Genomic DNA, 56380 nt, shown 5'->3' on the forward strand with positions numbered 1-56380 from the left:
CGCTGGGAATACCGGTACGCGCAGGGACGCTTCCCCGCCTCCGTGGAAGCGCGCCTGATCGCGGAGGACGAACCGTTGGCACCGCCCAGCTCAGAGTTAGGTAGTCCTCTAGGTATTTCGACGGTGTCGGCCAGATGGGGGACATGGGAGCGTAGTCAGAAGTAGACAACTACGTCTACTGTCTTTCCGCCACCGACAACGGCGTCGGCATGGCCGCCAAAGACGTCGGTCAGCAGGCGGGCACATAGGTACTCCACGTATCTATCGCAGCCCTTGAAGCCCATGGAAAGGGAGATCGGAGTGCCAGAGTTGGGAGGTCATAGACGAACCTCGGTAGGCGATAATGGGCATCGCCTACTCAGACCGTGTATTGCGTGATTGTGATTCGTTTTCGGCGTGTCGGAACCGGTTGTGCCGCACGATGTTCCACTCGCGACCGACGAGATCCCAGGAGTTACCCAGTACCGCCGCGTGTGACGACCTCGGCGGTGTGCTCGACGAACGCCCGCGCGGCGGGGGCAGCAACCCCGCCGTCGCGCCAGAGAATGCCGAGTTGCTCCCGGGGCAACCCGTCGACCTCGACGCCCACGACCTGGTCGTGGCCGCGCAGCGCGGATTCCGGGACCATGGCCATGCCCAACCCCTTTCCGGCAAGCGCGGCCAGGACGTCCGGCTCGCTCGCCGCGAAGGCGACATGGGCCCGCACACCAGCACGGGCCAGCACATGGTCGAGCTGCCTTCGAACCCCGGACCCCTCTGGCGGCGCGATCAGCGAGCGTTCACTCAGTGCGGTTAGTGGCAGCCGTCGGTGGCGCGCGAGCGGATTCCCAGGCGGCAGTGCCGCGACAATGCGTTCGCTGTGCAGCTCCCGCGTGCGCATGCTGGCCACCGGTTCGTCGGTCAGGCTGGTGAACGCAATGTCTAGGCCGCCGTCGTACACGCGGCGAGCGAGGGTGGCCGCGGTGTCCTCAACCAGCGAGATGACTACGTCGGGTTGCCTTCGGTGAAAGGAGGCGAGGAGCTCCGGCAAAGTCGATGCTGTGCGGCGAGATCGAGGTGATGGTGCCGACAGCGAGGTGGCCGGTCAGTCGTCCCGATAGCGCATCGATGGACGCACGCCCCGCCGCGACGGCGTCCATCACCTGCACCGCGTGCGGCAGGAGCGCCGCGCCCGCACCCGTCAACGTCACCCCGCGCGGTTTGCGAGCAAAGAGTCGCTGCCCGAGCTCGCGTTCCAACGACTTGATTTGAGTGCTGATACCCGACTGGGCGACGTGGACGAGCTGTGCCGCGCGCGTGAAGTTCCCCTCCTCGGCGACCGCGAGGAAATAGTGCAGTTGGCGTAGATACATCTCAGTGAGTATCGAAGATCCGCTGGTAGGCGGCCACGGCGCACTCGGTGGCGGCCTGCTCGGCCGACGTCGGGTGCTCTGGGTCGGCCGCCACCGGCAGTGCGCCCAGCTTCAGCAGCGCCGCCATGAGCAGGATGCGCGCCTTGGTTGCGGTGAGGTTGCTGCCCGCGATGACGACCGGGTCGGTGCGGTAGGCAAGGCCGCCGGTGTTGCCGCGCCCCACCCGCACTACCGGCATGCCCGAGAAGATCGCCACCGAGAGCGCCGAGTTCGTCGCGGGATCCGCGGAACCGAACGGCGACATGCCCTCGCAGACGAAGCCGGACAGCGGCGCGCCCGCGAGATTCGCGGTTCTGCGACCGAGCACCTCAACTGCCGTGGTGTGATCTGGCTGCGCGTCTGGACCGACCGCGGCCTGCACATAGCGGGTGTACTTGACGATGGTGACCACCGGCATCGCAGTCGAAATCAACTCGCCGGCGGCATCCTTCACCGGTACATCGATGGTGCAGATGCCGCCGCCCGTCGCCGCGGCAACGCCGGTCACCTGCTCTGGCAGACACGCGAGACGCACGTCCGACCGGTGCGTGTGACGGTAGGCGGGAACGTAGGTCACCCGCGGCGGCCCGTACCCGCCCATGTCGGCCACGATCCCGCCGTGTCCGCCGGTCGTCTCGTAGCCGCCCGGCCTGGCGTCCACCTTGGTGACCTCGCGTGCGGAGTAGACCAGCTCGTCGACGATGAGCACGGCACCGAGCCGGTTTCGGCCCTGCTCGTCCAGCGCGGCTGCCGAGAGCAGGAACTTGACGCCGTCGACGATGTTGCGCGCCCCATCGCCGCTGAGCGCCTGGTGCCTTCGCTGCGCGGTGTGGCCGACGATCGGCACCGGTGTATCGATGAGCAGGCCGAGCCAGTACAGCGTCTCCTCGGCGGTCGGGCTGCCTTCCAGCCACTGCGCACCGACGTAGTCGCCGGATGCCAGCACCCGCTGGACGAGGTTGGTCGCCCGCGCCAGCGCTCGTAGGTCCGGCTCGCGATGCAGGTGGTAGGGGTAGTAGGCGAAGTAGTCCTCGCCCAGCGACTCCGCGGCCCGATCTGCCTGCCCGGCGGTGTATCCGCCGCTGGGCGCGGGCCGGAAGAAGTCGAAGGCCGCCCGCGTGCTCAGCCCGATCGGGTGGCCGTGGTCCTCGAGCCCGAACCGGTCGATCTCCTCGTAGAGCCGCTTGGCATCGGGATAGAAGGTCTGCCTGCTGTACGAGACGGGGGCCAGGGGCGACGCGGTGGCCGCCTCCCAGGCCGATCCGTCGGCTTGGCGAGCCATGTAGGGGAGCGGGTAGAGCCCGTCCTCTGGCCGCAGCTCCACCTCGTACACCGGTGTCGCGCCGTCGGTTTCGGTGGCGTGCAGCGTGCCTTCGTCGTCGAGCCAGCCGTCTGGCGGGGCGTAGAGCGCGCGGGCGTCGGACTCGAGTGGATGCGCGGTGTAGGCCTCGACGAGTACGGTCACCGGCGCGGCGAGACGTTGCGGCCGGAGCAGATCGAAGTGCGGCTTCGCGCCGTCGAGCGTGGTCAGCGGCGCCAGTCCGTGGCGCAGCCGCGCCTTGTCGGAAGTCACCAGATCGGGACTGTTGCCGATTGTCGCGGTGGGTCCGGAGAAGACCGCGATCCGGGCGGGTTCGGTAGCGCCTGCGCTCATGAGATCAGCTCACCGCCCAGCGGAACGAGGCCGCGGCTGTGCAGTCCGCCGTCGGAGTGAATCACGCAGCCGGTCACCGACTTCGTGCGTTCCTTGGACGCCAGGAAGAGGTAGGCCCAGGCGTGATCGGCCGGTTCGGAAGCCACACGCAGTGGATTGGTCTGCCGGATCAGCTCGGGCAGATCCGGCATGTCGATCAGGCGTTGCTGCCCGGAGTTCATCGCCTCGACGCCGCGCAACTGCGTCACGGTGCCGCCCGGCGCGACGGCGTTGACGCGGATATGCGGCGCGAGCTCGAACGATAGCTGGGACAGCAGGCCGCGGACCGCGAACTTGGAGCCGGTGTACAGCGGCCCGCCGCCACCGGGAAGATAGCCCGCGTTCGAAATCGTCAGCACCACATTGCCCTCCGTCTTGGCCAGCTCTGGTAGCGCGGCCTTGACCGCCAGCAGCGAGCCTTTGACGTTGATGTCGAACACCTCGGTGAAGGCCGCATCGATCCGGTCCTCCGGGAGGCTGTCCAGCGAGGCGAAGTAGTCGAAGATCCCCGCGACCGTAACCAGCGTGTCCAGCCCGCCGAACCGGTCGACTGCCTCGGCCACCGCCCGCTTGTGGTCACCGAGTTCGCGGACGTCGCCCTGGATTGCCGAGACAGCGTCACCGCAGGCGTCCTTCAATTCCGCGATCGCCTCCGCGGAGCGGTCGAGCACGGCGACTCGCGCGCCCTCCGCCACGAAACGCTCGACCACGGCGCGGCCGATTCCAGTGCCCCCTCCGGTGACTAGTACGACCTTTCCGGTCAACCAGCCTTCTGCCATTGTCTTTCCTTTCACGATTCTCATCACGCCGCCGGGCCGATCGAGCCCTCGAGCATTCGGGTGAATACCTCCGTCGGCTGCCATGTCAGGGCCTCGAGCTCCACCGGATCCAGTCGGACGAACGTGCCGCGCCGCGGCGACCTGATCTCGAGCCGCTCGCCGTTGCCCGCTGTCACCACGCGCACGACGACGTCGGCGAACTCGTTGCTCAGCCGTTGTGCTGTCACAGGAACACCCCGAGATTGGGGGTGATCAGGGTGGTGTGGGCCAAGCGCACCGTCCGCGAGGCCAGCCGCCAGCCGTCGGCGGTGTCGTGCAGGACATCGAACCGCTCGCCGACGATCAGATCGGAGTCGACGCCGTCGCCTTGGGCGCGGTAGCACAGGAAGTTGCTGCGTACGTCGTACTTGTCCGAGGCGTCGAGCGCGTCGACGCGGACGTTCGTGATCAGGCGTTGCGTGCGCGACGGCGGGTCCTCGGCATAGGCGTGCTCGGTGTAGAGCCGCGAGACCCGCATCTTCATCGATGCGTAGTTGTCCTTCATATGGAATCCCGTCGGCGAGAACTCCAGGTCGCGTGCCTCGGGCCCGCGCGTGACGCGGATCGGCATGAGGTAGACGAGTTCCTCCGACAGGCAGCCGAGCCAGCGGTCGAACTCCCGATGGTCGAGGTATTCGGCTTCGCGGTAGAGGAAGTCGGCGCACGCGGCGGTGATCTCTTGGGAAACGGCGGCAGTGGTCGAAGTGGTGGTCACCGCTGAACCTCCGGCCCGTCGACTTCGTCCGCGGTCGATACTTCGTGCAGCCAACGCCGATAGAAGGCGCGCTGTGGGGCTTCGCCGAGTGCAGTCGTCGTTGCGCGCCCAGGGAAGCGCCACTCGGGGTCCTCGGCGTAGTCGCTCATGCCGTCCAAGCCGAGCTGGAAGTTGAATCGCATGCCGCTCTTGCGGGCGAAGACCGACTTTCCCGCCACTGGCGCGCCACCCCAGACCACGGTGTCGTCCTGCTCCAGAATCCCGGCCGGGCCGTGCATGCTCAGTGCCGCGACGTAGGCCTCCTCGTTGAAACCGTCCGGCGCGCTGTTCCAGCCCAGTGTCCAGTTCCAGTTCACGATCGTGTCCGGCCCGGTCGGCTGCCACTGGCGCAGATAGGTGAACACCGCGGGCGGGGCGTCCGGGTGCGGCGACGCGGGTACCCGCACCAGCCCGAGGTTCGGGAAGATGAGAAACGTAGTGGCCGAATGGTTCTCGACGAACTGCCGTTGGTCGGGCGCGAGCCGATCCAGCTGGAAGGTCTCGGCGACCTCGGGCGGGAACCCCGAGCGGTGCCAGGGCGGGGGCAGAAATCCGTCGTTGACGATCATCCCGTGTCCCTCGTCGAAGAATACGTGCCGTGAGACGCCCTGGGGGCCGGCGCCACCCGCCTCGATGCCGGGGAACATCCCGACCTCTTCGGCGGAACGATGCAGGGACGGGACGTGATACGCGTCCGCCATGAAATTCTCGGCGCCGGATTTCCAGTTCGCCGGCACCCGCCAGCGATGTGGTTCGCCGATGGTGGACATGCCCTGCTCGTTGAGCCCGAGCAGCGCGTCCAGGTACCAGCGCATCCCGCCGAGGTACTGCTCGAGGGTGGGTGCGGCCGGATCGAGCGAGGCGAAGATCAGGCCGTGCACCGAATCGACGTGCGGCGCAGCGGCAAGGCCCCACTGCTCGGCATCGAGCTTGCGGTATGCCTTCTTTCGGTACGGCGCTCCGCTCCAGTCGCCGTTGTTTTTGAAAACCCACGAATGGTACGGGCAACGGAAGTGAGAGCTGTTTCCCTTTTCCGCCCGGCACACCGGACTACCCCGGTGAGTGCATTTGTTGAAAAGGACGTTGATGCGTCCGTCCTCGTCTCGGACGATGATGAACTGATCCTGTCCGATGTAGCGCAGCACATAGTCGCCCGGCGTCGGAATTTCCGACTCATGAGCGACGAAGCACCAGCAACGCGCGAATATCCGATCCAGTTCGTGGGCGTATACCTCCGGGTCGCTGAATATTCGAGGTGAAACGATTCCCTGTTCCAGCTCGCGATCGACCCGCCGGAATAATTCTGTCGTAGAGTTCGGGAAGTCGATAGTCCTGCCAGGACTGGACAGGGTTGTCTGATCGAACACGTGGTATCTCCTCGCGCTGCGCTCACGATATTTCCCGGTAAAATACGAGCGGCTCGAAGACGCAGCAACGGAATCGGTCCGAATGTCGGAACGCGCTCGAATACTGCGGTTTCCTGTGACGCACCCGGCCAGCGGACTATGGTCGATAGCTGCGGATTCTCTGAACGATCGAGGTGCTGTGATGGCCGATACCGCGCCACTGCCGAAACTGCCTGGCCTGCCGGCGGAACTGACCAGCCTGGTGGGGCGCACAGCGGAGTCGGCGGAGGTCCGGCGGATACTGGCGAACTCGCGGCTGGTCACCCTCACCGGCATGGGCGGCGTTGGCAAGACGCGGTTGGCCCTGCAGGTGGCGCGGAAGGCCCGGCGCGGGTTCGCCGACGGTGCGGTCGTCGTCGAACTGGCCGAGGTCGCCGACCCTGCCCTGGTCCCGCTGACGGTCGCGCAGGTGCTCAGCGTGCCCACACACCTGCCGGACGTGGTGGCGACGCTGATCGACCACCTGCGTGGGCGCGAACTGTTGCTGGTGCTGGACAACTGCGAGCATCTGCTCGAAGAGAGCGCGGTGCTCGTGCGAAACCTCCTGTCCGCCTGCGCCGATCTGCGGATCCTGGTCACCAGCCGCGAGCCGTTGCGGGTCGCGGGTGAGCACGTCTTCGAGGTCGAGCCGCTCGGCGTCGGGTCGGCCGCGAGTGGTCCGCTCGGCGCCGAGGGCACCAGGCCAGACGCAGTGACGCTGTTCGTCGAGCGCGCCGCCGCCGCGGCGCCGGGGTTCTGCATCACGCCCGAGAACACAGACACGATCGAGGAGTTGTGCCGCAGACTCGACGGTCTGCCCCTGGCGATCGAATTGGCCGCCGGACGCATGCGGGCGCTGTCGCCGCGCGAATTACTTGACCGGCTCGCCGACCACTATCGGCTGCTCAGCGCGGGCGACCGCTCGGCGTCAGCACGCCACCAATCCCTCCGGGCGACGCTGGATTGGAGCTATGGGCTGTGCTCGGTACAGGAACGCCGGCTCTGGGAACGCCTGTCGGTCTTCACCGGGCCCGTGTATCTCGAGGCCGCCGAATGCGTGTGCAGCGAACCGGGTCTGCCGCGGGAGGGCATTGTGGACGGCGTCGCGGCGCTGGTCGACAAGTCGATTGTCGTGCAGCGTGTCGCGGGCAGCCGCCCGACCTACCGGATGCTGGAGACCGTGCGGGAGTACGGGATGCGCAAGCTGCATGCCCGCGCCGACGACGTCGCGGTGGTCGGGAGATATCGCACGTACTACCAGCGGCTGGCGCGGGAGTTCGACGCGAACTGGTTCGGGCCCGGGCAGGAACGACAGGTGGAGCGGATGCGTGGCGAGCACGCGAACCTGCGTGCCGTGTTGGATTCGCTGCTCTCGGATCCGGACGGCGGACCTGCCGGACTCGGAATGGCCGCCGCACTGTTCTGGTATTGGATCGGATGCGGGCAGCAGCGGGAGGGAAGGCATTGGCTCGATCGTGCCCTCGCCTCGGACAATGTGTCCAGCTCCGAACGCGCGGCCGCGCTCTGGTCCAATGGCTACCTCGCAGTGGCCGAGGGGAAGGCCGTCGTCGCGCTGGACCTGCTGCGTGCCAGTCAGGAGTTGGCGGCCCAGCTCGGCGATACCGTCAACATGGCGCATGCGACGCATTTCCGCGGCGTCGCCGAACACAACCTCGGGAACACCGCGTTGGGCATGAAGCTGATCGAGGAGGGCTCGGCCATGGAGGAGGCAGGTGGGCCGAGCCTGCTGCACATCCTCGCATTGGAACATTTGGGCTGGGCGTACTGCCTGCGCCAGGAGCCCGAGCGCGCGCTCGAGGTGCTCGAGCAGTGCCGACGGGCATTGACCGTGCGGGGTGAGCGTTGGTTGCTGTCGTGGATCAACGCCTTCCTCGGCCTGGCGCACTGGATGCGCTGTGAATACCAGCTCGCCGACACCCACTTGCGGGAGGCGTTGACCGACAAGCGTGCCTTTCACGACGCCTTGGGGATCGCGGTGGTGATGGAGCTGCAGGCATGGGTGGCGGCGGCCGAAGGGCAGGCCGAACGTGCGGCAGGCCTCATGGGCGCCGTTCGGCAGGTATGGGAGCCGCTCGGTGAGTATCCCGGCGGATTCGAATTGCGCAGGTGGAGTGATCGAACCGCGCGGGAGGTGCGGGCACTGCTCGGCGACAAGGCGTTCGAGGCAGCCTTCGCCAACGGTGGGCAGCTCGGGACTGAACGGGCGATCGATTTCGCCCTGGGGGAGACACCGCGGGCCGAGCAGTCAGGGTCCGAGGACGCGGTGGTGGCACTGTTGACTCCACGAGAGCTGGAAGTGGGCAGGCTACTCGCGGAGGGGATGACCAACAAGCAGATCGCACAGGCGTTGGTGGTCGCACTCCGGACCGTGGACAGCCATGTCGAGCACATTTTCACGAAGCTGGGCGTGAACTCGCGGACCCAGGCGGCGCTGCTGCTGTCGGCGCGCGGACGCTGACCGCCGAAGCGTCGGGCATCGTTGCGAGTTCCGATGCCCGACGGCTCGTTTCGTGCTTTGTACCTCCGGCGCACTGGGTTTTCAGCCCATCGCCACTGCCCGATTCGCCAGCACGCCGGTCGCGGCGCGAGCGCGGTCGGCGGTCGCCGAATCGATCTCGACGACGAGCATCCCCGATCCGGCCCCGAGCCGGTCGCAAACCCGCCCGAACGGGTCCGCGACCAGTGAACGGCCTATCCCGGTGGGTGCGCTCGGATCGACTGGCACCGCGGTGAACCTGGGGTTTGCCTGGTCGCATCCCAGTACCCAGCATCCCGAGTCCAGTGCTCGTGCACGCACCAAGGTCTCCCACTGCTGTGCCTTCCCCTTGCCTGCGCCCCACGACGTCGGGAGCAGAATCGCACTCGCCCCGAGCTCGGCGAGACGTTGAAACAGCGCCGGGAAGCGCACGTCGTAGCAGGTGGCAACACCGAACACGAGACCGTCGACGGTGACGGTGACGCAGTCGGCGCCTGCGGCGACGGTGTCGGATTCACGGTAGCCGAATGCGTCATAGAGATGGATCTTGTGATAGCCGAGGTGATGTCCGAGACCGGTGAGCAGCACGGTGTTTCGCACGCGGTCGCCCGCCGGGGTGAACATACCCACGGCGATCAGCACGGCGTGGTCGTCGGCGATGCCAGCGAGGGCCCGGGCCCAGGGCCCGTCGAGCGGTTCGGCGACAGCGGCGAGCACCGTGCCGAACCTGGCCATGGTGGCCTCGGGAAAGACCACGATCCGGGCACCCCGTGCGGCGGCGTCCCTGACGGCCGCGCGCACCTGCGACAGATTGTGCGCCGGATCGGCGGTCGCGGTGATCTGGCACAGCGCCACGCGCACGGCCGCGTACCTCATGGCCGCACATCCTGACCGACGCGCGGGATCCAGCCGGGGCGGCTGAGGAGGTACCGGACCATGCGGGGAGGAATCGTCAACGCGGTCGCGATCTCAGCGTGATCGGCCGGCAGCTTGGCCCGGATACTGTGGTGCGCTCCAGCCTTCACCTTGTCGACCCACTCCGGGTCGATGAGCGCGGCTCGCCCGACGGCGACCAGGTCCGCGCCTGCGGACATGGCGTCCTCGGCGTCGTCGAGGGTCCGGATTCCGCCGCTGGCGACCACTGCGCTGCGTCCGGCGACGGCCGCCGCGATGGCGGGGATCGGGTTGCGTGATTCCACTGCGGTTCGCGCCTTCGTCCAGTCCCGGTCCTCGGGCTGCGGGGAATTCCTGCGGAACTCGTCCATGGAGATGTGGACGTAGTCCACGTCATCGGCCAGGCGGTGGGCCAGGCGCGCGGCGTCGTCGAGGATGTATCCGCCGGGTTCCGATTCGAAGGGGGTGATGCGGAATCCGAGAGTGATCTCGTGACCGATCGCGGCGCGCACCGTTTGCGCCACCGCGAGGGGAAAACGCATACGCTCGTCGATCCCGCCGCCCCACCGGTCCGTGCGCCGATTGGCCCTGGGGGAGAAGAACTGGTGGATCAGATAGTGATTCGCGCCGTGTATCTCGACACCGTCGAAACCTGCTGCCACGCCGAGTGCCGCGGCACGGCCGAACGCCTCGAGCAGTTCATCGATCTCGTCGCCGGCCAGTTCCCTCGGCACCGGGGCATTGGGACGCATCGACGGTATCGCGGACGGTCCGCGAATCCCGCTGGGGCCCACGAGATCCGGGATGGCGATGCGGCCGCCGTCGTAGATCTGCAGAATGCCGAGCCCACCGGTGCCGCGCATCGCGCGCGCGACAGCGGTGAGGCTGTCCAGATGTGCCGCGCCGGTGGCGCCGATGCCCTGCCAAGACCGGCCGTCCTCGTGCACGTACGCGCATGAGGTGATGGCCGCGCCGAATTCGGCGGCGCCGCGGCGGGTCAGGTAGCGCAGCTCGTCGTCGGTAACCGAGCCGTCTGGATTGGAAGCGTTGGTGGTCATCGGTGCGAGCACGAACCGATTCCGCAGTATCGCACCGGATTCGAGGCGCAGCGGCGCCCATGGGCCTGGGTGATCGCGCACAGTGGCAGCTCCTGTGAGTAAGGGAAGAAATGGCGGTCAGGCAACCGGCGGTGGTATCTGACGAACCGCGTAGGACAGTGAGATCGACTGTCCCGTCCGTGGATCGGCGAGCTCCACGCTCCAGCCGGCGCTGAACTGGTCGACCTCGGGTCGCATCGGGATGGTCCCGGACATCAGGACGGTCCCGAGTTCGAACAGTCCGCGTGAGCGCAGGTCCTCGATCCAGTACTGAGGTGTCAGCAGCTCGGCGAGAGTCCCCTGCTGAATGAGCGTGGACTCGCCGTCGATCAGCACGGAACCGGTGAGGGTGAGCTCGTCGATATGGTCGGCGACATCGACGAGGCGCCATGCGGTGCGGGCGAGCACATCCGGCGCAGCCTGCTTGCTCCAGCCAACGCCGTGCTGTTCCAGGAGTCGGTCGGTGTGATCGCAGGCGGCGGTGAGCAGCAGATCGCCGGGTTCGGTGCCGGCCACCACCAGGGCCCATTCGGCCTCGCCGGAAGTGCGCTCGTGCTGGACGGGCACCTCGTCGACCTGCATGGCCAGGTATGGGGCGAGGGGATAGACGCAGGGGATACGGGTAGGGCCCGGTACGCCGAGTTCGGCGAGTTCGGCGATGTGTGCGGAGACGTCGGCCTGGCTGCGTCCGGCGTAACCCGCGTTGAGCAGGGTCCGAACCGGGACCGTGCGCTGCTGGCCATCGGGCAGGTCGAAGGTCAAGGGAAGCATGGGGTTCTGGAGTTCCTTACTGTTTTTGTGATTGAGCTGGCGGTCATCGCGGCAGATGCCGTTGCCACCGGGCTTCCTGTGTCAGCTTGGCCACGCCCGCGGCCACCGCGCGGATGGCGGGAGCCGCATCGGCGGGCCGGAAACGATGCACTGGACCGGAGATCGAGATGGCAGCGACCGCCCCTCCTGACCAGTTCCGGATCGGGGCCGCGATACAGGTGAGCCCGGGCCTGGTCTCCTGTCGGTCGTAGGCGATGCCGGTGTGGCGGATCGCGGCGAGTTCCCGGGCCAACTGGGTTGGGGAGGCGATGCTCGAGGAGGTGGCGGGCCGCAGCCGGTTGGAGACCCGGGCCAGCACATCGTCACCGCTGAACGCCAGCAGTGCCTTACCGATCGCGGTGTTGGCTGCGGGCAGCCGGGCGCCGACGCAGGCGGGCGAGCTGACGGCCTGATGGCCGTGGATCTGGTCGACGTACCGGACGTCGTTGCCGACGAGAACACACAGGTTCACGGTCTCGTGGGTCATCTCGTACAGATCGAGCAGATGGGGCAGCGCGATGCGGCGCAGGTCCTGTGTGTCGGGCTGTGCCGTAAGCGCGGCGAGCTCGGTCAGCCGTGTGCCCGGCGAGTACTCGGTGCCGCGCTTGGTGACCATTTCCCAGTCGACCAGCACGGCAAGCAGCCGGTGGGCGGTCGACTTGGGCAGCTGGGCCCGCCGGGCGATCTCGGAGACCCCCATTGCCGGGTGGCGTGGCGAGAAACTGCTCAGGAGCGCCAATGCTTTGGCGGCCGAGCTGGACGAGTCCGGTTCGGCCTGGTCGCGGACTGCGATCAACGGGATGCCCGTACCGGCGTGGGCGGCGCCGACGGTACGGGCCGACGCGCCCGTGCTGCTCATCGTCATGGTTGCCTCTCGAAAGCCGCCGCCGGCCACTGCATCGGCCAGCGTGGGCGGAACAAGGTACGGAGGTCGTAACCGCACTGGGCTGGAAGACCGCCGTGTCCGCCGGGGGCGCCGCCCGGCGGAACACGCCCTATCCGGAATCCCGCGGGGCTGAACTGGGCTGACAGTTCACGGGAGACCGGTACTCGGGTGTGCGGGGTGCGGATTCCGACCCGCGCACCGACGGTATTTCCGGTGCGGGTTGGATCACAACGGGGGAACTACCGAGTGGCTACCTATTCGCCAACAGGTGAACACCGGGCATCGTTCCGGTCCGGCGTCAGCACGCGAGGCCGACCGATCCGAGATGGGTGAAATGCGCCGCGATGGTGGACCCGCGCGGCGCCGCGACGGCGTCGGTCATCCCACCGGTCATCACGATCCAGCCCGCCTCGATCGCGTGGCCCCGTTCGGCCAAGGCATTCGCGGCCATGGCCAGCGCCTCGGCCGGATGCCCCTGAACGGCGGCGCCCACCCCGGTCGCAGCCAGGCCGCCGTCGATCTCGAGCAGACAGGCCTCGAGCGGCAGGTTCAGCGAGGCCGGATCCGCGCCGACCGATCCTGTGACGAAGTACGCCGCCGACGCGTTGTCGGCGATCACCTCCGGCAGCGTGAACCGGAAGTCGCGGTACCTGCTGTCGATGATCTCGACACTGGCGTACACGCGGTCGACCGCCGCCAGCGCTGCGGCCGCGGTGACGCCGGGCCCGGTGAGCCTGCGACCCATCACAAAGGTGATCTCGGGCTCGACGCGGGGATGGATCAGCAGGTCCTGCGGCAGCGGCGTGCCGGTCGGCAGGGCCATCGCGTCGGTGAGCCAGGCGGTCAGAGGCGCGGACACGCCCATCTGACGTTGTTTGGCGGGCGAGGTGAGTCCGAGCTTGACGCCGACGACGGTTTCGCCGCGTTCGATGCGCTGGCTCAGCGCCTCGTCCTGGATGCAGTAGGCCGTCGCGGTGTCCAGCGTCGGGTACTCGCCGGTGAGTGGAGCGAGTGTGGTGCGTTCGGCCTGCGCGCGCAGCAGTCGGCTCGCGAGTTCGTCCACCGACGTCGACGGGTCGTCGATCCTGTCGGGCACTGCGGGTTGTACGGTCACGGTCGGCTCCTCACCCCTCGTGTTCTCGGTCGTGGTTCACCCTGACCGCACCGGCGGCGCCGGAGAACGTTCGCGGTCCGGCCTGCGGAACGCCCCCGCCGCCGTCCTGCGCGTCGGCCCGGAGTTTGCCGACCAGTGGAACGCGACGGTTGCCGCCGCCCGCCCGAGCGCCGAGCCTGCTGTCTCGAAAGCAGCTCGAGCGAAAGGGAATCCATCCATGGCCACACTGACGGTCGACGGTGTCGAGGTCTACTACGAGCAGCACGGGACCGGGGAGGAGGTGCTGCTGGTGCACGGCGCCGCAGCGTCGGGGCGTTGGTTCGGCGACCTGATCCCGCGACTGGCCGCGAAATACCGCGTGATAGTCCCCGATCTGCGGGGGTTGGGGCGCAGCCAGCGGGTTGCGCCGCTGGCCCGCCCGCAGGTGTGGGTGGAGGATCTGTGGCGACTGCTCGACGAGCTCGGTCTCGACCGGGTCCATGTCTCCGGGGTCTCGCTGGGTTCGCGCATCGCGGGACGGCTCGCGCTCGACAATCCGGCACGGGTGCGCACCTTGACCGTGGACGCCCCCATCGTCGGACTGAGCAGCAGCGGAAACGCCTCGCTCAACACGGTTTTCACCGCGGTCGACCCGGACAGTGCGCAGGCGAGGGAATGGCGGGAGCTGCACGGTGACGACTGGCGCGACGCGGTGGACTTCTATGCGAAGACGCGCAGTACCGCCGACTTCCAGGACTTCTACACGCTGCGGCCCCGCCTGTCGGAGATCACGGTTCCGACGCTGGTGTGCCGCGGCGATCTCGATGACGCGATTCATCCCGTCGATGACGCCTTCATCTGGCACAAGCAGGCGCCGGACACCCAGCTGTTCATCGCACCCGGCCTGACCCAGTCGTCAGTCATGTTGGAGCGCGCCGAACAGTTCGTCATCGAGTTCGTGGCGTTCCAACAGCGGTGCGCGATGGACGCGGCGGCATGAGCCGGGTCCTGCTCACCGGGTTCGGCGCGTATGCCGAGGAGAGCGACAATCCGAGCGGCTCGATCGCACGGCGGCTGGACGGCGGCCGGGTGGACGGCGCCGACATCATCGGACGCGTGCTTCCGGTGGACACCGAGGGAGTCCGCGCCGCGCTCGCCGAAGCAATCGATGAGATACGGCCGGAGGTCGTCGTCGTCACGGGCGTCGCGCCAGGGCGTCCGAGTCCTTCGGTCGAGCGGGTGGCGATCAATGTGCGCGATTTCCCGATCCCCGACATCAACGGTCGCGCGCCCATCGATCAGCCTGTCGAAGCCGGCGGGCCGGAGGCATATCTGAGCACCCTGCCGATCAAGGCGATCGTCGACGGCTGGCGCGCAAAGGGCATCCCCGGCTACGTGTCGAACACGGCGGGCACCTACCTATGCAATCAGACGTTCTACCTCGCCCGCCACCTATCGCGGGCACGTGCCGGGATGGTGCACGTTCCCGCGACGCCGCCGCGGGCGGCCTCCGCCGCGCTACTCCCGCCGCCGTCGATGTCGCTGGTCGATCTCGAAGAGGCGGTGCGGCTGGCGGTCTCGATCACGGTCGGTCACCGAGGGCCGGATCTGCTCCTCGGCGGCGGCGCCATCAGTTGACCGGAGGGAACCGAAATGACCGTACTGTCGGAGGAATCCACCAGCCGGTTCCTCGAGGTCGACGGTAGCGCCGTCCACTACCACGACCTCGGCTCCGGCCCGCCGCTGATCATCCAGCAGGCGTTCGGGCCGCTGCCCGGTACCACGGCGTGGCTCACCTACCACCGGATCCTGGCCGACCTCACCACCCGTTACCGCTGCGTCCTGGTGGACTATCCGAACTTCGGCCGCAGCGCGCCGCGCGAGTTCCACGAGCCGGTGCACGATCTCTACGTCCGCAACACGCTCGCCCTGCTGGACGAACTCGAGCTGGATACGGTGACCGTACTCGGCGTGTCCACCGGAGGCACGGTGGCACTGGATCTGGCGATGACCGCGCCCGACCGCGTCGACCGGCTGGTGATCGGCGGGTGCAGCGCGTCCACCGGCGGCGACCCCTATCTGCTCGCACCCGCACCGACGGAGGTCGGTCGGCTATTCGACGAATGCCAGACGAGGCCGGCCGACGCAGACCGCATCGCGCGGCTGTTGCGTGCCATCGTGCACGATCCCGCATCGATCGACGACGAACTCGTCGAGCACATGTACCAGTGGCGGCTGCGCGACCCCGAGCACGCGGACAGTTGGCTGCGGTCGACGATCGTGCCGCGCAGCAATATCGCGGCATTGGCCGAGGTCACCATTCCGACGTTGATCGTGCACGGCCGCTCCGACCGCATGGTGCCGCTCGAAGGGGCGCTGATGCTGCTGGGGCGCCTGCCTGCCGCGGACCTCGTCGTGCTGAACAACTGCGGGCACTGGCCTCCATTCGAGCGCCCGGGCGCTTTCGCCGCCGCCGTATATGCGTTTCTCGAACGATGAGGACCGTTGGTGTTCCGGCAGACGGATCGACGTCGTTGTCCGGCCCGAGGGCGATCGCCCAAGCTGCACACACCATGCCGGAATCGACATCTCGATTTCCGGTTGATTCACCAGGAAGGCAACACCGATCATGACTGAAGTTGTCGGGCTCGGCTACGTGGGCCTGAACGCGACGGATCTGGACGCGTGGCGCACGTACGGCACCGAAATCCTCGGCCTCCAAGATGTCTCCGTCGTCGAGGAGGCCGGCGAGGAGACGGTGCTGCTGCGAGCCGACGAGCGCGGCTGGCGGTTCGCCATCCACCGCGGCGAGTCGGGCGGAGCCGCCTACGTCGGGTGGGAGGTCGCGGACCGGCGGGCCCTGGACGCCTTGGAGGCGCGGCTGGCCGCGGCGGGCATCGTGGTCGAGGAGGACGATTCCTGCGCCGCGGCGCGCCGGGTCGAGGGACTGCTGCGTTGCACGGATCCCGATGGTCACCGGCTCGAGTTCTTCTATGGCGCACGCGTGCCGAAGCACCCGTTCCTCTCGCCGCGTGGGGTCCGATTCGTCACCGGCGATCTCGGTCTGGGGCACGTGTTCTTCTTCGTCACCGATCTGGCGGCTGCCAAGCGGTTCTATATCGATGTGCTGGGGTTCCGCCTCAGCGACACCATCGAGTTCCACGGCAGGAAGGTGCATTTCCTGCACGTCAATCCGCGGCACCACAGCCTCGCTTTCGTAGAGAACGAGAAGTTGGCGCCGGCGCTCGGCCATTTCATGCTCGAGGTGCACGACATCGACGACGTCGGTCGCGCGCTGGACGAGGTGCACGCCCGCGACGTCACGCTGACCGAGACACTCGGCCGTCACACCAATGACCTGGCGATCTCGTTCTTCATGAAGAATCCGTCCGGCTCGGAGGTCGAATACGGCTACGACGGCAGGCTCGTCGACGACGCCACCTGGCGAGTGTCGAACTACGACGCGACCAGTCTGTGGGGCCACCACCGTGACTGACGGCCGTTTCCCCGCGCGCACGCAGCACCCGAATACCGCAGGGGCGCCGAGATGACCGAAACCTATGTTGTGGTGGGCGCGAGCCTCGCTGGCGCCCGTGCCGCCGAGACGTTGCGTTCCGAGGGCTTCGAGGGCCGAATCGTCCTGGTCGGCGGTGAATATCACCTGCCCTACGACCGCCCGCCGCTGTCGAAGGAGGTGATCCTGGGCCGGAAGGAGCCGGACGAGACACGCATCCACCCCGCGGAGTTCTACTCGAAGAACGACATCGAGTTGCTGCTCGGTGTCCGGATGACTCGGCTCGACCCGCGCGAGCGCCGCGTCGAACTCGACGGCGGAGCAGTGATCCGCGCGGAGAAGGTGCTGCTGTGTACAGGCACGACTCCACGCCGACCGGATGTCCCGGGGCTCGAACTCGACGGCGTCCATTTTCTGCGCAGCATCGGCGATGCGCTCGCGATCCGCGACGCTCTGCGCGCGGGCGGATCGGTCGTCATCATCGGGGGCGGCCTGATCGGCATGGAACTCGCAGCCTCCGCCGTGGCGCTGGGCAATGACGTCACCGTGCTCGAACGTGAGGCGGGTCTCCTCCGGCGCGTGCTCGGCGTTCAGATCGGTGATCGATTGGCGCGCTGGCACTCCGAGCGGGGGGTGCACATCCGTACCGGTGCCGAGGTCGCCCGGTTGTCGGGCCGGGGCCGGGTGCGCTGGGTGCACACCACCGACGGCGACGTCATCGCCGCCGATCTCGTCGTGATCGGTATCGGTGTGGTGCCCGCCGTCGCCGCGGTGGCCGATTCCGGCATCCGGATCGATAACGGCATCGTCGTCGATGGGTTCTGCGAGACATCACTTCCGGGGGTTTATGCCGCGGGCGATGTGGCCTGCCGCCCCGACGAGCGTGCCGGTCGCCATGTCCGGCTCGAGCACTGGCATAACGCCCAGAACCAGGGTATGGCCGCGGCCCGCGCCATGCTCGGCAAGCGCGAGCCGTACCGCGAGGTGCCGTGGTTCTGGTCCGACCAGGGCGAGACGAACATCCAGGTCGCAGGACATCGCGGCGCGGGCGACGACGTGGTGTGGCGCGGAGACCCGGAATCCATGGAGTTCACGGCGTTTCACCTGCACGACGGTGTGCTCACCGGCGTGATCGGCGTGAACCGCAGACGCGAGGTGCGCATGGCGATGAGCCTGATCGACAAGCAGGTGCGTCCTGACCGTGCGCTGTTGGCCGACCCGTCCGCGGACCTGCGCGGCATCGGTGAGAGCGCGGCGCGCGCTCGCGGTGCTTAGCGATCGAGAGGAGAGATAAATGACAACGACAGAGCAGTCGGAGAATCTGGTCCGCGTGTGCGCGGTCGACGAGCTGAGCCCGGGAAAAGTCACCCGGGTCGATACCAGTCCGCCGATCGCGGTCTACAACATCGACGGCGAGTTCTACGCGACCGCCGATTGGTGCTCGCACGACAAATCCTCGCTGGCGGACGAGGGATTCATCGAGGACGGCCAGATCGAATGTGGCTGGCATTTCGCGAAATTCTGTATCAAAACCGGCGCGGTGACCGCGCCGCCGGCCTCGGAGCCGCTCACGAAATACGCGGTGCGGGTCGTCGACGGTGCGGTGTACGTCGCTGTCGAGAGCTGACATTCGTTCCGACGCCCAGAACGACCGCATCGACGGTGGATGGGCTCGCTGATTAGCTGTGTAGCACACAGGCTTCCATAAGAGAACTGGAGGGATGATCGTGGCCGTCGACGCCGATTATCTGCAATCGCTGGTGAATTGGAAAGAGGGCAGAATCGGGCCCGAGATCTTCGTCAGCGACGAGATCTACAAATTGGAGCAGGAACGCATCTTCGGCCGCAGCTGGCTGTTCCTGGCGCACGACAGCATGATTCCGAACCCGCACGACTTCTTCGCCACCTACATGGGCGGCGACCCGGTGCTGGTGGTCCGGCAGCCCGACGGCAGCGTGCGTGCCTTCCTGAACGTCTGCAGGCACCGAGGCATGCGCGTGTGCCGGGCCGAGGAAGGCAATACCCGCTCATTCATGTGCACCTACCACGGCTGGACCTACGACAGCGCGGGCAAGCTCGTGGGTGTCCCGAATCTCGAGGACGCGTATTTCGACAAGCTGTCGCTGGAAGACAACGGGCTGATCCAGGTCGCGCAGATCGATTCCTACAAGGGCCTGATCTTCGGAAACTTCGATCCCGCCGCACCGCCGTTGCACGAATACCTCGGCGCCTTGAAGTTCTACATCGACGGATGGGTCGACCATGCCGAAGGCGGCATCGAGGTGCTGCCCGGCGCGATCAAATGGACGATCAACGCCAATTGGAAGCTGGCCGCCGAGCAGTTCGCGGGCGACACCTACCACGCCACCACCAGCCACCTGTCGTCGCTGCTGTCGTTCGGCCCTGGTTTCGACGCCAAGGACGGCGCGCACGTGTCGCTGCGCGAGGGCCACGGTGAGAGTTTCCTCTTCGAGCGGCACACCCGCTTCGCCGACGATCCGCTCGGCCAGTACAACGAGAAGAAGCGCAGGATCGCGCGCGATCGGGTCGGTGATCGCGCCGACATGGTCGCGAACTTCAATGCCTTCCCGAATTTCGCCGGGTTGCCCGGCTCTGCCAACCTGCGGGTGTGGCATCCCAAGGGGCCGACCACATTCGAGATCTGGTCGTTTACGGTGGTGGAGAAGGACGCGCCGGAGGAAGCGAAACGGGCACAACAGGTTTCGGCGTCATTCACCGAAGGCGCCGCTGGCGTCGTGGAGACCGACGACGGCGAGAACTGGGGCATGATCGGCGGTGTCCTCGAGCAGGGCTATCAGGCGCGCAAGATGGCGTGGAACTACGAGATGGGACTCGGTACCGGGCGCGAGCACCCGGATTACCCGGGCGAGTACTACGACTCGTTCTTCGGCGAAGCGGGCCAGCGCGGCTTCTACCGGCGGTGGCTGGAGTTCATGACAACCGAGGCGTGGCCGGAGATTCCACCGGAGGAACGCACCGGCGACGTGTCGGCCGCCGTCGCGGTGAGCGAAGCGGGGGTGGCCCGGTGACCGTCGAGCAGATCGTCACGCCGGATACCGGTGTGGAACTCGAGAAGGTGCTGCTGCAACACCGTGTCGAGCAGTTCCTCTACCACGAGGCGCAACTGCTGGATCGGTGGCAATGGAGCAGCTGGCTGGAGCTGTTCGCCGAGGATGTCCTGTACTGGATGCCGGTGCGCAAGAACCGCCTTCGCCGACAGCGCGATCAGGACGAGGTGCCCCAGGGCATCGAGATGGCCCATTTCTACGACGATTTCGAATCGCTGCGGATGCGGGTGAACCAGATGCATTCCGGCACCCACTGGGCCGAGGACCCGCCCTCGCGGTGCAGGCACCTGGTGACGAACGTGATCATCACCCCGCGCGCCGACGGCGAAGCCGCCCCCGGGGTGACCGAGTTCGACGTCTCGTGCAATTTCGTGCTTTACCGCAATCGGCTCGAGTCCGAGACCGACATCTGGGCGGGGGAGCGGCGTGACGTCCTGCGCGCCGACGGAACGAGTTTCAAGATCGCAAAGCGCACGATCCTGCTGGATCAGAACGTCGTGCAGTCGAAGAACCTGAGCGTGCTGTTCTAGCGCGCCCGGAAAGGGAGATGGATTGCCATGGTAGCCACCGACATCGATCGCTCCGCCGACCTGGCGCTGCGCGACGTACTGATCGAACGCGCCCGCGAACTGGCGCCGCGGATCCGCGAGCGGGCCGCACGCACCGAAGCGGAGCGCGCGGTGCCCCGCGAATCGATCGAGGAGATCATCGCGGCAGGGTTGGGCGGCCGCATCCTGGCCCCGCGCCGCTACGGCGGCGACGAACTGTCGCTCGACACCATGTACGCCGTAGCGCTGGAGATCGGCCGGGCCTGCGCCTCGACCGCCTGGTGCGCGGCACTGCTGCCGCACGACGCGCACATGGTCGGATTCTTCCCCAGGCTCGCGCAGGAGGCGGTGTGGGCCGATGGACCCGACACCTGCATCGCCGCCTCGCTCGCGCCTGCCGCCGCGGTGCAGAAGGTGGACGGCGGCTACCGGCTGACGGGTAGGCACGGCTTCGCCAGCGGCGTCGATCATGCGTCCTGGGTGATCGTCAGCGGGCTCATCAAGGACGGTGGGCGCGCGGCGAATCACCACTTCCTCGTGCGGCCGGGGGATTACACCATCGATGACGACTGGTACGCGGCCGGCATGCGGGGAACCGGGAGCAAGACGATCGTCGTCGACGACATCTTCGTGCCCGACGGATTCGTGGTGCCCGCCGCCGCACTGGTGGCCGGGGAGGGGCCGGGCAGCGAGATCAACCAGGGCCCGCTCTATAGCCAGCCGCTGGCGCTGCACGCCGGGCTCACCTTCCTCGGCCCGATGATGGGCACGGCGTTGGACGCCTACGAACACTTCGTGGAGTGGGCGCGCGGCCGCGCCCAGACCGCTGGCTCGGAGGTCGTCCAGGAGGCCGTCGCCCGGTCCTCCGCGGACCTGGAACTGGCCGAGCTTGCGATCCAGCAGGTATTGCATGCGGCCCGTGCTCCGGGACGGCTGGAGCTGGCCGACCGAGCCCAGATCCTGCGCGACTACAACCGTGCCGCCGAACTACTGACCACCTCGGTCGACCGGCTGTTCGCGTTGAGCGGGACCTCCGGCTTCAAGGACAGCAGCCCGATGCAGCAGAAATGGCGCGACATTCACATGATGGCCAGCCACGTCTCCTTCACACGCGCGAACTTCCAGCACTACGGCCGGATCGCGCTCGGCCTGCAGCGTGACCCGAAGCTGGTCGTGTTCTGAGGGCGGGACACGCGTCCTCCAATTCCACACCCGACTCCCGGAAAGTAGTAGATCCATGGCGGCTGTCAGCCAGCTCAGTTATGTCGTCGGGACGTCCAGCGACGTCTCGGCATGGAAACGATATGCGACGGAGGTGCTCGGGCTCGAGGTCTCGCGCGACAGCTCTGACAGCCTGCTCTACGTCCGAGCCGATGACCGGCACCACCGGCTCGGCGTTCGCGTCGGCCATGAGGACGATGTCGCCTACGTCGGGTGGGACGTGGCCTCCAAGGGCGCACTCGAAGCGGCCGCCGCGCGGCTGGACGCTGCGGGCGTGGCGGTCACCGCAGGCTCACACGAGGAGGCGGCAGACCGGCGGGTGATGGAGTTCGTGTACTTCACCTGCCCCTACTCCGGAGTGCGGATGGAGTTGGTGCTCGGGCACGAAAAGCTGTTCCTGCCGAAGTTCCGGCCCACGCGCGACCTGGCCGGGTTCAATACCGGCGACATGGGCATGGGACACGTCGTCCTCTATGCGTCCGACATCGTGGGTGCGGCCGATTTCTATTCCCGGATACTGGGTTTCGGAGTCAGCGACTTCGCTCATATTCCCAAGGTCGGGCCGTTCGCGGTGTTCTTGCACTGCAATGTGAGGCACCACTCGCTGGCGTTCATGAACATCCCGGGGGCCACGCGCCGTATCCAGCACGTGATGTTCGAAACGGTCAGCATCGATGACGTCGGGGTCAGCTACGACCTGTGCGCTGAGCGCGGCATCACCTCGACCTCGACCGGCCGCCACCAGAACGATCACGTCTTCTCGTTCTACTTCCAGAATCCCTCCGGGTGGCACTTCGAGTACGGCTGGGGCCCGCGGATGGTGAACCCCGAGACGTGGACCACCGAGAACTACGCTCTGGGTTCGGGATTCGCCTGGGGTCACGACGGCTTGATGAAGATGGTGTGAAGGTCATGCCGGAGCCGACCACTTCGCCGTTCGTCGTGGGCCTCGGGGGAACGCTGCGACCGGCGTCTTCCACCGAATCCGCCCTGCGCCTCGCGCTCGACGCAGCACGCGACAACGGCGCCCGCACCGCCGTGTTCGATGGAGGCATGCTTGCGCGCCTACCGATGTACGACCCGGACAGCCCGCCGGTGGACGAGGCGCGACAGCTGATCGAGGCGTTGCGCAGGGCGGACGGAGTGATCATCGCCTCGCCCGGCTACCACGGTTCGGTCTCGGGGCTGGTGAAAAACGCGCTGGACTATGTCGAGGAACTGAGAGAGGACGGCAAACCTTACCTGTCGGGCCGCGCGGTCGGTTGTGTCACCACGGCATACGGCTGGCAGGCAGCAGTGACCACCCTCCAGACGCTGCGCAGCATCGTGCACGCGCTGCGCGGTTGGCCTACTCCGCTGGGCGCCGCCATCAATTCGGCGGCGACCCGGATCGCCTACGGGCAGCAGCCGGAGGAGTCGGTCGCGTTCCAACTGCGCACGGTCGGTCGGGAGGTCTGCGCGATGAGCGCCGCGTATCCGAGTGCGGACCGCCTGGCCGTCGGAAATTCGGAATAGTCGGCACACTCCGAGGAAAACGCCCCGGTATCCGAGAAATCGGATACCGGGGCGAAGTCATCTCCCTACGCATCATCGAATATCGCGAAATGCTTTCCGGCGGTGAGTCCGCCGTCGACCGCGAGTACCGCGCCGGTGATATAGCTGGCTTCGTCGGAGGCGAGGAATATCGCGGGCCGGGCGATCTCCTCGGGTTCTGCGAAACGACGCAGCGGGCACAGATCGTCGATCATATTCTCGTGGCCGGGGATTCGTTCGAGGTAGTCCCGAATGCGCGGCGTCATCGTGCTGCCCGGACACACGGCATTGACCCGGATACCGTCCGCGGCATAATCCATCGCCATGTTCTTGGTGAGCAGCAGTACGCCGCCCTTCGCCGCGCTGTAGGCGGCGCAACGGTTCTCCGCGAGCAGGCCCGCGGTCGAGGAGATATTGACGATGCTGCCGCCCCCGGAGCGGCGAAACTGCGGGATGACGAGCTTGGAACAGCGATAAACCGAGGTCATATTGATGTCGATCATCCGGTACCAGTCGACGTCGGCCATCTCGTCCACCCGCTTGGGCAGGCTGCCGCCAGCCACGTTGAACAGGGCATCGACGCGTCCGAAGCTGTCGAGGGCCATGTCGAGCATCGCCGGGATCGTGTCCGGGTCGGTGACGTCGACGCCGGCCGAAACGGCTTGTCCACCGAGTTCGCGTACGCGCAGTGCCGTCGCATCCGCAGCCTCGGCGCGGAGGTCCACGGCAACAACCGTTCCGCCACGGGCGGCCCACTCGAGCGCGATCGCACGGCCGATTCCGGCGCCCGCCGCGGTGATCAGCGCGGTACGCCCCGACAACGGCGCGTGAGTTATTGCTGAATTCATGTCAACTCGACCTTTCCGGCATGTGGTACAAGGGATTTCGAATCATTCAGGGCTTGACCCGCGCGGAATGGAATCATAGAATTTCCGACATCGGCACCGATTTGTTCCAAGTGCCGGAATCATCAGGGCAGCAGCTTCGTTCGTGGCCGAGTCACCCGACCTGCGGCGCCCGTCAGCACATCGATGTGGAGGCCAACGCATGGCGCACGTCACCGAAATGGAAAAAGTGATCGAGTACGAAAAGGTGCGTGCGGCGATCGCCGCGAAATTCACCAATCCGCTCGACCTGCCGAAAGAGATATTCTCCGACGAGCTCGTCTACCGGGAGGAGCTGGAACGGATCTTCTACGGCCCCTATTGGCATCCGGTCGCCCACCGCGCCGAACTGGGCGAGGTCAACAGCTTCAAGACGACCTGGCTCGGTGAGGTACCCATCATCATCAGCCGCGGTGCGAAGGACCGGATCAGAGCCTTCGTGAATACCTGCACCCACCGCGGCACGCTGCTGGAACAGCGGGCGGTCGGCGTGGCGACGGAGTTCCAGTGCCCGTACCACCGTTGGCTGTTCAACAGCGACGGCGAGTTCTGCGGCGCGCCCGGCGAGCGCGAGTTCCGGTCCGATTTCGACCGGAAGGACTACGGGCTGCCGGAGCTGAGGGTTGCCGAGTTGGCAGGTCTGATCTTTGTGACCCGGCACCCGGACACACCGTTGCTGGAGGCTTTCCTCGGCGAATGCGCCGATCCGGTGCGTGACTGCATGCTCGACGACGGCAACCTCACCCTGCTGGGGTACCAGAAGGTCGTCTACAAGGCGAACTGGAAGACCTACTTCGACAACGACTTCTATCACGCCCCATTGCTGCACACCGGATTCCGCATCCTCGGCTGGCAGGGCGGCAAGGGCGATGTCCGGATCACCCAGCCGGTCGGACACTTCTCCGTCGGTTACCAGAGCACGCCGTACGTGGACAATGGCTACCTCGCCGATCCGAGCGTCGTGCAGTTCCGCGGCGCCGACGACCGGGCCAGGGTGGTCGCGCTGCGGCCCGTCACGGTGATGACCAAGCACGTCGACACCATCAACGTTCGTTTCGCGCGGCCGCGTGGCGTCGATCGGACCGAGGTCGACTACGCGTTCTTCGGCCACGTCGACGACACCGAGGAATACCGCGAACACCGTGTTCGTCAGGCCTCGAACCTGTTGGGTCCCAGCGGGTTCATCACTATCGAGGATGCCGCGGTCTTCAACCGTCAACAGCGGACCGCCCGTGACGGGACGCTGGCGCGTTTCGTCAAGGGCGTGGATGGCCGCCCCGAGGACGCCACCCAGAACGACGAGATCGGCAATACCGTCGGCTGGGCTTACTACCGGAAGGTGATGGGTTTTGATCACTGAGACCGACCAGGGGATCCGCGCAATCGACGAGTTGCTCGGCCGGTACAACGATGTGCTCGACGAACAGGACTGGGAGCGCTGGCCCGACCTGTTCGCGACCGAATGCTCCTACACTGTGCACACTCTCGACAATCTGCGTCGCGGACTGCCGCTGGCCTACATGTACGACGACAACCGCGCCCGCGTGCTGGACCGCGTCAAGTTCATCACCGAAGTGTGGGCCGGGACCATCGAGCCGTACCGTACCCGACATGTCACGCAGCGGACCCGGGCTATCCGCCTCGATGCCGACCGCTGGAATGTCCGAGCCAACTTCCAGGTGAGCTACACCGAGAACGACACACTGTCGGGCCTGCTCGCCGCAGGCTACTACGAGGACGTCATCGATCTGTCCGCCGGCGAAGCTCATTTCGTCGACCGCTCGGTCCGTTTGGATAGCATGCCAGCGCGATACCTGGTGTATCCGCTGTAGATCTCGAACGTCGGCGCTTTGCGGAGTGGCTTCGGAGTTCTGCCGAGATTGCCGGCCATTACGTCAGTCCGCGGCCCGATAATTCAACCGGGCGCGCCCATCCTAGGTAGCGGGCATGTCGATGCCATCGCCTGGCTCTGCGGCCGATCCTGCGCGACGGCGCCACCGAGTTCCGCATCCAGCGGCGCGGCACATGAGTGCGGCGTTCGGCAGAACTTGTGAGGCCGTAGATGTGGAAGAAGGGCAGCAGCCCCGAAATCCCGTCCTGTGGGCCGATGCCCATCCACGGATAGATCTGGCGGGACTCAACCACGTTGCCATTGCTTCGCGGACAGTTCGTGAACATCATCCGTCGTGAACCCTTCTGTGCCGCAGAGCGAAACAGCGCAATTGGCGTCCCGCTGCGGCCGCGGCAGGATCGGCGCGGTAGCTATCGAAGGACGTGAATCACTATGAGCACAACCGATATCGACGCGAACATCGTCGGGCGGGCTGCCGACCTGATCGCCGGCGCGATCCGCACACAGCGGCCGATCGAACCGGTTCGGGACTTGCTCGGCGTGGGCGATACCGCCCTCGCCTACGCCGTGCAGGAGGAACTCACCCGTCGCCGCCTCGCGGCCGGTGCGGTGATCGTCGGCCGGAAGATCGGCCTCACCTCGCCCGCGGTGCAGCAGCAGCTCGGTGTCGATCAGCCGGACTTCGGTGTGCTGTTCGCCGATATGGACTGTTCCGGGGCGGATCAGGTGCCGTCGGGGCGGCTGCTCCAACCGAAGGCCGAGGCCGAGGTCGCTTTCGTCCTGAAGGAAGACCTCGCCGATGGTGACCTCGACGACGATCAGATCCGGGCCGCGGTCGACTACGCGGTCGCCGCGCTCGAGATCGTCGACTCGCGCATCGCGAACTGGGACATCACCATCACCGATACCGTCGCCGACAACGCTTCCAGCGGATTGTTCGTCCTCGCCGACCAGCAGCTGACCCTCGACGACTTCGCCCCGCGTGAGGTCGTGATGCGCATGTACGCCGACGATGTGCTGGTTTCGGAAGGCGACGGCGCCGCCTGCCTCGGCGATCCCCTGAACGCTCTGGCGTGGCTGGCCCGCACCGCCCGCGAATACGGAGATCCGCTGCGGGCCGGACAGATCATCCTTTCCGGCGCACTCGGGCCGATGGCGCCGACACCGCCCGGCACCCGCATTCGCGCCGAGATCGGCCCGCTCGGTCCGGTTTCCGCCACGTTCTCCCCGAAGGAGGAGCAATGACCACTGCTGTTTCGAGCAAGACCGAAGTCGCCATCGTCGGATCGGGCAATATCGGCACCGACCTGCTGATCAAGGTGCTGCGGCTGTCCGAGACGTTGGAAGTGGGTGCGATGGTCGGCATCGACCCGGACTCCGATGGACTCGCGCGCGCGAAGCGTTTGAAGGTACCGACTACCCACGAGGGCGTCGACGGACTGATCGCGCTGCCGAACTTCGACGACATCGAGATCGTCTTCGACGCCACCTCGGCCGGTGCGCACATCGCGAACGCGAAAAAGCTCGCGCCCTACGGCAAGACGCTGATCGACCTGACTCCCGCGGCCATCGGGCCGTTCGTCGTGCCGCCGGTGAACCTGAATCAACACTTGGACGCTGGCGTTGCCAATGTGAACATGGTGACCTGTGGTGGGCAGGCCACGATCCCGATGGTCGCCGCGGTGTCCGCGGTGACGCCGGTGCACTACGCGGAGATCGTTGCCTCGATCGCCTCGAAATCGGCGGGTCCGGGCACGCGCGCGAATATCGACGAATTCACCGAAACGACCTCGCATGCCATCGAATCCGTCGGTGGAGCGGCACGCGGCAAGGCGATCATCATCCTCAACCCCGCCGAGCCGCCGCTGATCATGCGCGACACCGTCTTCTGCCTCATCGGTGACGCTGACCACGACGCCATCCGCGCTTCGGTCGCCGAGGTGGCCGAGCGGGTCGCGCAATACGTGCCCGGCTACCGGTTGAAGCAGGAGGTCCAGTTCACACCGATCGGCTCGGGCGAGCCGATGCACACACTCGTGCCCGAGCGGGCGGGGCCGGTGACGACCCGGGTGTCGGTGTTCCTCGAAGTCGAGGGCGCCGCGCACTATCTGCCCGCCTACGCCGGAAATCTCGACATCATGACCTCGGCCGCGCTGCGTGTCGCAGAATCGATCGCCCAGCGGAAATCTGCTGCTGCCCAGACTGTTTCGGAGGTCGTGCGATGACCCATGAGTTGTACATCCAGGACGTCACGCTCCGGGACGGTATGCACGCCATCCGGCACCGCATCGAACCCGCCGACGTCGGCCGCATCGTCGCCGCCCTCGACGCGGCCGGTGTCGACGCCATCGAGGTCGCCCACGGCGACGGCCTTGCCGGTGGCTCGGTGAACTACGGGCCAGGCAGCCACACCGACTGGGAATGGCTCGAGGCCGCGGCGGCGAACATCCGCGACGCGGTGCTGACGACGCTGCTGTTGCCTGGGATCGGCACCATCGCCGAACTCGAACGCGCCTACGACTTGGGCGTGCGCTCGGTGCGGATCGCCACCCATTGCACCGAGGCCGATATCTCCGCCCAGCACATCGTCAAGGCCCGCGAGCTCGGCATGGACGTCTCCGGGTTCCTGATGATGAGTCACATGGCCGAGGCCCCGGAACTGGCCGCGCAAGCCAAGCTCATGGAATCCTATGGCGCGCACTGCATTTACGTCACCGACTCCGGTGGGCGGCTGACCATGGCGGCGGTTCGTGAGCGCATTCGCGCCTACCGGGATGTGCTCGACACCGGTACCCAGATCGGCATCCACGCCCACGAAAACCTGTCGCTGTCGGTCGCCAACAGCGTCGTCGCGGTGGAGGAGGGCGTCACCCGCGTCGACGCCTCGCTGGCCGGGCAGGGCGCCGGTGCCGGGAACTGCCCGATCGAACCGTTCATCGCTGTCGCCGATATCGAAGGCTGGAAGCACAATTGCGACCTGTTCGCGCTCCAGGACGCGGCCGACGATCTGGTGCGCCCGCTGCGTGACCGGCCGGTCCAGGTGGACCGGGAAACCCTCACCCTCGGCTACGCCGGTGTCTACTCCTCGTTCCTCCGCCACGCCGAGATCGCAGCCGAACGATACGGCATCGACGCCCGCTCCCTGCTGCTCGAGGTCGGCCGCCGCCGCCTCGTCGGCGGCCAAGAGGACATGATCGTCGATATCGCCCTCGACCTCATCGGTGAGAAGCAGCCACTCGTGCCCGGGTATTGACTCTCGTCGGCGATCGCCTGTGGCTCCCTTGGCGCGACCGATCACCTCCATCCAGGGCAGGTCATCAGAAGCCTGTCGAACAATCGTGACTCGGCGCTTCGGCCTTCCCGTCTAATGGGCGTGGACGAGCGGCCAAACTCCCTGCCCAAGCGTGAACAAGCGCTGGTCAGAGTTGGTCGCGCTGGTGACCAAGGTGCCGTTGAACGGCGGCTTCGAGTTGGCCGCCTTCGGTTCGCAGACAACGATCGTGGCTCACGCACTATTTCCTGAGACATGACGGGCAGCCGCCGCGGCAACACACACAGCCGGATCCGGGGAACCGTGCGTCGCGAGTTCCCAGTGTCTGCCTCAGGCTCCATCTGCTGACAACGCGGCAGGATTCATCCGCCACGCCTGCGCCAGTGAGTCCTTCAGATCGCGCTTGAGCACGCGCATCTTCACACTGTCGGTCCGTCGCGGATGCAACGCCTCCTCCACCAAATGCAGGAAACGCCGACGGGTGACGCCGAAGGTCACCAGCAGCTCGCTGGCAGCGGCGCCGCCGAACGGTGCCCATCGGATCGCGAAACCGATCAGTGCTTTTGCCGCCGCGTCCATAGACTTCGCGCTTTCCAGAAAATCACACTCGTGAAGGGCAGCGCGAACCCATGATGTGTCGTAGCGATGCTTGGAGTCCGAGTCCGGACGATGGGTCGAGCGCACCTTCTCGAAGGTGCTCCCGCGGTGCGCGGTGGGAGGAACGCCGCCATCCGTGGCTGGCGTCGCTGGGCAGACGGCGAACACGGGGAACCGGTCGACCCGGGGGTGCGGCTCGAATCGCACGCGGATCGGCGGATCGGAGAACGGCGGGATGTCTCCTTCTATGGTCGTGTACACCCACGGGCCGTCGTCGAGTTCCACGATGGCGATGGTCAAAGGCACCACCGCGGTGTGGGGGCCGCCCACGCAGCGGTGCACCAACCGCCACGCCACGATCGAACCGAGACCCGATGATGGCACCGACTCGAGATTCAACGACCCACACGATGAACATGCAGTGGTCAGCGGGGCGAACAACTTGTCACAGCCGGCACAACGCCGGATCATCAGCTTGGTCGCGGCCCGACCGACGGTATCGCCGCCTGACTGGTGTGTGTGCTCGGACATGGAAACCCTCGGGGAGATGGATGTGATGTCATCCCACCGAGCATCTCCTTCCCGACGCAAAACCACGACGGGCGTACTACGGGGTACATACCTATTTTGCAGCGCGGTCCTGCGGATAGACCCACCCGCGGGCATTCGCGGTCGCGGATCGCTCGGGGGCTCTTCGGTCAACCACACCCGGACCTGCTCACCACCGATCTGGGAACTGGTCCGCGGGCCGGACCACCGATCAGTTAGCCAGGACATAGCTATTGAGTCCTATCCCGTCCAAATCTATGAATAGCCAGCAGTTTTGGGCATCGATGAGACACGTCCGGGAAACTGGAACCTGTGTCAAGTGGTAGCAGGTTCAAATCCTGTCAGCCCGACAGGCAGAAATCCCCTCCGACCTGCGTCGGAGGGGATTTGCTGCTACTGGGCTATTCGTAGGGTTGGGACCACTTTGGGACCATTTTCGCCCTGAAGGTGTTGCGAGAGTTTCTCGCCGTCGCCGCGTAGGGCCTCGACATCCGGGTGTAGGTACCGCTGGGTGATCCGCGGATCGGTGTGCCCGGGCGATCCGCTGAAGGCGGTGCAACGGCACCCCGGCGTCGGCGAACCACGTCAAGCCCGTGTGCCGCAGATCGTGACGGCGCAGATGCTCGAAACCCAGCCGCGCTACGACCTCATCCCAATGCGTCGCCTTCCGCAGCACGCCGGTGGCGATGCGACCGCCGCGCGGGCCGACGAACAGCCGAGCGTCGAGCAACGCGTCGTGTCGTTCCTCGGCGCTGGCGTTGGCCAGCTCGCATTCGACTCTGGCGCGGGCATTGTTGATCCGCGCGAGAATCAGCGGCCGGTCTTCGGCGATGAGCGGTATTGTCCGGGCCCGCTTGCCTTTCGTCCGCTTGTCACGCATTCCGCCCGGCCCCGGCGTGGTCTGCCGCCGCAATCTCCACGGCCAGGTTTCGGTGTCGATATCGCGGATGCGGCAGCCTGACACCTCCCCGATGCGGGTGGCGGTGCAGGCCGCGAACACGCAGGCCGCGAGCCGTGCCACGCCGTGGCCTGCGGATGCCGACCGCTCATCGCCGGTTCACTGTGTGGACCGATCCGGATCTGTGGCGACGACTACACCAAGCGGCATACATCAGTGCGCAGCCTGGCGAAGTACGCGCGGGTGTCCGAGGCAGAGCTGCGGTGCTTTCAGGCCGAGAGCGACCCGGCCGCGCGGCGGCGGGATCGTTGATCCTCTGGCTGCCACTGGTGTCACACGCTGCGGATGGGTGCGCGTGAACGTGGATTTCTCGGTCTTCGGTGCACCCTGGGCGGATGCCCGCGGCGTCAGTGGGCGACGCGCATCCGTTCGAGCCCGTTGAGGATGATGTCCAGGCCGAACTCGAACTCGGTCTGGTCATCGCAGCGCCCGAGCGATTGGCCGGTGTGTTCGTGGGCAGTCGCGGCCATCATCGCCACGATGTTCGGGAACCGGTCGGACATGGCTCGAAGCGTGCTCATCGCCTGTTCATCGGTCTGATCGTCCGCCGAGTCGAACAGTTCCTGGGTGAAGCCCAAGACCCGGCTGCCCAGGGCGTGCATGGCGTGGTGGACCAGATCGTAGGAGAACCCGCCGGTCCGCAGCAGTCCGATCGCCGCGTCGAAATAGGTGATCAGCGGCAGCGTCATCGATGAGCGCGTCGCGATCAGCGCGGGGGCCCACGGGTGGCCGAGCAGGACATCCCGTGCGGTGAGAATGCGCGTGCGCAGCACCGGTTTCCAGTCGTCCGGCGACTCGGCGACCAGCGGCTCGACCGCCTGGTTGATGCCATCCAGCACGACCTCGGCCATACCGTCGAGGAGTTCGGCCTTGTTGGCCACGTGGTAGTAGAGCGACATCGCCTCGACGCCGAGGTCGGTGGCGACCGCGCGCATGGTCACCGCCTCCAGTCCGTCCCGGTCGGCCCGGGCGACGGCGGCGCGGAGAATCTGCTCCCGGCTCAGCCGGGGACGTTGATCGGTGACCATGACGAACAAATTTACCGTACACGGTAAGGCTGCCCGCTCTTGACAGCCTTACGTTGTAATGCTTCCCTTGCGACATCAGACTTACAACGTAAGAGAAGGAGTGGTGAGGTCATGTGGATCTGGATGGCGATCGTCGCGGCAGTGCCGGTCGGGCTGATGTTGATCGCGGGCTTGTTCCTGTTGGTGGTGCTGCGCACGGGGTACGGCCCCGGCGTCACGGTCGTCCGCCGGTTCAACCGGCGCTTCACGAATCGGCGCGTCATGAAGACCGCCGGGACCCCGGGCGCCCCGGCGTCGGTAATCCGTCACACGGGCCGTATCAGCGGCACCGTATACGAGACACCGATCGGCATCACCGAAGCCGGGGACGACTTCCTGGTCTCCCTGCCCTACGGCACCGACCCCGACTGGTTGAAGAACTTCGTAGCGTCCGGGACCGCGGAGGTGGTCCACGAAGGAACCACCTATCGGGTCGTCGAACCCGAGCTGGTTCCCGCCGCGTCGGTCGCCGCGCAGCAGTCGCCCGCGGAGCGTTTCGGGTTGTGGCTCTTCGGCGTCGACGAGGTGCTGCGCATGCGCAAGACCGCCACCGTGCAGTGAACCCTACCGACGCGAGCCCGACCCCGGAAGGAAAGACCATGTCCCCGTATGCGATTCACGCCGAAGGGCTGAGCAAGCAATTCGGCGGCACCGCTGCTGTCGACGGCGTCGACCTCACCGTCGCCGAAGGAGGCATCTACGGATTCCTCGGCCCGAACGGCGCGGGCAAGACCACCACCATCCGCATGCTCGCCACGCTGATCCGGCCCACCGGCGGGCGGGCGCGCGTCTTCGGGCACGACGTCGTCACCGACGCCGACGCGGTCCGCGCCCGCATCAGCCTGACCGGCCAATACGCCTCGGTGGACGAAGATCTCACCGGCATGGAGAACCTGATCCTGATGGGCCTGCTGCTGGGCCACGGCCGCCGCGCCGCCACCGAGCGGGCTCGGGAGCTGCTGGCCGCGTTCGATCTCGAAGCCGCCGCCGACCGCCAAGCCAAGCGGTACTCGGGCGGGATGCGCCGCCGCTTGGACATCGCCGCGAGCATCGTGACCACCCCGGCGCTGCTGTTCCTCGACGAACCGACCACCGGCCTCGACCCGCGCAGTCGCTCCCAAGTCTGGGATGTGGTGCGGGCGTTGACCGAGGGCGGCACCACGGTGCTGCTCACCACCCAGTATCTGGAGGAGGCCGATCGGCTGGCCGACCGTCTCGCGGTGATCGACCACGGCCGGATCATCGCCGAGGGCACCACCGCCGAACTCAAGGAATCCGTCGGAGCCGGGGCCGTGCACGTCCGGCTCCGCGATCCGGTGCTGAGGCCGGAGGCGGAGCGAGTCCTGACCGCGGTGCTGGCCGTTCCGGTCCACCGCGAGGACGACCCCGCGGTGCTGTCGGCCCGCCTGTACGATCCCGGCCGCGCCGGTACGGCGTTGAGCGAGCTTACGCGCAACGGCATCGACGTCACTGATTTCAGCGTCGGCCAGAGCACCCTCGACGAGGTGTTCCTCGCCCTGACCGGCCATCACGCCACACCGGACGCCGCCGAGGAGATTCCCGTATGAGCACCGTCCCCACCATCCCCACCACCGCCGGCCCGCTGCGCGCGGTGTTATCCAGCCACGCCCGCCCGACCCGTCCCGGTGCCGTCAGGACCGCCCGTGCCTTCGCCTGGCGCGCGCTGCTGCGGATCAAACATGTGCCCGACCAGCTCTCCGACGTGACCGTGTTCCCGCTGATGATGCTGGTCATGTTCACCTACCTGTTCGGTGGTGCCCTGGCTGGCTCCACCAGTGAGTACCTGCACTCGCTTTTGCCCGGCATCCTGGTGATGACGGTCATGATGACCACCCAGTCGACCGCGGTCTCCCTCAACACCGACATCGGCAAAGGCGTCTTCGACCGCTTTCGATCCCTGCCGATCTGGCAGCCCGCCGCCCTGGTCGGAGCGCTCCTCGCCGACCTCGGCCGCTACGCCATCGCCGCCACCGTGGTGATCAGCGCCGGTGTGGCGCTGGGTTTCCGGCCCGACGCGGGCGTCGGGGGCCTACTGGCCGGGGTGGGCTTGGTCCTGCTGTTCGCATGGAGCCTGTCCTGGGCATGGACCAGCCTCGGCCTGCTCGCCCGCACCCCCAGCTCGGTCATGTTCCTCGCCATCCTGGTCACCTTCCCCCTGAGCTTCATCAGCAACATCTTCATCGACCCCGCCACCCTGCCCGACTGGCTCGAGGCGTTCGTCGACATCAACCCGATCACCCATCTCGTCACCGCCGTGCGCGCGCTTATGCACGGGAACGCGGCGACCACCGAAATCGGCTGGGTCCTACTGACGTGCGCCGCCTTGGTCACCGTCTTCGGTCCCATCACTATGCGGCTCTACCGCCGCGAACGCTGACCCGCCACCACGGTTCCGGGCTACGTTCAACCGGAGAAGCGGCCCACCCGCCGTTGACGGAGCCTGGCTGCGGCGGCGCCCGATCGCCGTCGCGGCCATCGGCGTTGATGACCCAGCTCGATGGAAACAGCAGCCGCATGGAGTTGGGGCGACCGGATGCTGTCGGGGCAGCGGACACGCCGCCCATCTACCCGACGGTCGCTACAGGCATGGCGTCCAGGCGTTTCGCCCGTTGAGAGGTACTCGATGAGTACGAATTCATAAGAATGCCGAGGAGACCCGGGCGACGTTCCCGCATGGCGCGCATGCGTATTCGCATTCGATCGCCCGGTGTCGGTCTGTGTTAAGTCCGCCGTCAAGCAGTGTTCACGCCGTATTTACGATGTCCGAATGCTTATTCACGACGCGCACGGCAGTTCGACCTCACCTCCGGAGCCAGCGGGAGTTGAGCGACTCCGGGAGCGTCGATTTCGGCCGCTCGTGGTGTGGGGCGGCATTGCCGCCGCGGTGCTGGTGCTTGTCGCGGGTCAGCTCATGGCCGTTCACATCCACGCTCTCGGCCCATTGACCAGCCTCTTTCGCGACTACGCCGGGACACCCAAGTCGGCGACGACACCGTGGGCGGGCTTCCTGCTGGCACTGATCGGTGTCACCGTCCGGGTACGGGTGAGCGCCCTCGCCGCCGCGGTCGCCATCGATCTGATCTTCGTGGCGGTTCGGACATTCGACGGTCGGCCGTTCACCGTCGGCAACGGACCGACCATTGTGCTGACGGCGCTGGCGGTGATCGCCGCCCTACGGTGGAGCGGTGTGCGACGGCGGACGGCACTGCACACGATCGCGCTCGGAGCGCTGCTCATCCTCGCGACGAAGGTCGGCGAAATCTGGTTGGACATCACGGCCTGGTCCTGTCCGCAGGTCCTCGACCCGTATGTGGAGCTGGCCGATCGAGCGCTCGGCAATCCGTCCTGGGTCGTCGGGCATGCGCTCGACTTGGCCGGGCCGGTACCGGTGGGTCTGGTGCGCTGGGTGTACTTCGAGCTTCCGGTGGCGGCCATTGTCGTCGCCATTTGGCAGTTGCGCGGCGTGACCACGGGTTCGTGGCCGCGGCACCACTTGGTGCGCACGTTCTTGGTACTCGGCCTCATCGGCCCGATTTTTTACGTGATCTTCCCGGTGGTGGGGCCTGTGCTCGCCTTCGGACCGCAGGGGCACGGCATGGAACTCGCCGACGTCTGGCCGAATCTCGTTCCGGCGCTTCCCGCCTCGGTCGAATCGATGCCCTTCGACGGCATCACACCGCGCAACTGTATGCCATCGCTGCATACGGCGTGGGCACTCGCGCTGTTCATCCACTCACGACGCGGGCCGGGCTGGTTGCGCTGGGGCGGTGCTTTCTGGCTGGTGTGCACTCTCATCGCGACGCTCGGCCTCGGGGCACACTACGGCGTCGACCTCGTGGCGGGCGCCGCACTGTGCCTGACGATCGAGTCCGCCCTGCGCGACCCCGACCGAGGCTGGGACCGTCCGCGCGTGCGGGTGGTGGCGATGGGGATCGCCACGTTCGCGGGAGTGCTGCTGTGCATCCGTTACTTCGCGATGCCGATGGCGACCTACCCGGTCCCCTTCGGCTTCGCGATCCTCGGCATTCTCACCGCACTGTCTATCGTGTTCTACCGAACCTGGTTCGCTCCGCAACATCCAGAAGTCGTTGCGCGCGAGGCCGAGCAGGTCGAACTCGAGCGTCGCTGAAGCGAGCAGCCACTCAACCCCTGATCACCAGAACCGCACCCGCGGTGAGCACCACGATTCGGCGCGCCTGCCGCTCCGACCGAGCCCGCTCGGCAGGGGCCTTGGCAGCACCTTCGCCTCGGGGTGTGGTCAGGGTAGGAGTCCATCGCCAGGCTTAGCGACGGTCATTCGGCAGCCCGATCCGGGAACGTCCATCGGCTCTTAGCCTCTCGAATATGATTGGGCGCGAGAGCAATTCGGGGTCATTTCAGCGACATCGGTTGGATCGGCGGCAGTTCCTCGCTACCGCCGCGGCGGCGCCACTGCTGGTGTCGATCGCCTCCTGTTCCGCGGCCGCTGCCCCGAAACGGTCGACCGGACCGGATCTGTCCGGCGTCGATGCGGCGCTCCGGCCACAGGACGACCTGTACCGGCATATCAACGGGGCGTGGCTGCGGGAATTCCGGTTACCGGCGGACAAGCCCAGCTACGGGGCGTTCGACGAGCTCACCGATCGCACCGAGCAGCGGCTCCGCGAGATTCTCGAGGGCATGTCGGCAGCGGCCGCGGGCACCGATGAACAGTGTCTGCACGCTGTCTACACCGGCTGCCTCGACACCGCCGCGCGCGAGCGGGCGGGGATAACCCCACTGGCGGATCTGCTCGCCGATATCGACAACGCCGCCGGTAAACCCGAGCTCGCGATGGTGATGGGTCGCCTCACTGCGCTCGGCGTGCCGGGGCTGATCGGAGTGCGGGTTCAGCCCGATCGCAAGGATCCGACCCGGCATCGGGTCTACCTGTCACAATCGGGGCTCGGAATGCCGGACGGCTCCTTCTACCGCGATACTCGATACGCCGATCAGCAGGCCGCCTACCGTACCTACCTCGAGCGCGTCGGGCGCGCGTCGGGCCTACCGGAGCCGACCGGACTCGCCATGCGGACCTACGAGCTGGAGAACGGAATCGCCGGTGGGCATGTGGATCTCGCGCTCGTCATCGAATCCCTGTCGTCGTACAACTCCTACCCGTGGAGTGGATTGCGGGACCTGGCACCGGGATTCGACTGGGACGCCTGGCTCGCGGGCGTGACCGACCTGCCCGCGCGATTCGAGACGGTGGTGGTGGACCAGCCCGGATACCTGCCCGTGGCCGCCCGGCTGTGGGCCGAGACGGACATCGCGGTGTTGCGGGACTATCTGCGGCTCAGGGTGATCTCACGCTACGCGCCGACGCTGTCCACCGCGTTCGCCGAGGCGCATTTCGACTGGAACGACCGGACGCTGCAGGGAACCCAGCAGCCGCCGGAACCGTGGCGCACGGCGGTGCGGGTGGTCCGGGAGCGGCTCGGGGACGCGCTCGGGCGCGCCTATGTCGCGCGTCATTTCCCGGCCGAGTCCAAGAAGCTCGCCGACGAGCTGGTCGGGAATCTGTTGCGCGCCTATCGGACCGCACTGGGCGAGGCAACGTGGATGTCCGAGGCCACCCGGCAGACCGCGGTGGCCAAGGTGGACAAGGTGATTGCGATGGTCGGCGAGCCGTCACGCGGGCGCGACTACACCGGGCTGGGCATTCCGCAGGGCGATTTCGTCGTCGCGTTGCGCGGCGCCGATCGCTTCGAATTCCAATGGCAATTGCGGAAACTGGAGCGGCCCGTGGATCGCGGCGAGTGGGATTTCATGACGTCCGCCGACGTGAACGCCGGCTACAGCTGGGAGCTCAACCACATCTGCCTGCCCGCGGCCATTCTGCAACCGCCGTTCTTCGACCCGGATGCCGACGCGGCGGTCAACTACGGCGGTATCGGCGTCGTGATCGCCCACGAGATGGGCCACGGTTTCGACACCGGCGGCTCCAAATACGATGCAGACGGGATCCTGCGGGACTGGTGGACACCAGAGGACAAGGCTGCCTTCGAGGCCAAGGCCCAACTGGTCGTAGACCAGTACAACCCGCTCGTACCGGAAGGCCTGAGCGCCGACCAGCATGTCGACGGCGCGCTCACCGTCACCGAGAATCTCGCCGACCTGCGCGGACTGACGACGGCATTGGCGGCCTACCGGTTCGCCGAACAGCGTCGCGGCGTGACGGATCCGGACTACCGCCCGCTGTTCCAGGCATACGCGCGCATGTGGCGGCACTGCGCGAGCCCGGAGTATCAGGCCATGATGCTCGGACTCGACTCGCACTCTCCCGCCGAATTCCGCGTCAATCAGGTGGCTCGCAACATGCCGGAGTTCTACACGGCGTTCGGTGTCCAGCCCGCCGACCGGATGTACCTGGAAGCCGGCAAGCGAGTCGCCATGTGAGGCAAGGGATATGCACGGTGGTGCGAGAGGGGACGCGGTGCTCCCACGCCTCCTCGGTGAGGTCGTGCACGTAGGGCCGCAGTTGCCGCAATGCGTCGCGGATATGGGGGTGAGCCGAGTGCCGGTAGAGGCTGACAGCCTAGGGCGCGCAGGTCGCCGAAGCCGGTTCATGATCCTCTCCCGGACGTGTCTGTTGTGGGCTTCCGTCGATGCGTTGCGGTGACGGCCAGGACGAGCAGCCAGATGATGGTCAGCAGTATCGCGAGGCCGATCGGATAGTTTCGGTCGAGAATGGTCGGGTTGGCGGGGACGGCGTGACCGCGGCCGAGTACCGGGGTAGCGATCAGCATCAAGGTGACGGTGCAGACCGCGCCGCAGGCAGCGGCTGCCCACCAGGGGCGTGGCAGGATCCGCCGGGCACTCAGACCGACTATCGCGCTCAGCGGTGCGAGAACTGCGTCGTGGAGCAGGATCCCGGCCGCGAACCACAGCGCGATCGAGATCAGATCCTGGGTGCCGAAATCGAGCAGCAGGGTGATCGCGTACCACAGGAGCGCTGCACCGGTCAGGGCCAGCAGGGTTCGTACGATGGTCATGAAAGCACCTCGATCGTGGACAACCACTTCGTCTGCAGCACGCCGGGGCGATTGGGAGCGATCAATCGGCAGGGGTAGCCGTGGTCGAGGTCGAGGGTCTCACCGTTGATCGCAAGGGCGATCAGGGTGTTCGCGTCGAGGGCATGGCGTTGCGGAAGAACCGAACTGTTGTAGAGGCCGCTGGCTTCGAGCGACCGCAACCGGATATCCCCACCTCGGTAGGGCCCGACCGCGGCCAGGAGGTCCCGCAGCCGGACGCCGGACCACTCGGCCGAGGCGCTCCAGCCTTCGACGCACGCGATCGGCAATCGGGCGGAAGTCTGTGGAAGTGCCAGCAATTCGGCTCGGGTGAACCCACGGCTGTGCCCGCCGATCGATACCGTCAACCGGTAGCCGGAATCCCGTGCCGCGCTACTGGTTCCGGCTGCCGCGGCCGTCCTGTTGACCGGGACACCCTGAGGTCCCTCGCCACTGCGGGGCGCCAGCAGGGATGCCCAGCGCAGGAATGGCACCGTCTGCCCGGCGACAGCCACGACTGCCACACCAGCCGCAACCCAGGCAGCGTTCAGCACCCCACGCCGCGAAATATGCCGATCGCCGGCCGGCTCCGTGGCCGGTTCCGCTTCATCCAATCGGCTGCTCAGCGCCCTCCGAATGACCGGTAGTTTCACCGCCAAGTGCACGGCGAGCGCGCCGAGCACGACGTACGCCATTGCGTAGTGCGCGGTGGGGAAGAAGAACTTCCACGGGTAGTACTGCGCGATATTGAACAATCCGGTGGACAGTTCGAATATGGTCGCCCCGACGAGCAGGGCGATGGATCCACGTTCCAGTAGCTGCAGCGGTGATCCGATCACAGGCCGCTGGAACAGCTTCGGGTATACCGCCCAGAGTTTGACCAGCAGGAGCGGTATCGCCGCGACGCCGGAGATGACGTGAGCCCCTTGGGTCACCCGATACAACCAGACCGGGTTGGCCGGCCACCAGAACCATCCGGGTGGATGTTGGATCCAATGGCTGAGCAGGCCTGTCACGAAGCAGATCGTGATGGCCGTGCCGAGGGCGAGACCGACCCGGCTCGCCACTTCCGGTCCGCGGGCGCTCGATATCCCGATCGGCCCGGGTCTGCGCACTATCATCAGCCAGCCTCCGAAAGGCGCCTGAACCAGGCGAAATGTCGTCCGGAGACCTCCGCCGTCGTGATGAGGCGGAAGCCGCTGGCGGCGGACAACTCCTGCGCGTGATCGATGCCGACCCGGGCCCAGGGCATCCAGGCGCCTACTCGCGTCCGGGTTTCCAGACGGATCGGGCTGACGTCGAAACCGGTACGGGGTGGATCGAATTCGACGATTGCCACGCCACCGATGCCGAGCAGTTCCGCCGAGCGGACCAGTAATCGTCGCGGGTCACCGCCGATTCCGATATTGCCGTCGGCGAGAATCGCGTAGGCCCAGCGTCCGGCGCCGGGTAAGTGGCCGAACAGGTCTCGCCGCAGCGCAGGGGCGCCGCGGAACCGCGTGACGCCGACCGCCATCGGCGAAAGATCGACACCGAGGGCGATCACACCTCGTCGCAGCAGGGCTGCCACGAGCCGGCCCGGTCCGCAGCCCAGATCGATGGTCGGTCCATCGCAGGAGTGGGTGATCGCGGCGTCCGCGCAGCGGTCGGCGGGATCCGGATGTCCGAGCCAGCGGCGCGTGGGTAGCCGATGCCGGGCGCCGTCTGCCGTGCGCATCCAGCATTCCGCGCCGGTCATGGCCTGGTCGAAGAGATCTGGTGCGCAGTCGAGTTGCCGTGTGTCCGGGTGGGCCGCTAGCCGATACCGAAAGACATCCAGATTCATCGTGGCACCAACCCAAGGCGGTGGACGGTGTCGGCGAACCGCCCACCGGATTCAGCCGCTACCCGGACGGCGTCGTCGAAGCTGTCGACATCGCTGAACAGAGGAAGGTTGTCGACATGTAATCCGCAGGACAGCAGGGCAGCACGGGTCAGCTCGCCGGTTCGGTTCGTGGACATCGGGACCTCGGCGAGCAGGCGCGCCGGCTGTGGAGTCGGCAGGCCGAGCGCCCACCAGCCGCCGTCCGTGGCCGGACCGAGGAGGGCTGCCGTTCCGGCGGCCAATTCCGCTGCGGCACAGGTGAGTACGTCCGGCCCGAGCTGCGGAGTGTCCATCCCGATCTGGAGGACAGGTGCGCCGAAACGTGCGGCATCGGCGTGTGCATTGGCCAGGCGTGTGCCGAAGTCCGCGCCACGCTGCGGGATCACCCGGAATCGGTCCAGCATCCGGGCTATTTCGGGCGCGCGTTCGGCCGCAGCGAGGTTGCCGGTGAACGCGACGACGCGGTGGGCCACCTGGCTGCGTAGCACCGATTCCAGCGTGTCCAGCAGCGAAGCCGCCGCGACGAGCGCCGCATCCCGTGGCGTGAGCGGCGGGGTCAGCCTGGTTTTCGCGAACCCGGCGATCGGGGCTTTCGCCAGCACCAGCAGAGTGGCGCCGGGCGAGGTGAGGCAGGTCATCGCAGCACCGCCAGGAAGTCCTTGGTGGCACGCAGCGTGCCGAGTATCGAGCCGGAGACCTTGGAGACGCCACCTGTGCGCGGCCGATAGGCGATATCGCGCTCGACGACGCGCCATCCTGCCGACGAGGCCGCGACGAGAAGTTCCAGCGGGTAACCGGACCGGTTGTGCAGCGGGCCGAGCGACAACATGGCACTGCGCCGGGCCACCCGCATCGCGGCGATATCGTGCACGGGCAGACCGTATTTGCGACGCAGCCGGGCGGCGATCACGTGATTCCCCAGCCGTGCGTGCCACGGCCAGACCCGTGCGTGGACGGGGCGTCGCCTGCCGACCGCGAGATCGGCGCCGTCGCGGACCAAAGCGACGAGTCCGGGCAGGTCGGCCGGGTCCATCGACCCGTCGCCGTCGAGCACCGCGACCAATTCGGTGCGCGCCGCGCCGATGCCCGCCTGGACGGCCGCGCCGTACCCGGGCCGGTCTTCCCGTACCACGGTCGCGCCGCGCACTCGCGCTACGGCCGCGGTGTCATCGGTGGAGCCGTTGTCGACGACGACCGCGTGATACTCGAGGGGGATGGCCGCCAATACTGCTGGCAACGCTTCAGCTTCGTCCCGGCACGGAATCACCACGGTCACACTGTCCGGTTCAACGTGGGTTTCTGTCACGATTCCGACGCTAAGCCGCCGCGCCGCCAATAGCGCCGGAAAACCTGTGACGAAAGGGTGACGGACCCGGAAAAGGCCGCTGGAACAGGGCCAACGGCCGGACATTGACCTATCGTTTGACCCGTGCAAGACCTCATCGATTCCGCGCCCCGGCTCCGTATCCCGATTCGTGGCGAGGTAGCCGGGGCAGGTATCGCCGCCGTCATCGTCGCCGCAGCGTTCCTGGTCCCGCAGATTGCCAGCGAACAATGGCGCGCAAAGCTGTATGCCGGTGCGGCACCGATTTTCGGCAACTGGCTGCCACACGCGGGGTGGGGCACCGTGCCCGCCGTTGTCATCGCGGCGTTCGTTGTCACCCAGGGTCCGGCTCTGGCGGAGCGCCTGCCCTGGCGGCGGCTGCTGGTGACGGCCTGGAGCGTCGCCGTCGCCTGGGCATTCTCGTTGGCCATGGTCGACGGCTGGCAACGCGGGTTCGTAGGGCGGCTCACCGATTCCAACGAATACCTGCACGAGGTCGGCGGCGTCACCGATATCCCCGTCATGCTGCGTGAATTCTCCGGGCGCATTCTCGACTTCCAGCAGGATTCATGGACCACGCATGTTTCCGGGCATCCGCCCGGCGCGCTGCTGTTCTTCGTGCTGCTGGACCGGCTCGGTCTCGGCGGTGGTATGTGGGCCGGTTCAGCCTGCATGGCCATCGGCTGTAGTGCGGTCGTGGCCGTGGCGGTCGCGTTGCGGGCACTGGGCGCAGAGGATCGGGCCAGGGCCGCGTTGCCGTTCCTCGTGCTCGCGCCGGCGGCGCTGTGGATCGCGGTCTCGGCGGACGCGATGTTCGCCGGCGTCACTGCATGGGCGGTCGCGTTGCTCGCCATCGCGTGCAGGCCCGGTGGTGGTCCGGTCGCGGGTGTGGGCGCCGGGGTCTTGTTCGGCTTCGGCATCTATCTCAGCTACGGACTGGTGTTGATGGCGATACCCGCTGTGGCCGTGTTGCTTTCGAGCCGGACGGCCCGGCCGCTGCTACCCGCTGCCGCGGGTGCGTTCGCCGTCGCGGCGGTCTTCACCCTCGCCGGATTCTGGTGGCTGGATGGCTATCACCTGGTGGTCGAGCGGTACTACCAGGGGATCGCTGCCGAGCGGTCCTATGCCTACTGGTGGTGGGGCAATCTCGCCGCAACCGTCTGCGCGGTCGGCTTGGCGACGGCCGCCGCGGTCCATCGTGCGCTCGCACGGACGCGGCTGCGTGCACTCGAACCGGCGTCGTTGCTCGTGGCGGCAGGCCTGTGCGCCATCATCGCCGCCGATATCAGCGGGCTGAGCAAAGCGGAGACCGAACGCATCTGGTTACCGTTCGATCTGTGGTTGCTGGTCGGCACCGCTTTCTTGCCCCGGTCCTCGGCGCGAGCCTGGCTCGCGGTGCAGGCTTTCGGCACTTTGCTGGTGGTCCATCTGATCCTGACCAATTGGTGATACCTATGAGCATTCTGATTGCGGACGACGACCCGGTGGTACGGGAGGTGGTGCGGCGCTACCTCGAGCGTGACGGTCTGACTGTGCGTGAAACCGCCGATGGGCCTGCGACTTTGGCTGCGCTCGCCGATCCGGCCGATCCGGTCCGGCTGGCGGTGCTCGACGTCATGATGCCCGCCCCGGACGGTATCGAAATCTGCCGGGCCATCAGGTCGGGATCGCATCCGGACATGCCGGTCATTCTGCTGACTGCGCTCGGTGACGAGGAAGACCGGGTGCTCGGACTGGAGGCAGGGGCCGACGATTATGTCACCAAGCCGTTCAGCCCACGCGAGCTCGCCCTGCGGGTCGCGTCGGTGCTGCGGCGCGCCCAGGTGGTGCGCGACCACAGCCATCCGATATTGCGGGACGGAGCCATCGAAGTGCGGCCGGCCAATCGACTGGTACTGGTGGACGGGTCGCCGGTGGAGCTGACACCGCGGGAATTCGATCTGCTGGTGTTTCTTCTGCAGCACCGGCACGAAGTGTTCAGCCGGGAGACGCTGCTGGCCAGGGTATGGGGTTGGGATTTCGGTGACCTGTCCACGGTCACCGTGCACATCAAACGGTTGCGCGGCAAGCTCGGCGATCGGCACCGCATCGAAACGGTGTGGGGGCGCGGATATGCGTGGGCGCGCAGCGAGGCCGGGAACGGAGGCAGTGATGCCTGAGGACAGCCTGCAGATCGTCGGCTACGCCCTGGCCTGCTCGATACCGGTGGTGCTGATCGGCGCGATCATTCTGCGCGCCACCAGCAATCGCTCGCTGACCACCAGCATGGCCGTGCTGGTCTTGATTCCGACGCTCGCGACGTTGGCGGGAATCGTCGGAGTCAGCGGATTGATGTTCACCCATGAATTCCAGCGAAACGCCCTCGTGCTGGCGGTGGTCGCGGCGGTAACGGTGCCGGCCGCTATCTTGCTCGGGCGGGAGCAGGCGCGAAAGACTGTTTGGGAGAAGGAGATCCGTGAGCAGGAGCGCGCCGCGGAACGTTCTCGCCGAGAGCTCGTCGCCTGGGTGAGCCACGATCTGCGGACGCCGCTGGCCGGTATCCGCGCGATGGCCGAAGCGCTGACGGACGGTGTCGTGACCGGTGCGGCCGATGTCACGCGCTATGCCGAGCAGATCGGCTGCGAAACCGATCGGCTCTCGCGGATGGTGGACGATCTGTTCGAGATGTCGAAGATCAATGCGGGAGCGCTGCGGCTGGAGCTCGAGCCGGTGGATCTGCGTGAGGTGATCGATGAGGTGCTGGCCGCCAACCATCCGACGGCCGAGCGGGCGCGGGTGGCGTTGCGCGCCGAGCAGCCGCCCGATCGAATCGTCGTCACGGCCAGCGACCAGGCGCTCGGACGGGTGCTGACGAATCTGGTGTCCAATGCCATCGCGCATACACCGCCGGGCGGTGAGGTCGCGATCTCGGCGGGTATCTCCGGCGAGCAGGCGTGGGCTCGGGTGGACGACACCGGCCCGGGGATAGCCGCGGAGGACCTGCCGCGCATCTTCGAGGTCGCCTACCGCGGGACGGCCGCTCGTTCGCCGGTGGCGCAGAGCGGGGTCCCGATCGGCAGCGGCATGGGGCTGGCGATCGCGGCGGGACTCGTCGAGGCGCATCGCGGGGACATCACCGCCGAAAACCGCGAGCGAGGTTGCCGGTTCGAGGTTCGGTTGCCGCTCTCCGGCAACTGACCGCGGATCCGAACGTGTGCAGCACTACACCCCGGGCGCGCCGACCCCCGCCGCGGACCGCAGTGGCGCGAATGCGAACTCGGTCAAGCCCCGGATCGGATCCACCTGTGCCGTGAATCCTATTGCGCGCTTGGCGCGGCTCGGGTCCGCGACGATATGCCGCACGTCTCCCGGGCGATAACGTCCGGTCACTACCGGCCGCGGTCCGCCCCGCGCGGCGGCCAGCGTCGCGGCGACCTCGCCGATGGTGATAGGCCGACCGGAGCAGACATTCAACGGGTTGAATCCGGCCAGCGGCTGCTCGACGGCGGCGAGGTTCGCCGCGGCGACATCGTTGACGTGCACGAAATCCCGTGCCTGCCCGCCGTCTTCGAACACCTGCGGAGGCTGACCGGCCTCCAGCGCGGAGCGGAAGATCGCCGCGACACCCGAATAGGGCGTGTCCTTCGGCATATCGTCGCCGTAGACATTGTGGTAGCGCAGCGCGGTCACGCTGGATCCGGTGGCGGACGCCCATGCGGTCGCGTAATTCTCCTGAGCCAGTTTGCTGGCCGCATAAAGGCTTCGCGGACGCAGCGGGGCACCCTCGCCTACCGAAACCCAGGACAGGACTTCGCCGGTATCCGGATCGCGGTGTTCGAATTTGCCGTTCTCGAGATCGTCGACACAGCGAACGCCGACCTCGACCTGGCCACGGCGCCCACCGCGATAGCGCCCTTCGCCGTACACCACCATCGACGACGCCAGCACCAACTGACTGCATCCAGCACGGTCCATCGCGGCCAGCAGCACGGCGGTCCCATAGTCGTTGTGACTGGCGTAGGCGGGTGCGTCCTGCGCGCTCACACCCGCACCGACAACCGCAGCCTGATGACAGACGACGTCGATCCCGCTGAGCACACCCGCCAGAGCATCGCCGTCGCGGACATCCAGTCGCCGCACGTCATCCGGAGTCCACGCGTCGTAGCCATGCGCGGCGGGCAGCATCAGATCCACCGCGACGACCTCGTGGCCCGCGGCAGCCAGCGCGCGATGGACATGGGACCCGATGAACCCGGCAGCGCCGGTCAACAGCACCCGGGTCACGCGCGCACCCGTGCGCCAGTAATCACGATCAGAGGTCTGGACATGCACCGATCGTGCCGGACCGATTCCCTGAGCGACACCATCCACGGCGCGGCGTCATACTTTCGTCACCGAGGCGCGGATGAATGGGAATGCGCTACGCAGCTCAGCGCCTCCATTGGTGTGCAAGATGAACAGCGGCGGGAGACCAGCACTCGGCGGCCGGGCAGGCCGAGGGTGTCTCGGCGGTGGGCTTTGCCCTTGCACTGGCCGGGCACGGTCTTGTCGCTGGTGCCCTTGGGGACGATGCCGTAGCGCAGCCACACCGAGCACGTATCCGTCGGCTGCTTCGAGCGCTGTCTCTCCTGCGCGACGGTCGGCGGCAGGGTAGCCCTATCGGGACTGCGCGGGCGGTTCGGCGGCCAGGAACTCGCGGATTGCGTCGGTGAGGTCCGTGGGGCGGTCTTCGGCGATGAATACGTAGGTGTCGTCGAGCAGGCGCAGCGTGGAGTTGGGCAAGATCGTGTGAAGTCGCTCGGCCAGGTGGACCGGGAACAGCCTTTCCTCCGAACCCCACAGCAGCAGTACCGGTTTGGTGAACTGACTGAGCCGCTCTGCGGCTTCGCGGGTATACCGGTTGTCGATCGACCGGGTGAAGCGCCGGTAGTCGCGCCGGATGGCCGGGTCGTTACGGATATGCGAGACATAGCTTTCCATGATGTCGGCCGGTATCGGTCGCTTCATGACCCAGCCGAACACCGTAGGCAATCGCTGCAATGCGCGGGTCGACATGACCCGGCCAACCACCCAGGTGGCTCCAGGGATAGCGAGCAACGTGGACAGCAGATGGAATGGGGGAGGAAGAAAGTGATCGAAGACGTCGCACGTGGTGAGGACGACTCGGCCGATCCGCGCGGGATGCTCGACCATCACCAGTTGGGTCAGCGCGCCGCCGGTGTCGTTGGCCACCATCGTCACATCGTCGAGGTCCAGCCGCTCGAGGAATTCGGCGATGAGCGCCGCCATTGCGGGCGGCGTCAATTCTTGGTCGGGTACCGGAACCCGATGGGATCCGAGCGGCCAGTCCGGTGCGATACAGCGAAAGCCCGAATCCGCGAGGCCTGGCACAACATTGCGCCACAGGTCGCCGTTGGCGACCAGGCCGTGCACGAAGACAACGGGTCGACCCGACCCGCGTTCGCGATATCGAATCACACAGTCGGACAACGCGATCTCACGCTCTCGGCCGAGTTGTTCACTGACGGACATCGGGCCTCCCCATTCGCTCGCCGCCGGACCGCATCCTGGTCAGATCGATCGGATGTCGGTGAGCAACGCCGCGCCTTCGGTCAGGGTCGCGGTCCCCGTGCTTGCGACGGAAACCGAATCCACCACCGCCTGGAGAACGGCGCGCCCTATGACGCGATCTATCGCTCCTGCCCAGTTCGGCACGCTGGTACGGAAGTCGAGCTGATAGTGGAACAGTGCACCCCCGGCATCCGGGGCTACGCTCCATGACCCAGCGAACTGGGCGAACGGGCCCTCGACCTGGTGGAAGGACACGAGCATGTCCGATGATTCCGCTGGGTGCGATTCCTGCTGGCGCCACTCCAATCGGCCGTTGCGGAACGGGACGATCCAGTGTGACGTCGAATCTGCCGTGTCGCGGGAGATCTGGGCTGCCGCGTCTCGCGCCGACCGATAGGCCCGTAGTGCCGCGAAAAGCTCAGCGGGCTCGTCCGCTGACTGCATTTCGACTGTGTAGGTTGGCATCACGACTCCTGGTGGGAAAGCGCAGGCACATGGTCCACGCCCTGCAGGCGAGTGGTGCGCAGCATCAGATAGTTGGCTTCCCCGAAGGCCCCACCGGTCCACCCGGTGCCGCCGTGCGTGGGCAGTAACGGAACGAAGCCGCTGTGTGGCGAGTTGATCTTCAGTTGCCCACAGGTGGTGACGGACTCGATGAACCGTGCGGTGACGACCTCGCTCCGCGCCCACAGCGAGTTCCGCAGGCCGTACTTGTTGCTGTTGACGAACTCGAGCACCTCATCGAGCATCTGGTCGTCGGTGCGGTTCGCGTCGGGAACCACCACGGGCAACAGCGGAATGAATGTCTCGTTCTGCACGGCTAGGCATGCTTTGGCCGCTTCCAACCCATCTACGCGCAGGATCGCGGGCTCGAGGAACAGGCCGGTACCGCTCGGCGCGCCGTCGACGTCCACTCGACGGCCGCCGGCCAGCAGCGTGGCCCCGCGGGACAGGGCGTCGGACAGATAGTGAAAGTAGTTGTCCGACTGGAGCACCGGTGTCAGCACGACTGCCGGGTCATCCGGGTAGCCGGGTCGGATGTTGCGGACCGCCTCGGCCAGCCGTTCGAGGAACTCCGTGGCGATCGTCGGATGCACGATCAATTGGTTCGGTAGGTTGCAGATTTGACCCGACTGGGTGAAGAACTCGATCGAAGAGGCAAGCGCCGCATCGAGATCCGCGTCCCGCCATACGACACTGCAGTCGTTGCCCGCCAGTTCGAGGATCGGTTTCTTGCCGCGGCTCACGCATTCACGTTCCAGCGCCAGCCCCTTGTCGCTACCGCCGATGAACACGATCGAATCGACCAGCGGGCTGTCCAGCCACTGTCCCATCATGGGTGGGCCGCACAGCGCGTTCAGCGTTCCCGGAGGTGCCTGGAAACGCTCGAGTACCGGTGCGACCACTCGGCGCATCGCGTACATGACCGCGAGCGGGACACCGCGCGGTGCGCGTACCACGACCGCGTTGCCTGCCAGCATCGCGGTGATGCCGAACATCGCGTTGGCCATCGGCGAGTTCTGCGGCGGGTTGATGCATACGACGCCGTCAGGGACGCGCCGCAGGGTGCGACGATGCCCGTGCCATTCACTGTCGAATCGCATCTGATCGCCGCACCAGCGAAGCGATTCGGCGCTGAAGGTTACCTCGCTGATGCTCGAAATGAGCAGTCGCGCAAGGGAAGTCGGCTGCCCTTCGCTGACCAGGAGCGCGGTGAGCTGCTCGGTGTGCCTGCGCAACTCCTCGGCGATGGCGGCACCGATCGCCAGACGCGTATCCAGCGGTACGCGTGCCCACTGTGGTGCGGCCGCCGCCGCGGCTTCGAGTGCGTGATCCACATCGGCCTCGTCGGCAACGGCACAGCTGCCGGTCACCGCGGTTCCGGCGGCGGACAACGGCAGGGCGCCGGCATCGAGGTCGCGCTTGAGCCGGAGTGCGGCGTTCGTGTCGTCGAGAACGGCCCGCATGCTCACAGTGTGCACATAGGCACCTGTTGAGCTGGGAATATCCTTCCCGCCGAGGTACGAATCCATTACATATGGCGGTCCGCTATCGAATTCATTCTGCTGGTCAGCCGCTGCAATGGCGGATCCTGCTTCACTCATCAGGTCGAGCCCCCTCCAGTGGTTTCGCCCGCATAATCGCACTCGTTGTCGGGTCGAAATACTTGGTAGCCGCACTCATGGAGAAGGAATGCGCAACCCCCATGAAACGTCCCACCAATGCTCATGAAACGTGCGGAGCAACGCTATCGGTTCGTGTCAGTGGTTGTCAATACCTCTGATCAAATTTGTGTCACTGTTGACGTCGGTTGTACTGCTGAGTTAGGGTCGGCGTGGGCCGTGGGAGTTCGGCCCGAACGCGCAGAGGGGGCATTTTGTCTGCTGTCGATCTTGCTTGTGTGCCGACGGTATCTTTTTACGCGCGCCGGTCGCGCGCATAATCCCACCAGGTCGGTACTCGGTATATCTGATGCCGAGCGAGTTGGCTGAGTGATTGCACATGAATTCTGTGAGCCCTTGCGTATTCGGCGATTCTGCCTGAACTTCGAGTGCTTCATGACGTGAAAGGTAGGCAACCGATTGGCTGGGGGACCGATTTACGGCTCAGTGAGTCGAGCAATCGCGGATTTTGTTTTCCATCGCCGCAAGCTGGTGTTGGTCGTCTGGGGTCTATTGCTGATTCTCGGTGCGCTCGGCGGTGCCACGCTGCACGACCGCTTGAGTATCGGCGGCTGGGTCTCACCGGACAGCGAGTCGACCCGCGCGGCAGAGGAACTCGCGGAGGGATACCTCGGCCGCGGCGCGACCTCGGCGATCCTGGTCGTCCAGGATCGGCAGTACTCGGCATCGGACGCGGAATTCGCGGCCAGGGCCGCCGAAGTTCTGCGGTTCGCGCACAACGACAGCACGCTGCGAGTACGCGACTCGATCGGCTATTCGACCCTGAGCGGACAACCACAAGCCGCGTTTCTCGGTAAGGATCGTGACACGACCCTCAACGTGATCGGCTCCGATCTCACGATCGATGAGGCATTGAAGGCAATGCCGATACTGCAGTCGACCATGGAATCAGAGTTCAGCGGTAAGAGCTTGGCCGTACGGGTAGTATCCACCCAAGCGGTATGGGGTGAAGCCAATCTGCAAACGCAGAGCGGATTGGTGAAGGCGGAGCTGATCACCGCGCCGCTGATCCTGCTGGTGCTGTTGTGGCTGTTTCGTGGCGTGGTCGCGGCGGTACTCGCCGTGACTGTCGGCGTGACGGCTATCGTGTTCACGACCGGAACGCTCGGGATACTTTCCCACGAACTCGAGTTGTCGATATTCGTCGAGAACATCGCGACGATGCTCGGGCTCGGTGTGGGGATCGACTATTCGTTGATCATGCTGAAACGGTTCGAAGAAGAACTTACTGCGGGCCGCGCCGTGCGGGAAGCTGTGCTGGCGACGGTTGCGCGGGCGGGGCATGCGGTGGTGGCTTCCGGAGTAACGGTGATTGCCGCGCTCGCCAGCCTGCTGCTGATCGATCTCAATGCCATCACCTCCATGGCGGTCGGCGGGATGATGGTGATCGCCTTCGCGATCCTGGCGACCGCGGTCCTGTTGCCGACACTGCTGTGTGTGCTCGGGCCGCGGGTGCTTGCCGGGCGTATCGGACCGCTCCGGCGAACCGGTGTTCTGCCGCTCGAGGAGACGGTTTGGTACCGATTTTCTCGGTTTGTCATGCGGCGTCCCGTGGTGTTCTTGGTCGCTGGTGTGACGGTGTTTCTGGCCTGTGCGGCACCGGCGGTCGGCATGAAACTCTTCATTCCGGATGCCCGCGTCATCTCGGCAGATTCCGCGCCGAGGGAAGGTACGGAGCGCATCATCGAACAGTTCGGCGCCGGGGTCGCCACGCCGATTCAGGTCGTCGTGCGCACCGAAGCACCGATCGCGGAGTCCCCCGATCGAAGACTGATCGCGCAGCGGATCGCCGAACTCCGGACGCTTCCCCACGTAGTGGCTGTGAACTCGCCATTGCTCGTGCTCGGCATCGCCGACCAGCATGATCCACTTGCCCTGCTCGCCCCAGAACAGCGCAGTCGCGTTCCCGGCGATGCCGCGCAGATCGTCGACTTCTACGCGGCCCGCGATGGACGCTCGATACTCGCCGAAGTGATCACCGATGTGCGATCGGCATCGAGTGAGAGTGTCGACGTATTACGTGCCGTCCGTGGCAATCTCGCGGATCTGCCCGCCAGTGTCGACGTAATGGTCGGTGGCGAAACCGCGGGCGGTGTCGACACCAACACTATCATCGAGGACGGCCTGCCCTCGGTGGTCCTCACGATGCTCGCCGCGATCGCCTTGGTGCTGTTCCTGAGCTTCCGATCGCTGGTGCTTCCGGTCAAGGCGATCGCGCTCAACCTACTGTCGCTGGGGGCGATGTTCGGGATTCTCACGGCGATATTTCAACGTGGTTGGGGTGCCGCCATCTTGCCGTTCGAGGTGAACGGTTACGTCGTCAACTTCGTCCCGGTGATTCTGCTGGCGGTCATCTTGAGCTTGAACACCGATTACGAGGTCTTTCTCCTGACGAGAGTGCGTGAGTCGTTCCTGCGAACCGGCGACAACGTCGCATCGGTCGCGGAGGGCGCGGCACGCACCGGGCCGTTGATCAGCGGTGCTGCGATCCTGATGATCTCGGTATTCGCGGCATTCGGCCTCGCCGGGATCATTCCGATCCAGCAGATCGGTATCGGGGCAGCGATTGCGATCGCGCTCGATGCGACCCTGGTTCGACTCGTGCTCGTTCCGGCCGCCATGCGCCTGATGGGAAAGTGGAACTGGTGGAGCCCATTCGGTTCCCAGGGCGGGTCCGGCCGCCCGGCCGAGGTGGCCGCCGTCGAAGAAAGGCAGCCCGACCCGGTTTCGTAGCGCGACGATCAGCAGCCCAGTGATATCGGAACGCTCGGAAATCGAGTGTTGCTATGACACTGGGCTGGTGATATCGCAAGGTTGTGGTTCATCTCGAATTAACTTCGAAGATTTCAGGAATTGGCGACAGTGTGCTTTGGCTGCGGCAAAGGACGCTCCGGCCTGTCATAATTCTTCTTGCTGAGGAAAAGATCGTCGCGAGTGAGGAGCGCCGTTCTGGTGCGCAATCTGTCTCGCCGTAGCCGGGCGCTGTTCGTGAACGGTGACCCGGATACCATATGAAAACACCAATCCGAACCCGATAGCGCCCGGCCGAAGGTCGGGCGAGATAATCGAAGTTAACGACTGAATGGTTTGTCGATCCGTTGACATCAGTGTGATCTATCGGTATGGTCGAAATTGATCTTGGGGAGTTTGATCGAAGGGGAAAATTTCTGCCGCGTCTCGAGGCGCGGCTTCGGCTGTGGCATGCCGGTCGATCCTGCTTCTTTTTCCCGGTGTTCTTCGGTCATGCCTCGAGTTTGCTCGCCCCCTCGTATTCGCCGAGGGATTAACGAACGGAAGGGTCGTCTTGTCCAAGTCGGAAATATTGCCCGAGCTGCGTGAAGTGTTCGAGCGCGATCTGTCGATCGAGCTCACGGACGACATGATCGATCTGGACCTGATCGAAGACCTGGGTTTGGATTCGGTCGCGTTCGCGATTGCCCTGGTTGCCATGGAGAACGCCACCGGGGTCGCCGTCGCGGAAGAGGACCTGCTCGAATGCAAAACCGTTCGCGACGTGAACAATTTCGTGCGGGCGTATCTCGAAAAAGAATCTGTCTGAGGGCAGCTGTGAGGTAGTGATGCACATGCCTGGTTTTATGACGCGAAAAGCAAAATCGACATCCGGTGCGGCCGGCCGGCCGGTATTTCTGTCGGAGACCGACTGTCTCTACCTGCGAGCCGAGGACGAGACCCGCCCGATCCATTGGACGTGCGTCGTCGAACTCGAACGCGGTGAAACCCTGCTGACCTACGAGGAGGTGCTGAGCAGGGTGCGGGAACGAGTCGAACAGAGCGATCTCTACCGGTTCCGGTTGGCGGACGGAGAACCCCGGCGGCCGAGGTTCGTCGTTGCGGCCGATTGGCATCCGGAATCGCATGTCAAGGCGGTGACGCTACCGAGCCGTCCAGCGGTGGACGAGTGGATCGCGGACGTCGTGGCCGAGCATCTGCCGACGAACCGTCCCCTCTGGGAGATGGCCCTGGTTAACCAGGAAGACGAAGGGCGCCAGTACGTCGCGCTCCGCGTGCACCATTGCATCACCGATGGGTTGGCCGGGGTGGCATTCGTCGGGCTGCTGGCGGACACCGTCTCGAACACGGTCGCGGAGTTCGATCGGTTCCTCTCCAGCGAGCGCTTCGAGTTGGAACGGCCTCCGCTGCGGGAACGGTTGCGCATCATCGCGGAAGCCAACAAGCCGCAGCGGTCGCGGCCGTCGCAGCGGACGCGGCCTCAGAACACGACCCGCAGCAGAGTCGTCGCCTCGTTGTCGCTGCCGACGGTGCAGCTGCGGCGGCATGCGCTGGCGTACCGGGCATCGACCAATGAATTCATTCTGTCCGCGGTCGCCGCCGCCTTCAACGCGTCGTGCGCGGCGGCCGGCGAGCCGCGTAGCCCGCTACGCATGCAATTTCCGGTGACGCTCGACCGCAAACTCCGGCACACCGGCAATGCGGCGTCGATCAGCATCATCGAGATGGACGGCATGGTGACCGACATCGCCGGGCATCTCGAACGAGTGAAAGACGAGTTGCGCCGTGCGGCCGAATCCGACGGCGCGGCAAAGGTGATCGTCGCGGCGGCGCCGTTGAAGTACCTCCCGTGGAGGGTGCAGAAGAAGCTGGCCGGAAAGGCGCTCGCTGATATCTGTGATCTGAGCGTCGGGGTGAACCCCGGATTCAGTACTTCGGAAACAGTGCTGGGCCGCAGAGTCACCCGGGTTATGCCGTACGTGCCGATTGTCGGCTATCCGGTGTCGGTGACCACCCTCATGTTCCGCGGCGAGTTCACCTTCGGGATCGTGGCCAACCCTGATGACTTTCCTGGAGATTTCCACACCTTTGTCGAGTGTCTGCACCGCATCGTGACGGGATCGGCCGTCGGGTCCGAACTGACCGTCGGCTGAGCCTGCCGACCGAGGTGCAAAGAGAGTTCAACCAGGGGGTTTGATGTTCACCGCTACCGAACCGATCGAGCGGGATCTGTCGACGAAGATCTTCGGAGCATTGTCGTCGAGTCGGTATTCGCTGATGACGCTGGATACCGGGTCCAAGGAGTGGATCGACACACCGTGGCCGGAGGTCGCGTTCCTCGGACAAGGTGTCGCGGACTGGCTGTTGGCGGCGGACCGCGACGGCGATCGCAGTCCGATCGGCATTGTCGGCGATCCCACGATGGAGACCATCGCCATCGTGTGTGGGGTCTGGGGTGCTGGTCGACCCATAGCGATATTGCCCGGCCCGGTGCGCGGAACCACCGAGGCGGCGTGGGCCGAGGTCACCATGGCGAAGTTCGCCGCGCTCGGCTGTGCGGCGGTGTTCGCGCATGACGGTGTACTGTCGCCGCTCGCGAGATTCGAGGCAGGCCCGCAGGTGCTGGCATTGCCCACGGTGCGCGCGTGGCGCGCAACGGAAGTCCGGCTCGATCAGTCCTACAGTGGCCAGCTGCCCGCGGTGCTGCAGGGCACCGCAGGGTCGACGGGCACACCGAAAACCGCTGTGCTTTCCCGTGATTCGCTGCTGAACCACTGTATCGGGCTGGAAGGGCGGCTGGGCGGTGGCGTGGACAGCGATATCGGTTGCACCTGGCTTCCGCTGTATCACGACATGGGCCTGACGTCACTGATCGTGGGTTTGGTGTACGGCGGACAGACGTGGCTCGCGCCGACCAGTGCCTTCGCGCGGTCGCCGTTCGAGTGGTTGCGTTGGCTCAGCATGAGCCGGGCGACGCTGACCGCGGCCCCGAACTTCGCGTACAACCTGCTCGGCCGGTACGCCCGCCGGGTCGACGATATCGACCTGAGCAACATGCGGTACGCGATCAACGGCGGGGAACCGGTTGACTGCGACGGTCTTTCGCGGTTCTGCGACGAGATGGCGCGCTTCGGCTTCGACGCTCGTGCGGTGGCGCCCTCATACGGTCTGGCCGAAGCGACCTGCGCGGTGAGCGCTCCGCATCCGATGAGCGGATTGACCGTCGACCGAATCGAGATCGTGGAGAGCGGCGCC

At 66.3% G+C, this 56380-nt stretch carries 56 protein-coding genes and 1 pseudogene (1 of these 57 running past the window's edge); 30 read left to right on the forward strand and 27 right to left on the reverse strand.

Annotated features, from left to right (window positions below):
- Positions 1-454: 454 nt before the first annotated feature.
- Genes AB0H50_RS11035 through AB0H50_RS11065 form a run of 7 tightly spaced genes read right to left on the reverse strand, consistent with a single transcriptional unit; the run spans position 455 to position 6023 of the window.
- Positions 455-1030, reverse strand: coding sequence for a LysR substrate-binding domain-containing protein (locus AB0H50_RS11035; RefSeq protein ID WP_357449707.1), 576 nt, complete (start codon positions 1028-1030; stop codon positions 455-457).
- Complete coding sequence (locus AB0H50_RS11040) at positions 969-1352, reverse strand: LysR family transcriptional regulator (RefSeq protein WP_357449710.1); 384 nt, start codon at positions 1350-1352, stop codon at positions 969-971. The genes AB0H50_RS11035 and AB0H50_RS11040 overlap by 62 nt, the downstream gene beginning before the upstream one ends.
- A 1-nt stretch (position 1353) precedes the next feature.
- Positions 1354-3045 (reverse strand): asparaginase domain-containing protein, encoded by a 1692-nt coding sequence (locus AB0H50_RS11045; protein ID WP_357449713.1) that lies wholly within the window; start codon positions 3043-3045, stop codon positions 1354-1356.
- On the reverse strand, positions 3042-3863 hold the full coding sequence (hcaB, locus tag AB0H50_RS11050; RefSeq protein WP_357449716.1) for a 3-(cis-5,6-dihydroxycyclohexa-1,3-dien-1-yl)propanoate dehydrogenase: 822 nt from the start codon (positions 3861-3863) through the stop codon (positions 3042-3044). Before hcaB ends, AB0H50_RS11045 begins: the two co-directional genes overlap by 4 nt.
- Positions 3864-3886: 23 nt before the next feature.
- The gene (locus tag AB0H50_RS11055) at positions 3887-4090 is read right to left on the reverse strand and encodes a dihydrodiol dehydrogenase (protein WP_357449719.1); all 204 of its coding nucleotides are present in this window, start codon (positions 4088-4090) and stop codon (positions 3887-3889) included.
- Positions 4087-4617 carry a 3-phenylpropionate/cinnamic acid dioxygenase subunit beta gene (locus tag AB0H50_RS11060; RefSeq protein ID WP_357449722.1) on the reverse strand — a complete coding sequence of 177 codons (531 nt, stop codon included), beginning with the start codon at positions 4615-4617 and terminating at the stop codon, positions 4087-4089. Before AB0H50_RS11060 ends, AB0H50_RS11055 begins: the two co-directional genes overlap by 4 nt.
- On the reverse strand, positions 4614-6023 hold the full coding sequence (locus AB0H50_RS11065; protein WP_357449725.1) for a Rieske 2Fe-2S domain-containing protein: 1410 nt from the start codon (positions 6021-6023) through the stop codon (positions 4614-4616). Before AB0H50_RS11065 ends, AB0H50_RS11060 begins: the two co-directional genes overlap by 4 nt.
- Positions 6024-6204: 181 nt before the next feature.
- Between AB0H50_RS11065 and AB0H50_RS11070 the strand changes: the two genes are divergently transcribed.
- The gene (locus AB0H50_RS11070; protein WP_357449727.1) at positions 6205-8520 is read left to right on the forward strand and encodes a LuxR C-terminal-related transcriptional regulator; all 2316 of its coding nucleotides are present in this window, start codon (positions 6205-6207) and stop codon (positions 8518-8520) included.
- Between the two features lie 81 nt (positions 8521-8601).
- Here the strand turns inward: AB0H50_RS11070 and AB0H50_RS11075 are convergent, their stop codons facing one another.
- The 5 genes from AB0H50_RS11075 to AB0H50_RS11095 all read right to left on the reverse strand — a co-directional run bounded on the left by AB0H50_RS11075 (position 8602) and on the right by AB0H50_RS11095 (position 13339).
- Entirely contained in the window at positions 8602-9414 is an 813-nt protein-coding gene (locus tag AB0H50_RS11075; protein WP_357449730.1) for a carbon-nitrogen hydrolase family protein, read from the reverse strand.
- A complete protein-coding gene (locus AB0H50_RS11080; RefSeq protein ID WP_357449733.1) occupies positions 9411-10571 on the reverse strand; it encodes an alpha-hydroxy-acid oxidizing protein in 1161 nt (386 codons plus the stop codon). Before AB0H50_RS11080 ends, AB0H50_RS11075 begins: the two co-directional genes overlap by 4 nt.
- Before the next feature lie 36 nt (positions 10572-10607).
- A complete protein-coding gene (locus AB0H50_RS11085) occupies positions 10608-11300 on the reverse strand; it encodes a DUF2848 domain-containing protein (RefSeq protein WP_357449736.1) in 693 nt (230 codons plus the stop codon).
- 43 nt (positions 11301-11343) lie between these two features.
- A complete protein-coding gene (locus AB0H50_RS11090; RefSeq protein WP_357449739.1) occupies positions 11344-12204 on the reverse strand; it encodes an IclR family transcriptional regulator in 861 nt (286 codons plus the stop codon).
- Between the two features lie 319 nt (positions 12205-12523).
- A complete protein-coding gene (locus AB0H50_RS11095) occupies positions 12524-13339 on the reverse strand; it encodes a 4-oxalocrotonate decarboxylase (RefSeq protein WP_357449742.1) in 816 nt (271 codons plus the stop codon).
- A 217-nt stretch (positions 13340-13556) separates the two neighbouring features.
- On the opposite strand from AB0H50_RS11095, the gene AB0H50_RS11100 reads away from it, so the two are divergent.
- The 11 genes from AB0H50_RS11100 (at position 13557) to AB0H50_RS11150 (ending at position 23205) form a co-directional block, all read left to right on the forward strand.
- On the forward strand, positions 13557-14318 hold the full coding sequence (locus tag AB0H50_RS11100) for an alpha/beta hydrolase (RefSeq protein WP_357449745.1): 762 nt from the start codon (positions 13557-13559) through the stop codon (positions 14316-14318).
- Complete coding sequence (locus AB0H50_RS11105; RefSeq protein ID WP_357449748.1) at positions 14315-14956, forward strand: peptidase C15; 642 nt, start codon at positions 14315-14317, stop codon at positions 14954-14956. The genes AB0H50_RS11100 and AB0H50_RS11105 overlap by 4 nt, the downstream gene beginning before the upstream one ends.
- Before the next feature lie 15 nt (positions 14957-14971).
- Positions 14972-15817, forward strand: a complete 846-nt coding sequence (locus AB0H50_RS11110) for an alpha/beta hydrolase (RefSeq protein ID WP_357449751.1) — start codon at positions 14972-14974, stop codon at positions 15815-15817.
- Positions 15818-15947: 130 nt separating this feature from the next.
- The gene (locus AB0H50_RS11115) at positions 15948-16814 is read left to right on the forward strand and encodes a VOC family protein (protein ID WP_357449754.1); all 867 of its coding nucleotides are present in this window, start codon (positions 15948-15950) and stop codon (positions 16812-16814) included.
- A 51-nt stretch (positions 16815-16865) separates the two neighbouring features.
- Entirely contained in the window at positions 16866-18107 is a 1242-nt protein-coding gene (locus AB0H50_RS11120) for an FAD-dependent oxidoreductase (protein WP_357449757.1), read from the forward strand.
- A 19-nt stretch (positions 18108-18126) separates the two neighbouring features.
- Positions 18127-18459, forward strand: a complete 333-nt coding sequence (locus AB0H50_RS11125; RefSeq protein ID WP_357449760.1) for a bifunctional 3-phenylpropionate/cinnamic acid dioxygenase ferredoxin subunit — start codon at positions 18127-18129, stop codon at positions 18457-18459.
- 94 nt (positions 18460-18553) lie between these two features.
- Positions 18554-19882, forward strand: coding sequence for an aromatic ring-hydroxylating dioxygenase subunit alpha (locus tag AB0H50_RS11130; protein WP_357449763.1), 1329 nt, complete (start codon positions 18554-18556; stop codon positions 19880-19882).
- Positions 19879-20451, forward strand: a complete 573-nt coding sequence (locus AB0H50_RS11135; RefSeq protein ID WP_357449766.1) for a 3-phenylpropionate/cinnamic acid dioxygenase subunit beta — start codon at positions 19879-19881, stop codon at positions 20449-20451. The genes AB0H50_RS11130 and AB0H50_RS11135 overlap by 4 nt, the downstream gene beginning before the upstream one ends.
- A 27-nt stretch (positions 20452-20478) precedes the next feature.
- Positions 20479-21651, forward strand: coding sequence for an acyl-CoA dehydrogenase family protein (locus tag AB0H50_RS11140; RefSeq protein WP_357449769.1), 1173 nt, complete (start codon positions 20479-20481; stop codon positions 21649-21651).
- A 55-nt stretch (positions 21652-21706) separates the two neighbouring features.
- Positions 21707-22597 (forward strand): VOC family protein, encoded by an 891-nt coding sequence (locus AB0H50_RS11145; protein WP_357449772.1) that lies wholly within the window; start codon positions 21707-21709, stop codon positions 22595-22597.
- A gap of 5 nt (positions 22598-22602) precedes the next feature.
- Positions 22603-23205 (forward strand): NAD(P)H-dependent oxidoreductase, encoded by a 603-nt coding sequence (locus tag AB0H50_RS11150; protein WP_357449775.1) that lies wholly within the window; start codon positions 22603-22605, stop codon positions 23203-23205.
- A 65-nt stretch (positions 23206-23270) separates the two neighbouring features.
- Here the strand turns inward: AB0H50_RS11150 and AB0H50_RS11155 are convergent, their stop codons facing one another.
- Positions 23271-24071, reverse strand: coding sequence for a glucose 1-dehydrogenase (locus AB0H50_RS11155; RefSeq protein ID WP_357449778.1), 801 nt, complete (start codon positions 24069-24071; stop codon positions 23271-23273).
- 20 nt (positions 24072-24091) lie between these two features.
- Here AB0H50_RS11155 and AB0H50_RS11160 point away from each other — a divergent pair, with 20 nt between their 5' ends.
- The 6 genes from AB0H50_RS11160 to dmpG all read left to right on the forward strand — a co-directional run bounded on the left by AB0H50_RS11160 (position 24092) and on the right by dmpG (position 29212).
- Entirely contained in the window at positions 24092-24301 is a 210-nt protein-coding gene (locus AB0H50_RS11160; RefSeq protein ID WP_357449781.1) for a hypothetical protein, read from the forward strand.
- Positions 24271-25467: an aromatic ring-hydroxylating dioxygenase subunit alpha gene (locus AB0H50_RS11165; RefSeq protein ID WP_357449784.1), complete on the forward strand. Its 1197-nt coding sequence runs from the start codon at positions 24271-24273 to the stop codon at positions 25465-25467. The genes AB0H50_RS11160 and AB0H50_RS11165 overlap by 31 nt, the downstream gene beginning before the upstream one ends.
- The gene (locus AB0H50_RS11170) at positions 25457-25939 is read left to right on the forward strand and encodes an aromatic-ring-hydroxylating dioxygenase subunit beta (protein WP_357449787.1); all 483 of its coding nucleotides are present in this window, start codon (positions 25457-25459) and stop codon (positions 25937-25939) included. Before AB0H50_RS11165 ends, AB0H50_RS11170 begins: the two co-directional genes overlap by 11 nt.
- Before the next feature lie 452 nt (positions 25940-26391).
- Positions 26392-27204: a fumarylacetoacetate hydrolase family protein gene (locus AB0H50_RS11175; protein WP_357449790.1), complete on the forward strand. Its 813-nt coding sequence runs from the start codon at positions 26392-26394 to the stop codon at positions 27202-27204.
- Positions 27201-28184, forward strand: a complete 984-nt coding sequence (locus AB0H50_RS11180; RefSeq protein WP_357449793.1) for an acetaldehyde dehydrogenase (acetylating) — start codon at positions 27201-27203, stop codon at positions 28182-28184. The genes AB0H50_RS11175 and AB0H50_RS11180 overlap by 4 nt, the downstream gene beginning before the upstream one ends.
- Positions 28181-29212 carry a 4-hydroxy-2-oxovalerate aldolase gene (dmpG, locus tag AB0H50_RS11185; protein WP_357449796.1) on the forward strand — a complete coding sequence of 344 codons (1032 nt, stop codon included), beginning with the start codon at positions 28181-28183 and terminating at the stop codon, positions 29210-29212. Before AB0H50_RS11180 ends, dmpG begins: the two co-directional genes overlap by 4 nt.
- 348 nt (positions 29213-29560) lie before the next feature.
- Here dmpG and AB0H50_RS11190 read toward each other — a convergent pair whose 3' ends face one another.
- The 3 genes from AB0H50_RS11190 to AB0H50_RS11200 all read right to left on the reverse strand — a co-directional run bounded on the left by AB0H50_RS11190 (position 29561) and on the right by AB0H50_RS11200 (position 32362).
- Complete coding sequence (locus tag AB0H50_RS11190) at positions 29561-30358, reverse strand: hypothetical protein (RefSeq protein WP_357449799.1); 798 nt, start codon at positions 30356-30358, stop codon at positions 29561-29563.
- Between the two features lie 349 nt (positions 30359-30707).
- On the reverse strand, positions 30708-31397 hold the full coding sequence (locus AB0H50_RS11195; protein WP_357449801.1) for a tyrosine-type recombinase/integrase: 690 nt from the start codon (positions 31395-31397) through the stop codon (positions 30708-30710).
- 284 nt (positions 31398-31681) lie between these two features.
- Positions 31682-32362: a TetR/AcrR family transcriptional regulator C-terminal domain-containing protein gene (locus AB0H50_RS11200; RefSeq protein ID WP_357449804.1), complete on the reverse strand. Its 681-nt coding sequence runs from the start codon at positions 32360-32362 to the stop codon at positions 31682-31684.
- A 111-nt stretch (positions 32363-32473) separates the two neighbouring features.
- Between AB0H50_RS11200 and AB0H50_RS11205 the strand changes: the two genes are divergently transcribed.
- The 5 genes from AB0H50_RS11205 to AB0H50_RS11225 all read left to right on the forward strand — a co-directional run bounded on the left by AB0H50_RS11205 (position 32474) and on the right by AB0H50_RS11225 (position 38839).
- Positions 32474-32962, forward strand: a complete 489-nt coding sequence (locus AB0H50_RS11205; protein ID WP_357449807.1) for a nitroreductase/quinone reductase family protein — start codon at positions 32474-32476, stop codon at positions 32960-32962.
- Between the two features lie 38 nt (positions 32963-33000).
- Positions 33001-33969, forward strand: coding sequence for an ATP-binding cassette domain-containing protein (locus AB0H50_RS11210; RefSeq protein ID WP_357449810.1), 969 nt, complete (start codon positions 33001-33003; stop codon positions 33967-33969).
- A complete protein-coding gene (locus AB0H50_RS11215; RefSeq protein WP_357449812.1) occupies positions 33966-34799 on the forward strand; it encodes an ABC transporter permease in 834 nt (277 codons plus the stop codon). Before AB0H50_RS11210 ends, AB0H50_RS11215 begins: the two co-directional genes overlap by 4 nt.
- Positions 34800-35129: 330 nt before the next feature.
- Positions 35130-36551: a phosphatase PAP2 family protein gene (locus AB0H50_RS11220; protein WP_357449815.1), complete on the forward strand. Its 1422-nt coding sequence runs from the start codon at positions 35130-35132 to the stop codon at positions 36549-36551.
- Positions 36552-36766: 215 nt separating this feature from the next.
- Positions 36767-38839, forward strand: a complete 2073-nt coding sequence (locus tag AB0H50_RS11225) for a M13 family metallopeptidase (RefSeq protein WP_357449818.1) — start codon at positions 36767-36769, stop codon at positions 38837-38839.
- 167 nt (positions 38840-39006) lie between these two features.
- Here the strand turns inward: AB0H50_RS11225 and AB0H50_RS11230 are convergent, their stop codons facing one another.
- Genes AB0H50_RS11230 through AB0H50_RS11250 form a run of 5 tightly spaced genes read right to left on the reverse strand, consistent with a single transcriptional unit; the run spans position 39007 to position 42623 of the window.
- The gene (locus AB0H50_RS11230) at positions 39007-39435 is read right to left on the reverse strand and encodes a hypothetical protein (protein ID WP_357449820.1); all 429 of its coding nucleotides are present in this window, start codon (positions 39433-39435) and stop codon (positions 39007-39009) included.
- Positions 39432-40574, reverse strand: a complete 1143-nt coding sequence (locus AB0H50_RS11235) for a molybdopterin-dependent oxidoreductase (protein WP_357449823.1) — start codon at positions 40572-40574, stop codon at positions 39432-39434. Before AB0H50_RS11235 ends, AB0H50_RS11230 begins: the two co-directional genes overlap by 4 nt.
- The gene (locus AB0H50_RS11240) at positions 40574-41278 is read right to left on the reverse strand and encodes a class I SAM-dependent methyltransferase (protein WP_357449826.1); all 705 of its coding nucleotides are present in this window, start codon (positions 41276-41278) and stop codon (positions 40574-40576) included. Before AB0H50_RS11240 ends, AB0H50_RS11235 begins: the two co-directional genes overlap by 1 nt.
- On the reverse strand, positions 41275-41955 hold the full coding sequence (locus tag AB0H50_RS11245) for a DUF2064 domain-containing protein (protein ID WP_357449829.1): 681 nt from the start codon (positions 41953-41955) through the stop codon (positions 41275-41277). Before AB0H50_RS11245 ends, AB0H50_RS11240 begins: the two co-directional genes overlap by 4 nt.
- Positions 41952-42623, reverse strand: a complete 672-nt coding sequence (locus tag AB0H50_RS11250) for a glycosyltransferase family 2 protein (RefSeq protein ID WP_357449832.1) — start codon at positions 42621-42623, stop codon at positions 41952-41954. The genes AB0H50_RS11245 and AB0H50_RS11250 overlap by 4 nt, the downstream gene beginning before the upstream one ends.
- Before the next feature lie 123 nt (positions 42624-42746).
- On the opposite strand from AB0H50_RS11250, the gene AB0H50_RS11255 reads away from it, so the two are divergent.
- From AB0H50_RS11255 to AB0H50_RS11265, 3 genes are read left to right on the forward strand one after another with little or no spacing between them, the layout of a single operon-like run.
- Complete coding sequence (locus AB0H50_RS11255) at positions 42747-44090, forward strand: hypothetical protein (protein ID WP_357449835.1); 1344 nt, start codon at positions 42747-42749, stop codon at positions 44088-44090.
- Positions 44091-44095: 5 nt separating this feature from the next.
- The gene (locus tag AB0H50_RS11260) at positions 44096-44800 is read left to right on the forward strand and encodes a response regulator transcription factor (protein ID WP_357449838.1); all 705 of its coding nucleotides are present in this window, start codon (positions 44096-44098) and stop codon (positions 44798-44800) included.
- A complete protein-coding gene (locus tag AB0H50_RS11265) occupies positions 44793-45818 on the forward strand; it encodes a HAMP domain-containing sensor histidine kinase (RefSeq protein ID WP_357449841.1) in 1026 nt (341 codons plus the stop codon). Before AB0H50_RS11260 ends, AB0H50_RS11265 begins: the two co-directional genes overlap by 8 nt.
- Positions 45819-45842: 24 nt before the next feature.
- Here AB0H50_RS11265 and AB0H50_RS11270 read toward each other — a convergent pair whose 3' ends face one another.
- From AB0H50_RS11270 to AB0H50_RS11290, 5 genes and pseudogenes are all read right to left on the reverse strand, one after another.
- A complete protein-coding gene (locus AB0H50_RS11270; protein WP_357449842.1) occupies positions 45843-46904 on the reverse strand; it encodes an NAD-dependent epimerase/dehydratase family protein in 1062 nt (353 codons plus the stop codon).
- A 170-nt stretch (positions 46905-47074) separates the two neighbouring features.
- Positions 47075-47248: pseudogene (locus tag AB0H50_RS11275) on the reverse strand (replication initiator); the annotation flags it as partial.
- A gap of 28 nt (positions 47249-47276) precedes the next feature.
- Positions 47277-48152 (reverse strand): alpha/beta hydrolase, encoded by an 876-nt coding sequence (locus AB0H50_RS11280; protein WP_357449845.1) that lies wholly within the window; start codon positions 48150-48152, stop codon positions 47277-47279.
- Positions 48153-48191: 39 nt separating this feature from the next.
- Complete coding sequence (locus AB0H50_RS11285) at positions 48192-48656, reverse strand: SRPBCC family protein (RefSeq protein ID WP_357449847.1); 465 nt, start codon at positions 48654-48656, stop codon at positions 48192-48194.
- Positions 48656-50371 (reverse strand): aldehyde dehydrogenase family protein, encoded by a 1716-nt coding sequence (locus tag AB0H50_RS11290; protein ID WP_357449850.1) that lies wholly within the window; start codon positions 50369-50371, stop codon positions 48656-48658. Before AB0H50_RS11290 ends, AB0H50_RS11285 begins: the two co-directional genes overlap by 1 nt.
- A 402-nt stretch (positions 50372-50773) precedes the next feature.
- On the opposite strand from AB0H50_RS11290, the gene AB0H50_RS11295 reads away from it, so the two are divergent.
- Positions 50774-53107 carry an MMPL family transporter gene (locus AB0H50_RS11295; protein WP_357449852.1) on the forward strand — a complete coding sequence of 778 codons (2334 nt, stop codon included), beginning with the start codon at positions 50774-50776 and terminating at the stop codon, positions 53105-53107.
- A gap of 371 nt (positions 53108-53478) precedes the next feature.
- Here the strand turns inward: AB0H50_RS11295 and AB0H50_RS11300 are convergent, their stop codons facing one another.
- Positions 53479-53619, reverse strand: coding sequence for a hypothetical protein (locus tag AB0H50_RS11300; RefSeq protein ID WP_357449855.1), 141 nt, complete (start codon positions 53617-53619; stop codon positions 53479-53481).
- A 95-nt stretch (positions 53620-53714) separates the two neighbouring features.
- Between AB0H50_RS11300 and AB0H50_RS11305 the strand changes: the two genes are divergently transcribed.
- The 3 genes in view from AB0H50_RS11305 to mbtM are tightly spaced (at most 43 nt apart) and all read left to right on the forward strand, a layout consistent with a single transcriptional unit that may run on beyond the window.
- Positions 53715-53933 carry a phosphopantetheine-binding protein gene (locus AB0H50_RS11305; protein WP_357449858.1) on the forward strand — a complete coding sequence of 73 codons (219 nt, stop codon included), beginning with the start codon at positions 53715-53717 and terminating at the stop codon, positions 53931-53933.
- A gap of 37 nt (positions 53934-53970) precedes the next feature.
- A complete protein-coding gene (locus AB0H50_RS11310) occupies positions 53971-55278 on the forward strand; it encodes a wax ester/triacylglycerol synthase domain-containing protein (protein WP_357449861.1) in 1308 nt (435 codons plus the stop codon).
- A 43-nt stretch (positions 55279-55321) separates the two neighbouring features.
- Positions 55322-56380, forward strand: partial view of a long-chain-fatty acid--ACP ligase MbtM gene (gene mbtM / locus AB0H50_RS11315; protein WP_357449864.1) — the 5' portion only. 588 nt of this gene lie beyond the right edge of the window; 1059 of the gene's 1647 nt are visible here — the first part of the coding sequence; it begins with the start codon at positions 55322-55324; its stop codon lies beyond the right edge, outside the window.

The organism is Nocardia sp. NPDC050793, assembly GCF_040654065.1.
Taxonomy (GTDB): domain Bacteria; phylum Actinomycetota; class Actinomycetes; order Mycobacteriales; family Mycobacteriaceae; genus Nocardia.

Excerpts from the sequence above, each read along its gene's own strand:
- AB0H50_RS11090 (WP_357449739.1), bottom strand. The coding sequence starts at position 12,204 with ATGACGATGAGCAGCACGGGCGCGTCGGCCCGTACCGTCGGCGCCGCC.
- AB0H50_RS11240 (WP_357449826.1), bottom strand. The coding sequence starts at position 41,278 with ATGAATCTGGATGTCTTTCGGTATCGGCTAGCGGCCCACCCGGACACA.
- AB0H50_RS11130 (WP_357449763.1), top strand. The coding sequence starts at position 18,554 with ATGATCGTGGCCGTCGACGCCGATTATCTGCAATCGCTGGTGAATTGG.
- AB0H50_RS11245 (WP_357449829.1), bottom strand. The coding sequence starts at position 41,955 with ATGACCTGCCTCACCTCGCCCGGCGCCACTCTGCTGGTGCTGGCGAAA.
- AB0H50_RS11120 (WP_357449757.1), top strand. The coding sequence starts at position 16,866 with ATGACCGAAACCTATGTTGTGGTGGGCGCGAGCCTCGCTGGCGCCCGT.
- AB0H50_RS11105 (WP_357449748.1), top strand. The coding sequence starts at position 14,315 with ATGAGCCGGGTCCTGCTCACCGGGTTCGGCGCGTATGCCGAGGAGAGC.
- AB0H50_RS11260 (WP_357449838.1), top strand. The coding sequence starts at position 44,096 with ATGAGCATTCTGATTGCGGACGACGACCCGGTGGTACGGGAGGTGGTG.
- AB0H50_RS11175 (WP_357449790.1), top strand. The coding sequence starts at position 26,392 with ATGAGCACAACCGATATCGACGCGAACATCGTCGGGCGGGCTGCCGAC.
- AB0H50_RS11100 (WP_357449745.1), top strand. The coding sequence starts at position 13,557 with ATGGCCACACTGACGGTCGACGGTGTCGAGGTCTACTACGAGCAGCAC.
- AB0H50_RS11225 (WP_357449818.1), top strand. The coding sequence starts at position 36,767 with ATGATTGGGCGCGAGAGCAATTCGGGGTCATTTCAGCGACATCGGTTG.
- AB0H50_RS11045 (WP_357449713.1), bottom strand. The coding sequence starts at position 3,045 with ATGAGCGCAGGCGCTACCGAACCCGCCCGGATCGCGGTCTTCTCCGGA.
- AB0H50_RS11280 (WP_357449845.1), bottom strand. The coding sequence starts at position 48,152 with ATGTCCGTCAGTGAACAACTCGGCCGAGAGCGTGAGATCGCGTTGTCC.
- AB0H50_RS11210 (WP_357449810.1), top strand. The coding sequence starts at position 33,001 with ATGTCCCCGTATGCGATTCACGCCGAAGGGCTGAGCAAGCAATTCGGC.
- AB0H50_RS11190 (WP_357449799.1), bottom strand. The coding sequence starts at position 30,358 with ATGTCCGAGCACACACACCAGTCAGGCGGCGATACCGTCGGTCGGGCC.
- AB0H50_RS11215 (WP_357449812.1), top strand. The coding sequence starts at position 33,966 with ATGAGCACCGTCCCCACCATCCCCACCACCGCCGGCCCGCTGCGCGCG.
- AB0H50_RS11230 (WP_357449820.1), bottom strand. The coding sequence starts at position 39,435 with ATGACCATCGTACGAACCCTGCTGGCCCTGACCGGTGCAGCGCTCCTG.
- AB0H50_RS11160 (WP_357449781.1), top strand. The coding sequence starts at position 24,092 with ATGTGGTACAAGGGATTTCGAATCATTCAGGGCTTGACCCGCGCGGAA.
- AB0H50_RS11165 (WP_357449784.1), top strand. The coding sequence starts at position 24,271 with ATGGCGCACGTCACCGAAATGGAAAAAGTGATCGAGTACGAAAAGGTG.
- AB0H50_RS11265 (WP_357449841.1), top strand. The coding sequence starts at position 44,793 with ATGCCTGAGGACAGCCTGCAGATCGTCGGCTACGCCCTGGCCTGCTCG.
- AB0H50_RS11075 (WP_357449730.1), bottom strand. The coding sequence starts at position 9,414 with ATGAGGTACGCGGCCGTGCGCGTGGCGCTGTGCCAGATCACCGCGACC.
- AB0H50_RS11125 (WP_357449760.1), top strand. The coding sequence starts at position 18,127 with ATGACAACGACAGAGCAGTCGGAGAATCTGGTCCGCGTGTGCGCGGTC.
- AB0H50_RS11310 (WP_357449861.1), top strand. The coding sequence starts at position 53,971 with ATGACGCGAAAAGCAAAATCGACATCCGGTGCGGCCGGCCGGCCGGTA.
- AB0H50_RS11155 (WP_357449778.1), bottom strand. The coding sequence starts at position 24,071 with ATGAATTCAGCAATAACTCACGCGCCGTTGTCGGGGCGTACCGCGCTG.
- AB0H50_RS11205 (WP_357449807.1), top strand. The coding sequence starts at position 32,474 with ATGTGGATCTGGATGGCGATCGTCGCGGCAGTGCCGGTCGGGCTGATG.
- AB0H50_RS11140 (WP_357449769.1), top strand. The coding sequence starts at position 20,479 with ATGGTAGCCACCGACATCGATCGCTCCGCCGACCTGGCGCTGCGCGAC.
- AB0H50_RS11115 (WP_357449754.1), top strand. The coding sequence starts at position 15,948 with ATGACTGAAGTTGTCGGGCTCGGCTACGTGGGCCTGAACGCGACGGAT.
- AB0H50_RS11110 (WP_357449751.1), top strand. The coding sequence starts at position 14,972 with ATGACCGTACTGTCGGAGGAATCCACCAGCCGGTTCCTCGAGGTCGAC.
- AB0H50_RS11070 (WP_357449727.1), top strand. The coding sequence starts at position 6,205 with ATGGCCGATACCGCGCCACTGCCGAAACTGCCTGGCCTGCCGGCGGAA.
- AB0H50_RS11040 (WP_357449710.1), bottom strand. The coding sequence starts at position 1,352 with ATGTATCTACGCCAACTGCACTATTTCCTCGCGGTCGCCGAGGAGGGG.
- AB0H50_RS11285 (WP_357449847.1), bottom strand. The coding sequence starts at position 48,656 with ATGCCAACCTACACAGTCGAAATGCAGTCAGCGGACGAGCCCGCTGAG.
- AB0H50_RS11300 (WP_357449855.1), bottom strand. The coding sequence starts at position 53,619 with ATGACCGAAGAACACCGGGAAAAAGAAGCAGGATCGACCGGCATGCCA.
- AB0H50_RS11180 (WP_357449793.1), top strand. The coding sequence starts at position 27,201 with ATGACCACTGCTGTTTCGAGCAAGACCGAAGTCGCCATCGTCGGATCG.
- AB0H50_RS11085 (WP_357449736.1), bottom strand. The coding sequence starts at position 11,300 with ATGCTTCCCTTGACCTTCGACCTGCCCGATGGCCAGCAGCGCACGGTC.
- dmpG (WP_357449796.1), top strand. The coding sequence starts at position 28,181 with ATGACCCATGAGTTGTACATCCAGGACGTCACGCTCCGGGACGGTATG.
- AB0H50_RS11235 (WP_357449823.1), bottom strand. The coding sequence starts at position 40,574 with ATGATAGTGCGCAGACCCGGGCCGATCGGGATATCGAGCGCCCGCGGA.
- AB0H50_RS11145 (WP_357449772.1), top strand. The coding sequence starts at position 21,707 with ATGGCGGCTGTCAGCCAGCTCAGTTATGTCGTCGGGACGTCCAGCGAC.
- AB0H50_RS11200 (WP_357449804.1), bottom strand. The coding sequence starts at position 32,362 with ATGGTCACCGATCAACGTCCCCGGCTGAGCCGGGAGCAGATTCTCCGC.
- AB0H50_RS11150 (WP_357449775.1), top strand. The coding sequence starts at position 22,603 with ATGCCGGAGCCGACCACTTCGCCGTTCGTCGTGGGCCTCGGGGGAACG.
- hcaB (WP_357449716.1), bottom strand. The coding sequence starts at position 3,863 with ATGGCAGAAGGCTGGTTGACCGGAAAGGTCGTACTAGTCACCGGAGGG.